We start from the raw sequence: 43,669 nt of genomic DNA on the forward strand, positions 1-43,669 counted from the left end.
TGAAAAATTGAAGTCGATGGCCACCAACGCCCATAAGATCGAGCACTCTCTTTGCCACTTCTACTCTCTTAGCCGCGTCTCTATTTCCATCGATGAAATGGCATTGACCATCGAGGCACGCAGCGATCATGACCCCTTTCGCGCCATATTCAAAAGGAAGCAACATTTGTGCGAGCGATACCCTTCCGCTACACGGCACCTTAACAATTTTTATCGCTGTTGAATAATAATATTTTGCCGCACCAGCAAGGTCTGCCGCATTATACCCACACTGTTCGCATGCGTAGGCGATAATCGAATCGGTATCATATTCAATGATGCCAGCAGCTGCCGATTCCAGTTGAAGATCGTTGTTGAATCTGAGGTCAATCGCGTTTGAAGGGCAGTCCGCTGCACATTTGCCGCATGCCTTGCACGCAATTTCGATCACTTCGTATTTGCCTTCATCATTTCTGATGGCATCATATGAACATATTTCGGCGCACTTTCCACACCGGATGCAACGCGCCTGGTCGATTACTGCGGTGACCAAATCAACGATAAGTCCGTCTTCCTTCAGGAAATTTGAAGTGCGAGATGCAGCGGTTCCAGCATCAGTAATGCATTCCTGTATCGGCTTCGGGGCTTCGGCCGTTCCGCAAACGAAGATACCGGACAATGCAGTGTCAACGGGTGCGATTTTCACGTGGACTGGCGCGATAAAACCATCCTTCCCTGTGACCAGCGAAGCGATCCTCGCAATTCGCTGCGTACCTTCAGACGGCTCCATTGCAACTGAAAGCACAACGAGATCACTAACGATTTCACGTGGCCGACCGAGGAAGGTATCTTCACACTTGACGACTAGCTGATGGCCGATTGGAACGATCTCGCCAACATTTCCACGTATAAACTCAACACCGATCTCCCTCGCTCTGTCGAAGTATTCCTCATATCCTCTGCCAGAAGCTCGCAGATCGATGTAGCAAACTTTCACATCGATTTCAGGATGATCTCTCTTAATGAGACTCGCATTCTTCACCGCATACATGCAACAGATTTTCGAGCAGTACTCTCTTCGTTTCGTATCCCTCGATCCTGCGCATTGTACGAACGTCACACTCTTCGGCGCTGTTCCATCGCTGGGCTTCACCAACTTGCCCTGTGTTGGTCCGGCTGGACTCAACATCCGCTCAAGTTGCAATCCTGTAATGACGTTTGGATGCTCGGTTTGATACTCGCTCCCACTCAGATCATACTCCCTATATCCCGTTGCAACAATGACAGCCCCTACCGTGATTTCAAAAACCTGTTCCACATCCCCATCACGGATTGCACCGGGCCCGCATACCTCGATGCAACCCCTGCAGTCCATCAGTCCCTTTAATCTCAAACAATGATCTGGATCACGCAGATATTTCAAAGGGACGGATTGCGGATTTGGTATGTAGATTGCTTTTCTTAGACCAAGACCAAGGTCGAATTCATTTGGAACAACGACGGGGCAGACATTGATGACTGATATCGCGTCGAACCGACACACTCTGACACAATCCCAGCATCCGTTGCATTTCAAGGTATCGTATTTCGGTTTCTCCTTTGGTGCAGGTTGGGTGAGTGCGGCCGTCCCACATTTTTTCACACAAGCTCCACAACCAGTGCATCTTTCGGGGTCGATGCGGAGCCGGTCGACCAAATACGGTTCCGCGGGTAGGGGCCACCTGACCTCAAGGTCACCTTTCGAACAGTTGCCACAACCCGTGCACTTGTCGTAATCGACAAACCTCGCTCTCCTTTTCAATCGAATGTGGTACTCACCAGGCCGACCGCGCACCTCCTCGACGTCCGTCATCGTCCACAATCTGATCTTTCGGTGCATCATCACCCTGTTCAAGATTGGTGAAATCGTGCACATCGCGCAGTCGTCTGTCGGGAAAGTGCGGTTGAGTCTAACCATATTCCCGCCGATGATTGGCTGCATTTCAATAAGTTCAACGTCGATGCCCTTGTCCGCGAGTTCAAGCGCCGCATGAATCCCCGCAATGCCAGCCCCTATCACAGCAACGCTCCTTTTGAGAGGGACCCTGATTGAGTAAATTGGCTCATGAAATTTCACCCTCTCGACCGCACCGTGGATGAGTGCTTTCGCCTTCTCGGTCGCAAGGGATTGGTCGCTCGTCGTCCAAGCACATTGTTCCCTGATATTGACCATTTCCCACAGATAGGGGTTGATAACTTGACCTAGGCATTCTTTGAAAATCTCACCGTGATGCTTCGGCGAACAAGCGGCAATGACAACCTTGTCGAGATGATTCTCCTTTACTGCATTGATAATCATCTCTTGGCCAGCCTTCGAGCAAAGAAAAAGGTGATCCAGCACATATGTGCTCTCCGATGAGAAATGTTCTTTCAGCGACTCTATGTTGACGACACCAGCGATATTCGTTCCGCAATGGCAGATGAAGAGGCCGATCATTACTTTCCCTTCTGTTCTTGTCTTTGATTCTTCTCCTGAGAAAACAACACTCCATTGACCAGAATCACAAGGATCTGAGTTCCATGCATGAGAGGCGTTTTCCGCATTGCCCGAGAGGATGATGAGCTACTCGACAGCATGATATCAAAGTCGATACAGAACACCGATCTAATTCAACTTTTCCCGCCTTCGGGATTAAAACTACGCTTTTTATTTCACTCGGTTGAAAATATCCGGGAGGCCGCAAGGACATGGATATCGACGATGTCAAATCGACGGGATTCGCCGCAGCTATTCTTTTCATATTGAGCACAAGAGAGGTGCGCTAGACATTTTGGGCATGCTGTAACGAGTGCTCCAGCTCCCGTTGCCCTGGCCTCTTCAATTCGCTCAAGCTGCCAACGCTTTGTCCACGAGTCACAGTTCACCCAAGATGCGACACCACAACATACGCTTGTATGCCTGGACCTGGGCATTTCAAAGAATCTGCCGATCGCCCGTAAGACCCTCCTCGGTTCCTCGATAATATTTGAATGCTTGGCTAGCCTACATGGATCGTGAAACGTTGTCGACAGACTGCTATCTTCTGTCAGAGAAAGAACTCCACTATCAACTGCGTCTCCCATCATCGCCGTCAGATTCCTGACCTCGAAATCGAGGGAGCCGAAAAACCTTGGGTAAACGAACTTGAGCGTTGAGTAACACTCTGGGCAGAACGTGATGACTTCTTCGGCCCCTGATGATTCAATCGCTTTCAAATTCAAACCAGCGAGCTGAATAAATAAGTCGTCATTGCCAAGCCAGTACTGATCGTGCCCACAACACCTTTCCGATTCTAGGACACGCGGCTCAATTCCGACCGCATTGAGCAGCTTCACCGCTGCTCTAGGGATTTGAAGGAAATCGATATTGAGGTTTTTGAAAATGATATTAAGATAGGGCGTGCAGCCAACGAACAATAGCGCTCTCGAGTCCTCGCTAACTTTTATATCAGGAGATAACCAGTTCAAAGTCCTAGGTCGGAGATACGGCTTTGAAGAGAGCAGTGAAATGAAATTGAATATATCGCCGTGGGTGATCATTGGTGATGCACGCTCGACGGATAGTTTTCTGACCGTTCTCATGAACTCATGGAATTTAACGTTAGAGTTGCAAAGAGCACTACAGGTCCCACATGTGACGCAGTCCCACATCTCTCTTCCCAGCAGCTTCTTATCGCCAACCAAGAGATTTTCGACGATCGATCGTGGCGAAAAATCGTTCTCGCGGTGGGACACTGGACAAGCCCAGGAACACTTCCCGCAGTCAATACATTGTCTTATCCCATATTCTTCAATCCTATCTTTGTCCATCTTGAGGTTCACCTCTTAAAGGACCGAGCGACCGTATCACTTCTGTGAAATCCTTTGCAGTTTCGGCAAAGAGGGCGCCTTCAGATGCAGATATCCATTTTAACAGAAGCCTTCTCTTGTCGATGCCAAGGATCTCCATGATCTCCAAGGTCATTTCAATTCTGCTTTTTGCAGATTCATTGCCCGAGATGTAATGACAATCGCCTGGATGACATCCGAGAACCATCACACCATCGGCGCCCTGCTCAAAACAATTGAGAATCATTGAAGGTTCAATCCGACCTGTGCACATCACGCGGAGAATTCTGATACTCGGAGGATATTGAAATCTTGACAGCCCTGCTGTGTCTGCACCCGCATAGGCACACCAGTTACAACAAAATGCGATGATTTTCGGAAGCCAAGTCATTCTGACCCCTCAAGCAACGCCGTGATCATCTCTTTCATTTGATCGTGCGTGAACCCCTTTACCTCAATCGCATTCGCGGGGCAGGAAGCTGCACATGTGCCACAGCCTTTGCAAATCGTCCCGTTGATTCTTGATTTTCTGACAGTCCCTTCAGTTATCAGGCGAGCTGCCCCGAATTTGCAGATCGCCTCACACTCACCGCATCCCCTACATCTGCTCTCGTCCACAACACAGATCATCGGGGACGTCAGAATTCTTTTATGTGAGAGGATAGTAGCAGCCTTTGCCGCGGCCGCAGAGCCCGCAGTTATCGCTTCGTCGAGATTCTTCGGGTACTGGGCACAACCAGCAACGAAGAGTCCTTCAGTCGAAAATTCGACTGGGGCGAGTTTTGGATGTTTTTCCAAAAAAAATCCCTCTTCGTCCGTCGAAACCCTCAAGATTTTACTTAGATCTGCGATTGAATCACCAGGGATAAGGATATCAACTTCAACAACAAGATCTGTTTCCAATGAAATCAGCCCGTCATGGACGGAGTTAAAAAGGAGACGGTTATTCTGAAAGTCAATGATCGTGTCGTATTCAAAAAAACGCACGCCTTTGAGACACGCCTCGTAATATAATTCTTCCGCGCCCCGCTCATAGTACATTAGGTCTGTATATAAAATGTTGACTTCTTTCCCCCGCCTACGCAGTTCGATTGCCTGGTGCAGAGTCTTATAACAACAAAATCTTGAGCAACCGCGTGTCTCATTCCTTGCACCGATACATTGGATGAATGTGATACGATCTGGGAGTGATTCACTTTGTCTGATTTTCTCATCGAGTTCCACACTTGTAATCGAACCCTTGATGATCTTCTGGTCATTACACTTGAGCGATGCACCAGGCGCCAGGATAATTACCCCGGCGTGAATCTCGATGCCATTAGAAAGGACGATGCTGAAATCGCCAACCCCACCGTTAACTGCCTTCACGGTGCAGTTTGTCCATATCTTGAACTTCTCCTTATTGACCGGAGAAATAAGCGCTCGAAGCACTTCGCCCTGATCTGGACCGACATCATGATGCTCGATCGAAAGCAGCGAACCACCGAGTTTGTCGGATTTTTCCACGAGAACTACCTCGAACCCCTGTCGAAGGAGATCCGATGCAGCCTTCAGGCCAGCGGGTCCTCCCCCAACGACTAGCGCTCGATTCGTCACATCGGTTTGCCCGGGCTCCAGCGGCTCGAGCAACAACGCCTTAGCGATTGCAGCCCTGATCAATGTGATCGCCTTTTTCGTCGCTTTTTCTTTTTCCTTCATATGGACCCATGCGCAGTGTTCTCTGATGTTGACCATTTCAAAAAGATACGGATTAAGTCCGCTCTTCTCGATCGAGGCGCGGAACAGGGATTCATGTGTTCGTGGCGTACACGACGCGATAACAATCCTGTTGAGCCTTTCCTGATTGATCGCTTCTGACAGCATCTTCAAGGCACTGTCAGAACACATAAAAAGGTGCTCATTGACATATGAAACCCCAGGAGTGTTTTTCAAAGCCTCAACGACTTTGTCGATATCAACAACTGACGCGATATTCGTGCCACATCTACAGACGAAAACACCAACTCTCCTTTCCTCCGATCTCGAGGGCTCGATTTTTCTTTCTTCCGTGACTGTTTTTATCTCGGTTCCGCTCTCCAACTTCCATGATTCCCGTGAAACCATAAGAGCATAGGATGCAGCTGCAGACGCTGTGGCGACACTGTCTGAGATGTCCTTTGGACCCGTGCAACACCCTGCCGCGTAGACACCATCCCTCGTCGTTTTTACAGAAAAAGGTTTCTCAACAGCGATAAAGCCATCCGCGGCAATTTTGATGCCGAGGGCTTTTGCAAGGTCCGAAAGTCCCTTTGGCGGGGATGCCGCAACGGCAAGGACGACCATATCGGCCTCAATTGATTCAACCGTCCCAGTTCTTACATTCTCGACTCTGACTTGAAGTCCTTCCCCATTCTCCAGAATTTCCGCGACTTTTCCCTTAACAAATTTGATGCCCTCCCGCCTTGCCCTTGCCAGATAACGGTCAAATCCTTTGCCATAAGTTCGAAGTCCCATATGGCAAATCCAGATGCTTTGGATTGACGGGTCGTGCTCAAGCGCAACCAGTCCCTGTTTAATGGATGCCATACAGCAAAATCTTGAGCAATAAGGGCGAAATCTCAAATCCCTTGAGCCAACACACTGGGCGAAAACGATGCGCTTCGGCACCGAGTTTATCGACGGAACGACCAATTTTCCGCCCGTGGGGCCGGATGCACTCAGCAGGCGTTCGAACTCGAGAGAAGTAAGTATGCGAGGGTGCTGCGAACACTGTAGGTGGGGGAGTTCCTGCGGTGTTAAGAGTTCGAAACCAGCAGCGACAATGACCGACGAGACCTCCAGCACTTCAGTCGTAGACCGCTCATCAAAATCAACCGCATTCGCAGGACAAATCTTACTGCAGACACCGCACCTCTTCTTGTTCAAATAAAGGCAGTGCGACGAATCAATAAGGTACTTGAGGGGGGTGGCCTGTGGATAGGGAAGATAGATCGCCTTCCTTTCGCTCATACCTTCGTCGAATTCATTTAGTACTTTTACTGGACATTTCTCTGCACAGGCCCCGCATGCCACGCATCGATCCTCACGCACATATCGAGGCGTCCTACGGACCGTCAATTTGAAGTTCGGCGCCTCACCGTCTAGGGCGATGACCTCCGCCATCGTCATGATCGTGATCAGTGGGTGCCTACTCGCCTCAACTAACTTCGGAGATAGGATGCAAGCGGAGCAATCGTTCGTCGGGAAGGTCTTGTCGAGTTTGGCCATGTGGCCGCCCAGGGCTGGCCCCCTTTCAATCAACAGTACCCGTACTCCAGCATTCGCAACGTCGAGTGCGGCCTGGACGCCGGAAATGCCCCCTCCAATGACCGCGACTGGCTTAATCGACAAATCAGCACCTCGCGACCTCTCGTGTTAGGTGCCGATTAATGAAAAATCTTTTGATCGGATCTAAAAAAATGATCGATTAATAAAATCTAATGAATCTGATATGTCCGTTTAGCTTCCTTCGCGATGTGGTGCCTTAAGGAGGTGAAGTAGCAATTGAAGAAGTGCGCAGAACAAGATGCAAGGATTGTCAAAAGCTGCTCAGCGCGCATTGACCCTTGAATTCCTCCTTTTAGGGCTCTCATCTGGCGCATCAAAGAGATGCATTCTTCGAATCCTTCAATTAACTCATCCTGGCAATCAATTCGCAGACCAATTTCTGTAGCCTTCCTCAATCGCTTCCATATAGCATCAAAAAAATACCCAAAACGCTCGCTGTCCCAAACCTTCCTCCCAATCCGCCATTCCATCCCATCCATTCCAAAACACATTAACCTGGCCGATGAAACGCAGGACCGTAACTCTCTTGAAACTGGCTGCATCTCGGCTGGTTTAAAATCCTCCGGTGAGTAATGTCGTTGATCGCGGAGTTCCGCTTCGTAATTGATCACACTTCCAATCAGGGAGTTCCCCACCATATTGCCGGGGTATTCAAGATGCGGCCCAAATAGGTAAAGAGTGCCCCTACCATGGGACTTTCTCAATGCTGCAATCTTATCAATAACGGTTTTGCTGGCCATTTCCTCAGAAACCAAAAAGATCGTCTTTTCAGTAAAAGATCGATAGCGTGCCATAATCTCAGCATCTGAAACATCACACCAACATGGTCCACCATAAAGATGTGTCGTGAACTCAGTAGCAAGAAACTCGACTACCAGCGGCCCTCGAACCGGTTGAAAGACGTAGGAGGAGCCATACTTCGTCACGAACCTTTCGTCACCATAAAATTGGCCATCGAGGTTATTAGTTATATTGCTTAACTTTCCCTTAACGAGGTTGAATTGGTTCAATGGGCTCAGTGAAGAATGCAGAGGAAGATATGCGCCAGCGCAGATACCAATGTATTGTCCTCCACGAACGATCCATTCTTGCAGATCGTGGAGACGTGATGGTCCGATTGCATCCGCAAGGCCGAATGTGTCTCCACCAGATATAAAGAGGACATCTGCCAGCATGTCTGAACAGATGTCCTTCTCCCGGATGAATCTCAAATTGTAATAACCCAATTTTTCGAGTGAGTCGACCAGCCAGATCCATGAATGTGACGCCCCACGACCAGTGTAAATCGCGATTCGTGACAATTCTCCATCTACCAGTCTACGCAAATTTCCCTGAACGCACTCCTCGACCGATAGAAGTTTCATCGATTTCAAAATGAAAATGTCAACACAAAAATAAAGGTCTTCGTTGATTTTCGCTCTTCTCTGACCTGTCATGACAAGAGTAATTTATCTGTGATGTTCATTTCGGAGAGGCAATGAAAATTGTAGGGTTTTCCAAAACATCATTGATCGACTGGGACGGATGCGTCGCCTCGACTGTCTATCTTCCAGGGTGTAATTTTCGCTGTCCCGCCTGTCACAACAGGGACCTTGTCATCGACCCCGACAGCCTCGAAGAGATTCCGACCCAGGAGATAGAATCATACCTCAGGGCAAATGGGGATTTTATCGACGGTGTCGTCATCACTGGCGGTGAGCCAACGATCCACAGGGACTTGAGAGAAGTGATCACATGGCTCCGCAGCCTGGGAATGAGGATCAAACTCGACACCAACGGGAGCCGCCCTGAGGTGATCGAGGAGTTGCTGGAAGACGAACTCCTTGATTTCATTGCAATGGATATCAAAGCCCCGCTCAACGACAAATACGAGGACGTCTGTGGGACAACAGTACCGCTCGAAAAGATAAAGAGATCGATCTCCTTGATTATGGAATCTGGGATCGACTACGAGTTCAGGACGACCGTTGTGCCAATTTTCCTTAATGAGAACGATATTGAATCGATCGCGGCGTTCATCGGCGGAGCGAAAAAATACGCACTCCAGCAATTCCGACCGAAGAATACGATTGATGAACGGTTGACGGCCCTTAATCCATATCCTGCAGAGAAGATTAGAAAAATGGCCGAGGTCGCGAAATCATACGTAAAAAGGGTAGTCATCCGGGGGGAGGTCTAAGTTTAATATCAAAAGTGATACTTGTTTCCAATATCTTTTAGTATCATTCATTATATGAAAGATATTAGATCAGCATGAACGGCGTTCGGAGAGTCGGCTCGGAGGGGTTTGATTGAGTTCAAATGAAAAGATAAAGACCTTTGTTGACGGTTTTGACAAAATACTGGAAGGGGGAATACCCACTGGTCACATTGTTCTCATTGCTGGCACTCCTGGAACTATGAAGTCCTCACTCACGTATTACATTCTTTACCATCATGCACTCGAGAACGGGAAAACTGGTGTTTACGTGACCTTGGAGCAATCACGAGAAAGCCTCCTTCGACAAATGGAAAAAATGGGAATGCCGACAGAACCCGTCAAGGACAAGTTGCACGTTCTCGACCTCAGTTTAATAAGAAAGAAATTGAGGCAGATCTCTGGTGCTGGCTCATGGCTCCAAGTTTTCAAAGCCTACCTCCAGAATTTGAATGAAAATCTGAGATATGAACTGCTGGCAATCGATTCGCTCGATGTACTTGAAACGATGTCAGAAATATCAAACAGGAGGACAGAGCTTTTCTATTTGTTCCAATGGATGAAGGAACTCAAATCTACCGTTTTCCTGATTTCTGAGGCTTCGCCTGAAAAGATCCTCGAGGGTACTTATGACGAAGGATATCTCTCTGATGGGGTTATCACCCTGAAAATGCAAGTTGTTAGGGATGTTGAGACTCAAAGGCGCATCAGATGTGTCAAGATGAGAGAGACAAACCACGACCCTTCATACTATACCTTGTTGTTCAGCGGTAATAAGTTCCAGGTAACAAAAGTCATAAGCGAATGAGGCCTGGTGAATCGATGAAAAAGCGCTATGAATGCCCGAGATGCGGCGCTGGCATTAGGCCTGATGATATCCAATGTGATCGATGCGGCGAGATTTTGAAGCCAATCGAGCCGCAGGCCGATACGATGCCCGTTTCGGTTACTGTCGAGAAAGTCATCAGCGAGGAGGAAATACCTATCGTATTCGGACAGTCGGAGTACTTGTCACTCTCAAGACAGAAGCAACTACTGGCCCAAAAGGAAAAAGAGATCGCAAAAAGAGAAAAAGAGTTAATGGAAAGAGAAAATCGACTGATGGAGGCGATCGAATCCCTCGAGAGGGATAATCGTGCACTTGAAGAGGCGATGAAGCGGTGCACGGAATTTGAGGCGGAACTCCGCGCCCGTGAGAAGATACTTAGGGACAGGGAAAAGGAACTGGACGCACTTGCAGAGAAACTTGAAAGGAGCATGAGGGAACTCGAAATCTCGACGGATTCAGGCAGGAAGATGAGAGTCAGTACAGAGGAATTTGAGAAGCTCCTCGCGTTGAGGGAAGATTATCAAAAAGCGATAGAAGAAGGACTATCAAGAATGAGAAAACAGGTGGAGGAGGAGCTGCGAGAGAGATTTGAGAAGCTTTCGCAACTTGAACAGCAGCTCAGAGCGGCAGAAGCTTCCTTTGAGAGAAAGATCACATCGGCGACAGAAATTGCTGAGAGAGGAGTTGCCGAAGAGCCAGAAGAGTCCGTTGCTAGCATTGTAGATATCAGTAAGATCGTCGACGAGCTCAAAAAGGAAATCGACGTCCAGATCGGGGCGGGATTCGCAGAGAAGCCTAAGGATGTGAAAATCCGTACACACATCGAAAGGCTCGATGTGGCTCTCGATGGTGGAATACCGAAGGGAAGCGTTGTGCTTGTCAACGGCATCGCGGGCACGATGAAATCGACACTCACCTATGCGATCCTCCACAACTGCGCTGTCCTGGATAATATTAACAGCATGTATTTTTCGCTTGAACAGAGCCGAGAATCACTTATCCGGCAGATGGAACGACTGGGAATGCCGAGAGAGAAATCTAGGGACAGGTTGATGGTTGTAGATATGATCGATTTACGCAAACGGATGGCAAAGGAAAAGGGGGACTGGCGTAGTATCCTCATGAGATACGTGAGCAACGTCAAGAAAGAATGGGACTTCCAGCTGTTCGTGCTCGATTCACTAGACTCTTTCAAGTCGCTAGCTGATTACGAACTCACGAGACAGGATCTGAAGGATATTTTCGACTGGTTCAAATCACTAGACATAACTGTCTTCTTGATTTCTGAAAAACCCATCGCTTCAATGCTTGAAAACTCCGAGAGCGAAGTTTATCTGGCTGATGGAGTGATCGAACTCCACATGAAGGAACTGGATCATGGACGAATGCAGCGATGGCTGAGGGTGATGAAGATGAGGGGTTCGAACATCGATCCGCGCTACTTTTCGTTCTCGCATGACGGGACTCGGTTCAGCATCTCAGTGCCGATCGTGAACAGAGATGGTCCCTCCTGAGAATCCACAATACGAAGAGGACAGCGACGAAAGATTAAATATTCCAGATGCCCTAATTGGTATCCACGGGATGGAAAAGCATGGTGCACATTGAAAGAGTCAGGACTTTCATCCATAATTTTGATGAGAATCTCCAAGGGGGTATTCCAAAAGGGCAAGTCGTCTTGATCACGGGAACGCCTGGGACGATGAAGTCCTCCCTTGCATATAGTATCCTCTACCATAACGCGCTCCAAAACGGGATCAAGAGCGTCTACATGACACTCGAGCAATCGAAAGACAACCTGATGCAACAGATGACGAGTATGGGCATGGATGATGAAAGAGCAAAGGAGTTTATTCATATTCTGGACCTCGGGCTTATCAGAAAAAGTCTAACCCAGTTGAGCGCAAAAGGGACATGGTTGCAGGTCTTTAAAATGTATGCGGACAGTCTCAAACGTAGCATCGGTTATGAGCTACTGGTGGTGGACTCCCTCGATGTATTGGAAATGGCTGCCCAGATAGGCGAAAACAGGCGTACCGAGCTCTTCTATCTCTTCGAATGGCTGAGGAATCTCGGCGTCACCTCATTCCTTATATCTGAGACGTCTCCAGAAAAAATGCTTGAAAACAAATATGACGAAGGGTACTTAGCAGATGGTGTTATCAGCTTGAAACTGCAGGAAATTGGCGAGACGGACATTCAGCGGAGGATTAGGGCGGTCAAGATCAGAAGTACGAACCACAAGACCGGGTACTTCTCCTTGCTCTTCAGCGATGGTGTGTTCAGAGCGACTCAGGTTATAACTGAATGATGGCCGACACGTAGAAGACCGTCAAACATTAATAGAGGGTTGATCTTTTTCGGATTCTGGGCTCATGGTCTAGTGGTTATGACGTCGCCCTCACATGTCATCTGGTGACTGAGAGCGGCGAAGTTCCCCGGTTCGAATCCGGGTGAGCCCACCTTCTTTCCTCCTCCTTTAGGTAAACATGGTTTCGCATTTCGACTAGGTATTCCATCAAAACAAGGCATCCCAAACAGTCCTGCAAATTCCAGCGGTAAATAAGCAAGCCTCACGTGGAGTCAATCCCATTGAGGTTGTAAAAATTGTTCAAATGTTGAGATCAATCGAGATAGATACGGGATCTCGGAATCGAGAGCCCATCGATGATGACTTTCTCATAAAAGGCCAATGCATGATCGACATCAACCATACCCTCGATCACCGCTACCCCACTCTTCAAAAGACTGACTTTTGTACCCGGAACAGGACTGAAAGCCACACCGAGTTTTGCATTTATCTGGATCGCAATTTTTTCTTCCGACAGATATGCCTTCAGCTTTCTCATATTGATGTTGAGATCATTTCTCGGTGCGATGAGGAAGCTTCTTTTCCCGTTCCTTGCACATAGTTCTGTTACGATCGGTTCTTTCAATGTTTCTGGCATTGATGGCTTGGATCCGCAGACTCGGCAGTCCTCGGACCTTTGGATCTCTATTTCATCGAACTTCATGTCCCAAACATCACAGCAAAACAGCTTGTCTGACAACTGGGGCTTTTCTCCAAGTGCAATCCTGACGACTTCTGAGACTTCGATACTGCCGATGATCCCTAATACTGAGGGATGAACGCCAACGACTGAACACTTCTCAACATTTTCCTCCCCAATACCACCCTGGAAGCATTCAAGGCACGCAGTCTCGTGAGGGATGATAGTTTTCGCTATCCCATAAGTCATGATCGCTGCTCCGAAGACATACGGAATCGATGCTTTCATACATGCTCTGTTTATCGCGTATCGGGGCGTAATCCGATCTAGGCCATCAACAACAACATCCATACCTTTGATGATCTCCACTGCTGTGTTGGAGTTCACAGCAACTGTTTTTGGTTCAATTTTAATCTCAGGATTTAGCTCATGTATCTTTTCTGCCGCAACTTCTGCTTTAGGATAACCTAAGTCGTTGACATTGTATAGATACTGCCGGTGAAGGTTTGACAGCTCAACGACATCACAATCGACCAGACGAAGGTGGCCGAGTCCCATCGCCGCCAATTGAAAGACGATGGGGGAACCTAATCCGCCCAGGCCGACAACGCAGACCTTCGTGTCAATGAGCCGTCTCTGTCCACGGTAACCGATTTTGTCCAACACGATCTGGCGTGAGTACCGTTCTATCTGCCCGTTGGAAAGGCGATGCAAATCTTCACTTTTCATCAGACTCGCCCCAAACTCTCCTCTTTGTGATAATCATGTACGCTCTCCTCGTTGAACCTTTTCCTTTAGAGCCATTTGCCTTCACCTCATCAACAAGCAATCGAGGCCAAAGTCTTTTGAGCCCCACTTTACTGATATTTTCTCCAAGTCGAGGATCCGCGCTTCGAAATTTCAAAGAGAGAATCTTATTCCAATTCTGTATGGCGATTAATCGAATCAAAAAAATCTGTGATATCACTCAGTTTGTTCTAGGATGGTCTGCTGTCCAACACTCCGATGATTTGAATTAGTCTTTCATTGATTATCAAATTCTCAGTTATGGTAGCAGTTCTTACTTAAGCTAAGAAAGACATGACTCTATCGGGTGGGAAAGATGAAAGTAACCACCGTAGCTCAAATGAGGGAAATGGATCGACAGGCCATTGAAAAATATGGGATCGATGAGCTTCTGCTCATGGAGAACGCAGGTCTCGCTGTATATGAAGTCATTATGAAGGAATTAGACGGCGTCGCCGGAAAGAATTTTGTCGTGTTTTGTGGCCCAGGGAACAACGGCGGCGACGGTCTTGTTGTCGCCAGAAAGATCGATTCGAGCGGCGGCAGAGTTAAGGTCTTTCTACTGCGCCCGAAGGACGAATTCAAGGGGATCGCCAAGAAGAACCTCGAGATGGTCGAACGTAGGAATCTGGAAGTCGTTGTAATCGACTCCGCTGAAGATGCATCCCCGGCAATTGCCCAGTGCGATGCGGTCATCGATGCGATCCTCGGCACGGGAATTACAAAGGAGATTGCAGGGATTTTCAGAGAAGTTATAGAACTCATTAATCGTTGCAAGAAACCAGTCTTCAGCGTCGATATCCCATCTGGCATTAATGGAGATAGCGGACTCGTCATGGGAGTCGCGGTGAAAGCAAATTACACGATTACATTCGGCCTACCGAAGATCGGCAATGTCATTCACCCAGGGTATGAACACTCAGGAAAATTGTTCGTTTCGCATATTTCTTTTCCTCCAGAACTATATAATAACGATTCAATAAAGGTCGAAATTAACATCCCTGCGGAAATCCCACCAAGAAAACAGGACGCTCACAAAGGAACTTTCGGTGAGATGCTGTTTGTTGCTGGTGCCAAAGCGTATCTTGGTGCTCCTTACTTCTCGGCCATGAGCTTCCTTAAGGCTGGTGGGGGATACTCAAGACTAGCGACACCGATCTCTGTATCATCTTTCATTGCCAGCAAGGGAAGCGAGATCGTTATCATTCCTCAAAAGGAAACCGATACTGGTAGCATAGCGCTCGAAAACAAGGAGTCGTTGCTTGATCTTGCGAATCGAATGGATATGGTGATCGTTGGTCCAGGTCTTTCGTTGAACGAGGAGACACAGGAACTGGTAAGATGGCTGACTGAAAGAATCGAAAAACCTCTTCTCATTGATGGCGACGGTATCACAGCCGTCACAAAGAATCTCGATTGCGTCAGAAGGAGGAGAACGACGACAATTCTCACCCCCCATACGGGCGAGATGTCGAGGATTACTGGTATAAAGACCTCTGAAATCAGAAAGGACAGGATTGGCCTCGTTCAAAAGACCTCGGCGGATTTGAACGCGATCACGGTCCTGAAGGAAGGGATCTCATTCATAGGCTATCCAGATGGCAGGGTGTTTATCAATATGACTGGCAACTCGGGGATGTCAACAGCTGGCAGTGGCGATGTTTTGACGGGAAGCATCGCGGCGATGTACGGACTCGGAATGCCAATCGAGGAGGCTGTAAAAGCTGGTGTCTTCATACACGGACTCGCCGGCGATATGGCTGCGGAGGCGATCGGACAGGACGGTATGACGGCCCAGGACGTACTGAACTTCATGCCAGCGGCGGTGAAATATTACAGATGCCATTACGAAGACATTCGCAAGACGCTATACGGAAAGATCACTGTCATTTGAGTCATCATTTGTGAACGACGCCTGGGGGGCACCCCATTCACCCTGATCGTTTAAGTGAAATTGGGCATGAAATGCTTGATTATTTCTGCTATTTTTTCTCAAAGGATAGGGGTTCTTGTAGGTTCCATCGCATCTCATAAATTTCTCTTAGATCAAGAACATAGCTCTGATTTCTTGCAATTCGCCTTCGCATCCATTTATTCGACTGTTCTAATGAGCAATTTCTCCTCGATCTTCAAACATGCCTTAATTTAATATCTTACCTTCACTATGCAGAGGCAGAGGGTTAGCTCATGAGTAAGAAATTTAGACTTCGAGGTGTCTATCCAGCACTCGTAACCCCTTTTGACAAGAAAGAAGAGGTCAACGAGGAAGCTTTCCGCACTCTCATTAGGAGTGTTTTCGATCATGTGGACGGTTTTGTCCCATGTGGTACGACTGGTGAATTTGAATATATGAAATATGAAGAGAGAAAGAAGATATTTGACATTTGCATCGATGAAGCCAATGGCAAAAAGCCAGTTATTGCTGGGACAGGCGACCCGTGCACACGGCGTGTCATCGAACTATCAAAATATGCTCAGGACGCCGGCGCCGATGCATGCCTCGTCGTCACACCATACTTCCTTCACCCTTCAGACAAAGGCATCTACGAGCACTTCTATCAGATATCGCGAGCGGTCGACATACCGATCATCATGTACAACATTCCCCAGACAGTTGGCGGCTATCTCCCGAGAAGGGTCATTGAAGATCTCGCAGAACTTGACAACATTGTCGGGTTGAAGGATTCGTCTGGGAACTTGACATATACGATGGAAGTTTTGGAAAAAGTCGAAGGGAAAATCGACGTCGTGGTAGGACACGACGAAGTTGTACTTCCAGCACTTGCCGGTGGATGCAGTGGGATGATCCTAGCGAGTGCTCAAATATACCCTGATATTTGGCAAAAGGTCTATAGGGCGGTCAAAGAGGGAGATCTCGAGGAGGCGAGAAGACAGCAGTTGAAGGTTCAGAAGCTTTCGAGAATCTTCTGCAGATACGGCGGGCCTGTGCCAATAAAAATCGCTCTCAAGTATATGGGAATCGACATGGGAAAAACAAGGAGTCCGCTGAAAGAAGGTGGTGTCATACTCCACGAGGACCGGGAAGAGATTAGGCTCGAGCTCGAGAAAATTGGTAAGGTCCCAGTCTCAGAGCCGCCTGTCGAAGCCCCCGAGCTCCCGCTCGAGAAGAGGTTCGAGGATATCGGAATTTCCCCTGCTGACGTGAGCAATGACGGGATTTATATCGGTAGTGCCAGCGCAGGTACGGGGATCAATAAGGTCAGAGTGGACCTTGTTACCGGTCAGAAGGACGGTGCAGTCGGTCTGGCATTTGCATCCCAACTGGTCTATCTCAGAAGGGGGTATGAAGCGCTACCCGCGATTCTTGAGCCGAATCTGTCTGCAAAACCAAGCTGCCTCATAGTGCCTACCGTCGAACTTAAGAATCTGCGTCAGGCAAACATCATGTATGGTCCAGCCCAGGCGGGGATCGCGAAAGCGATCGCAGACAAAGTGGAGATGAACGTGATCCCGAAAGATATCATCGACACCCATGTAATGCTCGTTAAGGCTTTCGTTCATCCAAATGCACTCGAACGCGGGATCCTTTACAAGAATTTCTACGATGCGACAATGCGTGCGATTGATATGGCGTTCGGAAGGAAGGTGATGTAAATGCCTAGGGCCGAATGGTTAAAGGGAATCTATCCAGCGATCGTAACACCTTTTAAGAAGGATGAAACGATCGACGAGGAGGCGTTGAGGAATCTTGTTGACTTTCTCATCAAAGATGTCAACGGTTTCGTCGTTGCTGGGACGACAGGGGAATTCGTTTATCTGACAGATGAAGAAAGATTAAAGACGCTTGAGATTGTCATCGATCAGGTCAACAAGAAAGTTCCTGTGATTGCGGGTACTGGTGCGAGTAGCACAAAGGCAACTGTGGAGTTGACACAGAGAGCCAAGGATATGGGGGCGGATGCAGCCCTCGTCGTCACTCCTTATTATTTCAACCCAACATGGAAAGAAATTTATGAGCATTTTGATGCGGTCAACGAGGTAGGTCTTCCCATCATCCTGTACAACATTCCGCAATGTGCTGGCATGCACCAGCAGTGGTGGACAACAGAAGGGCTTGCGTATCTGGATCATGTCATCGGCGTCAAGGACTCGAGTGGCGATTTGCCGTACATGACCGCGCTCTTCGAGAAGATACGAGGAAAAATCAATATTCTCTGCGGTTACGACGAGGTGGGGACTGCCGCACTGCTCAGCGGTGCGGATGGGTTGATCCTCGCGAGTGCGAACCTCATCCCCGATATTTGGCAGAAAATCTATCAGCACGTCCAAAAAGGTGAAATCGAGGAGGCGAGACAGCTCCAGCAAAAAATCCAGAAGCTCGTCAGGATCATCGCGAGAACCAGTGGAAACCAGGCAGTTAAGGAAGGACTTTGGATGATGGGCATTGATGTTGGGTACTCTCGGAGACCGACGATGCCCGGAGACGCATTTAGGCACGAAGATAGGGAAGAGATGAGAATCGAACTCGAGATCCTGGGTAAGATCAAGCCGAGAGAGACTACCTATATTCTCGGAAACCGAAAGGTGGTCACTAGAGTTCCCGCGACACCTCAAACGCCAACAGTCGTTGAGAATTTCTCGCTCAAGGTCGGAGAAGGTTACGCAGGACCGCCGTACCACGAGATCGCACATACGGACCTATTGATCGGCATAAAAGGTGGCCCGGTCGATATCGCGATAGAGAGAGCTCTCCAGGCTGACGCAGGCCAGGGAAAAATGAGGATCGTTCACGATCTGCCGAGGACCCTCCTCGTCCCGACAGTCACGCCGAGGACGAAGAAACAGGAAGAACTCTTATATGTTCACGCCGTCGCTGGACTTAAATGGGCTATTGAGGCAAGCATCCAGGACGGTTTCCTTCCGAAAGAAATCCTCAACGACATCGTCCTCCTCGCGAACGTTTTTGTTCACCCCGCAGCCGCTAACAGGCACAGGGTGAAGGTCAACAACTACAAGGCTGCGAGATATGCGATCAGGAAGGCAATCGAGGGGAGGCCAACGCTCGATGAGATCTTCTATCAGAAAGAATCGGTGAGGCACCCGTTCAAGTACACGCCGTGACCGAGCTGCGAACCAAAAGAAAGCAGAGGCTTCGCGCCTCTCAACTTATTTTTTGAATATAGATTGATTTTAGCTACACTGGAAGGCCATACGTAACTCTCGAGAACATACAGATTCGAGTCGCAGGAACCGCTTCAATCCCGGATCAGACATGGCTCTTTATTGCTGGTTCGACTAGATACTTGCAATGGCTATAACCACTTGCAAGGCACTCCGCATCGACCATGATGTTCAAACACATGCCCATGCGGCTCTCAAGGATTGCCCCAATAATTCCCTCGTTAAGGATGCAGAAACTTCTTCCCGTCTCGGGCATCCGATGACAATTGTATTCATCCCTTATTATCAGGACAAGAGGCCTAACAGAGTAAACGCAGACCTCACCGAGCTCGTGTAGTTGGTAAAACTCTTGAATTTCCTTGATAAGTTCCTCGAGGGAGTTCGATTTCATCCGTTTCGAAACCTCTGTTCCGATCATCTTCCCGATGTCCTTGAGCATCGGCTCCATTCTGAGTCCTATCGACTCCATGCCGAGGATAATCGATCTGATCACCCCCTTAAGAAAAGTACTTGGCATGCCGATGGAACCCGCGATCGTTTTTCCGATCGCATCTTTCAAATCTTCCCTTGGGCTAGTCGAGGAGCCGATGGGCTTCGATATCAAATGATAAATTTTCCTTCTGCTGTCGGTCGGATCCTCCCTACACGCGATTAGCTTTTCCCTGACCAGTTCTTCTAGATGTCCCGAAATTGTTGACTGGGCCTTACCTGTGATGCTCGCGATGTCGCTGAGGCTCAGTTCCCTAGCTTGTAGTTCGCTCAGAATCCTTTGACGCAGAGGGTTTGAAATTTGTCTCAGACCATTTGAAGTCAAATAGACCTGGAAGAAACGATCCGTTCTTACATCACCGGTGTTCGGGGCTACAAATGAGTCTGACATAGGGGGATTCAAATTTTACACTTCAATAGGAGTATAAGAATCATTCCCTAGCTGGATGGTTCATCCATATTAAACGATTGATAACCTCGAAGATGCTGGAAATTTGATAATTTAATGTTTTTATGGCCAGACGAGGCATATTTCAGGTGGAGAATATATCCATCTTGACGAAGCCTATATTTTTTCTATACTGAGGTCAATGTCAGGATGTGAGAACTTGAGGGTTATTGTTGAAGGAAGGGTGGCTGAGGTAAGAGCGGTATGGTTCGAGGACAATAAGGTAAAGATGATCGACCAGCGGACGTTACCCCACGAATTCAGGATTTTATCATTTTGCAGATGCGACGAAGTGGCCGAAGCGATAAGGAACATGACGATTCGTGGGGCCCCTTCAATCGGTGCAGCTGCAGCGTACGGCCTCGCTCTCAGTGCTCTCAATGGTGATGATTTAGAGACAGCGGCGAATATGATGAGGCGAACGCGCCCGACCGCAAACGATCTCTTTTACGCGGTTGACTACATGCTCAAGGCTATAACGTCTGGTGAAGAACCAGTCACGGCTTCAAATGCCTATGCCGATGCGATCGTCGAGAAGTGCAAAAGGATCGGAAAAAATGGGTCTTCGCTCATAAGAGATCATTCTAAGGTGATGACGCACTGCAACGCAGGAGCACTCGCTTCTGTAGATGTTGGCACAGCCCTCGCACCGTTGCGCATTGCACGCGATGAGGGAAAGGATTTCTTTGTTTATGTTTCGGAGACAAGGCCTCGCCTCCAGGGCATGAGGCTCACTTCATGGGAGCTGCTGAACGAGGGAATTCCCCATGCTATTATCGCTGATGCCGCCTCTGGACACTACATGAAAAAAGATGTTGACCTCATCATCGTAGGTGCCGACAGAATCGTGTCGAATGGAGATTTCGCGAACAAGATTGGAACATTTGAAAAAGCAGTCCTTGCCAAAGAGCTCGGAATACCTTTCTATGTTGCGGCACCCGTGTCAACATTCGACTTCTCTATTGAAAGCGGGGACGAGATACCTATTGAGAGTAGGAGCGAGGATGAAGTGACGGAAATTGAGGGGAGAAGAATTGCGCCAGAGGGTGCAAGAGCGCTCAACCCTGCATTCGATGTGACGCCAAGCAGGTATGTAACTGGATTTATCACAGAAGTCGGCATCCTCAGGCCGTCGGAAATCTCCAAAGTGAAACTAAAGGGATGAAAAGAATGACTATAGAAGAACTGAGAAAAGAAATCGTCAGATACGGAAGATTGCTCTACGAAAGAGATTTGACCGCCGGTCTGGCGGGCAACCTCAGTGCGAGAGTCGATGACGATCGCATACTGATCACACCCTCTGGTCGATGCAAGGGTTTTCTGAAAGAGAAGGAGATCCTAGTCGTGAAGATAAGAAGTGGAAAGGTCTCCGGAAAGGGGAAACCGTCCATCGAGACCCCCATGCACGCCGCGATTTATAAAAAAAGGAAGGACGTTGGGGCGGTGATCCACGCCCATCCCCCCTACTCGACTGTCCTTGCGGTTGCTGGCGTACCTCTGAAGACCGCATTGACGCCTGAGGGGGCTCTCGTTCTAGGAGAAGTGCCACTCGTACCGTTCAGAGTGCCAGGCACACACGACCTCGGCGAGTCCGTCGCGACAGCGATCGAAAAAAACAACGCTTGCTTGCTGGAAAAACATGGCGCTTTGTCGGTTGGTTCGGATCTTGAGGAAGCTTTCTTGCGCCTTGAGACACTCGAATTCCTCGCAAAGGTCCAAGTTCACCTCAAGCATTTCGGCGAAGTCGAAGAGTTGTCAGAGGAAGCGTTGAGAGGAATCAACACGAAAAGATGACAGCAAAAAGAAAAGGGAGCATCGATATTTACTACTAATGATCCTCATCACAAAATGGTTTGGAGTCTTTCTTTGCGAGGGACAAAAAATCAAGAGATACATCCTTTTCGAGAAGAATCCGAAGGCTATTGCACAGAAGCTCGCTTCTATCCAGAGAGGTGAAATTCTACCAGAAGAGAGGGAGCTCGCACAGAAGAGAGTGCAGGTCACAGATATCCGACTCGCTGAACTCGGAAAGCCAGTGTATGTTGACACTTCCTTCATCAAACCAGATGATTTTTCCTTCTCAGAAACATTGATGCACGAGGCGATGGTCGAATTGGGTAAACTGAGGACCAGGGAATCAGTTCAACCTGATCGGCTGATCGTGCAGGCGATCAGGGCGATCGATGACATCAATGAATCGATCAACGTGATGAGCGAAAGACTGCACGAGTGGTACGGCCTTCACTTCCCAGAACTCAACGACTATGCGAAGGACATGAAATATGTTGACCTCATCGCCAGACACGGCAGACGCGAGAACATACTGAACGAGATTGGTGTCGAAATCGAATCAATTGGAGGGGAGGTGTCAGATGAGGATCTTAGTGCGATCAGAATGCTCGCGTCCTCAATTCTCCAATTTTACGAAACAAAAGAACACTTTGAAAACTACATTTCCCGCAAAATGGAAGAAATCGCACCGAACTTGACAACATTGCTTTCCGCGAATTTAGCTGCCAGAATGATATCTCTTGCGGGGAGTCTCGAAAGGCTGTCGAAACTTCCATCGAGCACAGTCCAACTGCTCGGCGCTGAAAAAGCCATGTTTCTTCATTTAAGAAGTCATAAGAAACCACCAAAACACGGAATCATATATCAGCATCCCGCCGTTCACAGGGCTCCCTACTGGCAGAGGGGAAAGATCGCGCGCTCCCTCGCATCGAAGATCACGATTGCGGCGAGGGTCGATTACTGGCGAGGAGAATTCATCGGCGACAAACTCGTTGAAGAGCTGGACAAGAGGATAAGGGAAATTGAAGAGAAATACCCGGCACCACCAAAAAAACCTCATGGGAAGCGCTGACATGAGCAAACTATTTAAATCACATTCCGTTACCAATGGCGGATAGACATGACGTGGACGCAGGCTGAGGTTAGAGAACTCAAAGAGGGAAGGTACATCCTCATTGACGATGAACCATGCAAGATCATTTCGATCACGACATCAAAGCCAGGGAAGCACGGTGAAGCGAAAGCTAGAATCGATGCAATCGGGATATTTGACGAGCAGAAGAGAAGTATCGTTCACCCCGTCAAACACAAGGTCCAGGTTCCTATCATTGACAAAAGGAAAGCGCAAGTTCTGGCGATCCTCGGTGATGAGGCACAGCTCATGGACCTTGAGACATACGAAAACTTTCAGCTGCATATTCCGGAAGAACTCAAGGGACAGTTGAAACCTGGCGAGGAAGTCATGTACCTCGTTGCAATGGGTAAGAGGAAGATCACCAGGGTCTGATATGAATATTTCAAATCTGCGGTTCGCTGATGCGAACGCTTCCTTTGAGGATGCATCATTTGTCATTATGGGCATTCCATTTGATAGGACAACTTCATTCCGCCCAGGCGCCCGGCATGCTCCGAACGCGATAAGAGTCTCCTCCTACAACTTCGAGACATTCCTTTTTGAGCACGGGATTGACCTTGTTGATGTCCCTATACACGATGCTGGCGATTTCGAGGAAGTCGGAACTGTTGACGATATGGTCGACGGTGTTCTCCCAGTCGCAAAAGAGATCGTGAAAGCTGGGAAGTTCCCCCTCTTCATGGGTGGGGAGCACTCCGTGACGATACCGGCAGTCCGGCCATTCAATGACATAGGTGTGATCATAATTGACGCACACCTTGACTATCGGGAAAGTTATCTGGGCTTGAAAAACAGCCACGCCTGTGTCACGAGAAGAATTTCTGAACATGTTGGTTTAGATAATGTTGTAGTTTTTGGCGTGCGTTCGATCTCTTCCGATGAAATAGGAGATCAAATGCCAAGATACTTCGACGCGTTCACGATCAAGGAGATGGGGGTCGAAGAGGCTTTCAGGAAGGCGTTGAACTCAATAAAAAAGGACAGGATTTTCTTCTCTTTGGACATCGATGGGATTGATCCAGCATATGCTCCTGGAACCGGCACCCCAGAACCTTTCGGTCTTTCCCCCTACGACGTGAAGAAATGCCTTAACATCGTCGCCCCCAAACTTGTTGGCTTTGATGTGAGTGAGGTGTCACCACCGTACGACAACGGGAACACTGCCGCTCTCGCAGCAAGGATGATAAGAGAAGTGATCGCAGTCGTGTGGAAACAGCGATCGTTGCGGTGATCAAATGGATCTTGCGCCGCTTGTCTCCGCCTTCGTTCTGATCGCATTGACGGAGATAGGCGACAAGACGATGATCGCCGTCATTACCCTCTCCTCCAAGCATTCCCGCCAGTCCGTCTTTATCGGGTCAATGCTCGCCCTCGGGACTGTCTCTGCCATTGGCGTTTTAATCGGAGATGCCCTTTTCGAAGTTATTTCGAGAGAAATCATCGAGGTCGCAGCAGGCGTTTTATTTATTCTCGCCGGTCTAATAGTACTACTCATGCCGGAAAAAGAGGGGAGGATTGAAAAAGTAAAATATGAGCGAATGGGCGGTCTCCTTGGGTCCTTCGTTTTCGTGACACTGATGGAACTCGGGGATAAAACACAGCTCTCCGTCATCGCCCTTTCTGCTGAGTCTGGTGCAGGCCTACTCGTGTTCATCGGTGCAATGGCGGCATTCGCCCTCATCACGCTCATCGAGGTCTTTTTCGGTGGCGAGATAGGCAAAAGGGTCGACCGGAAGTACATAAAAATAGCTAGTGGCGTTGTTTTTCTGATCTTCGGCCTCATTTTCATGATCCAGGCATTGGTATAAGCAGGTGCTGTCGGCCAAAATCAATCATTGAACCTTTGAATGATCTCCTGAAGAGCCGCTTTGAATTCCGCAAAGTAGCGTTTCGCGACCGCCTCGGATATGCCCTCGACGATAAGACGAAAGATCGGCTCGGTACCAGATGGTCTGAGGAGCACCCAACCATCGTCGAAGAAAATCTTGATGCCATCTGTCCTATCAATCTTTTTTTCACGAAAGAGGTCGCCCACCTCTGCCAGGACATCCTGCTTGATCTCGTTTCTGCATTCGACTTTACCCTTGATTAAGGAGTACTGGGGTATTTCATCCAAAAGTCTAGACAATCTCCCTTCCTTCGCCACTACCTCAAGCATCTTCGCAGCGGTCATGAGGCCATCACGACAATACTGGTGCTCAGGGAATATCAGGCCACCATTCTCTTCGCCACCGAAGACGGCCCCTGTGCTCTTCATCTCCCTCGCGACGATCGGGGCGCCGACTTTCGTGTATTTTATCTGACCTCCCGCTGCGATGACGACGTCCTCAACGCAACGCGAAGTACTCACAGGTGTGACAACAAGACCTCCTCCTCTTGATCTAACAATACTTCGCGCAATCAGCGCAAGACTTCGATCACCATGCACAAAATTCCCATTCTCATCGATGAAAATAGTTCGATCAGCATCGCCATCGTGTGCAATCCCAAGATCCGCAGAGGTCTTCTTCACAAGTGCAATCAAATCCGAAAGATTCTCTTCTGTTGGTTCACTCAGCCGACCTGGAAAAGTCCCCTGTGGGTTGCAGTTGAGCGTGATGGCCCGGACCCCGAGCGATTCGAGAAGCTTGGGCGTTGTGACGGAGCCTGCGCCATTCGCGCAATCGACGACGACCGTCATCGACGCCTTTCGAATCGCATCCCTATCAACATGTCCTGCGACCGCGTCAAGATATAAATTGGAGGCGTCTGATCGATAATGCAATGATCCGACCCTGTCCCATTCTTTGACGGCAAAGGAACGGTCAAAAAAGATCTTCTCAATCCTCTCTTCGTCTTCTCTTGCCATTTCTGTGCCATCTGCCGCGATACACTTAATGCCGTTGAACTCTGGTGGATTGTGAGATGCCGTGATCACAACACCGCCATCTAATCCTCGTGCCCTGACATAGTACTGGAGCGCCGGCGTTGGGAGCATCCCAAGATCAAACACCTGCACACCCGTTGACATCAACCCTGCAGACACGGCACACTTGAGCATTTCTCCAGAGATGCGTGAATCCATTCCGACCGCAAGCTTTCCTCCGATCGCAGTGCCAATAGCCTTGCCTAAATCCATTGCGAGCTCGGTGCTCAATTCCGAGTTGACAATTCCCCGTACGCCGTTCGTCCCGAAGAGTCTCCGCGTCACCAACGATCCCCTACCTCGCGCGGTGCTGTTCTGCTGTTAGAAGTATGTGTATAATGTCCGCCGCATCTTTGCAGCTGTCAGCCGAATTCTCGATTCCATGCAGTATATCTCTCATGAGGAAAATCGCCCTGGGATCCATTTCTGCAAAAAGGATCTGTTTCTTCGTGTCGAAATACATATCATCAAGGTTGTGTTCCGCAGTCTCAACCTCGCGCTCGTGCTTGACAACCTCCTCCTCATTAACACCGAGGTTATCGATACTCATTTTCAGCATCCGTGTCGCGCGCTCAAGTTCAGCCGTCATCGCATGGTACTTCTCCCATAGAGACTTCGGCACCTCCACGCCCGCTTCGATTACCATCCGTAAATTCAACGCTGCCTCTTTGCCCCAATCCGCCACGTAGTCCATCCTGCGCACAAGATGCATCAAATCCTCTCTCTCCCTCGCATCGAGATCGCCCTTGCTGAGCTCCTCGCTAATCGTCGACTCATAGAAATCTGCTTCTTTTTCGGAGACGAGAAGCCTCTGTATCGCCTCAAGCGCCTTCGCCCTTTCACCATCACCGATCGCTGCAATCGCCCTGTTGAGTTCCGCGATCGTGTCGCTCACGCGGAGCGCATGATTTCTAATCCCGTTCATCACCACAGACTCACGACGTTTGCTGAACCAATCCAATAGTGATCTCTTTTCACTCAAGACTTATCGCCTCCTCGATCCCGCCCGGGCCTCTCGCGAACACGAGCGCCGAGTCCTTTTCGAATGATAAATGAATTTCATCCCCAATATTATATTCACGTTTTTTCGACGTCGGGATGTCAAATTCAATGGTTTCCTCCGTTCTTGCCTTGGCAATCACACGAATAAAGGTGCCAATATATCTCATATCGGTAATGACCGCCTCGATCCCGTGTTCAGACGAAAAGAGATTCTCCGGTCTGATTGAGACAACGACAGCATCCCCCTCCCTGAAATCTGAAGAAGAGGCAACAATCGCCGTTCCGTCTCTCAATTCAACCTCCGTCTCGTTTTCACAAGTACGTGTTACCCAGCCTTCAAGCAAATTCGTTTCTCCAATGAAATTGGCCGTGAAAATATTCTGTGGTCTTGTATAAATTTTCATCGGCGTTCCGATTTCAACGATTCTCCCGCTTCTCATGACCACAATTCTGTCTGAAACACTCATCGCCTCTTCCTGGTCGTGAGTTACATGAAGTGCCGTGAGACCGAGGGACTTGACGAGTCTTCTGAGTTCATATCTTAAGTCAACCCTAACCCTTGCATCAAGCGCAGAAAGCGGTTCGTCAAGAAGGAGGAGTTTCGCACCTGTTGACAGGGCGCGTGCAAGCGAAACTTTTTGTTGCTCCCCACCACAGAGGGAAGGAGGGAACATCTTCATCTTGTCGAGCAACTTGACAAGATCGAGATACTGCCGCGGTATTTTTTCCAGTTCCTCTTGATCGGCACCCTTGACCCTGAGACCGTAAGCGACATTGTCATAAACATCGAGATGCGGGAAAAGAGCGATGTTCTGGAAGACGTATCCAATATCGCGTTCTTCTATTGGTACGCCCCTCATATTCTTGCCGTCAATGAACACCTCACCGGAACTGGGTTCGAAGATGCCTGCGATGATTTTCACGAGTGTTGTCTTACCACATCCAGAAGGGCCAAGGATCGTCACATATTCCCTGTCCTCAATCCTCAAATTGACGTCCTCCGCTGCAGTAACACGCCCCCACTTCATCGTGACGTTCCTTAATTCGACCGTCGGCATCTCATTCCACCTTCAACTCCTCATCAAGGTTGCATTTCTCGAGTGAAAAGATAGAGGCCTTCTCGGCATCCCAGCGTATACCGACCTCGTCTCCTACCTTGATCTTATCGAGGAATTTCGCTGGCATCTTAGACGAACATCGCCCCGTTTCCTTGATCGAGATGTCAACAAAGAGATTGCGCCCTTCGAACAAAATCCGCTCGACCGTGCCAGTCAAATAACCATCACTGGATTTCACGATCTCGGTGTTGCCGACCTTAACCGCTATAGCAACGCAGTCGCCTGGTTTGAAATTCGAACGCCGGGCAGGCATTACCCTCCCCCTATCATCTTTGATGAGCGTCACATCACTATTGCTCACAACGGTGCCTCTAAAGAAATTCGACTGGCCGACAAAATTTGCCACAAACGGTGAATCTGGGTGATCAAAGATCTCCTCGGGCGTACCAATCTGTGCAATCTTTCCCTTCCTGATCACTGCAATTCGATCAGCCATGACCAATGCCTCTTCTTGATCATGAGTCACATGAATCGTCGTGATGCCGAGGGACTTTGCGAGGGAACGGAGCTCCCGACGCAGACCTAATCGCAGCCGCGCGTCGAGAGCCCGAAGTGGTTCATCCAGTAGGAGAACTTCCGCACCCGATGCGAGTGCCCTTGCGAGTGCTGTGCGCTGCTGCATCCCCCCACTTAATTCTCTCGGATATGCGTCGGCTCGGCGCGAGAGACGGACGAGGTCAAGCATCTCGGCCAATGTCCGCTTTTTCATTTCCTCTGGCCAGTCCCTGATGTCGGGCCCAAAAATGATATTCTCTGCGACCGTCATATGAGGGAAGAGCGAGTATGTCTGTGACAAGAAAACCGCCTTCCGGTATTCTGGTTCCACGTGTGTCACCTCTCTACCATTGAAATAAATCTTCCCAGAGTCGGGGCTTGTAAGGCCAGCGATGATCCTCAAAGTCGTCGTTTTGCCAGCTCCGGTTGGTCCGAGGAGACATAGATACTCCCCGTTGTGAACAGTGAGATCGAGATTATCGAGAGCCTGAGTGGAACCGTAAGATTTGCTGATACGTTCGAGTCGTATCTCAGGCATCTAGACAGTCCTCCTCTTCCTTCTCGTGAGGTAACGCAGTAGGAGCATTGCAGCGTAGGACACGGAAATGAGCGCGATGCAAGCCAGACCAGCAAGGTAGTATTCCTGGCCTTTCACAAGCTCAACGATATAAACAGGTGCGGTCAACGCCTCGCTGACGACCGCCTGCGTCGCACCGGTCTCACCGAGACTTCTGGTAAAGGCCATGATCGAACCAGCGAGGATGGAGCTCTTGATCATTGGATAAAGCACACGACGGAATGCCTGGATCGGTTTCGCGCCGAGCGTCCTCGCAGTTTCTTCATACGAGGGGTCGATCTCTTCGATCGCACCAGCAACATTCCTGACGACGAGGGGATATGTGAAAGCGACGTGAGCCATGATGATGAGCAGTGTCGGAATGGCAGGAATGAAGGGTTGGTCACTGTAGAATTGACCGAGGGAGAACCCTAGCGCTGCCGTTGGGACGATCAAGGGCACATTGACAAGGACATCGAGTGCGCTTGATAGTTTCCTTGATTCACTCCTCACGATGAAAAACGCAAGCGGAATCCCAAAAGAGAGGTCGATGAGGGTCACGATGAATGCGATCCCGAAGGAATAGATGAGGCTGCTCCAGAACCCGCCCCAGTCACCACTAGTTGGTGAAGCCGTTGCGACAAAAGAAAAAATGAAAAAAGAGGGGAGCAAAACGAAGAAAACAAGAAAAATGAGAGAGAGCGCGTCTTTCATCTTCGGGGCGAAGCCCCGACTCAAAATCTTTTCTGGTCGGGGCCAGACCTTCCCGAACGGCAATCTCACCTTCATCACGATGACCTTCAATATAGCGAGAAGAACGAGTGCGATGATGATGAGCAAAATACTGACGAACGATAGTTGCGGGATCAACTCAGGATGAGTCACTGACAGTCTCTTCCATTCACCTATGAGAGTTGGGCCTGTGTTGAACCCAGCCGCATTCGCCATCGTCGCGAGCGCGATCATCGTTCCGCCTGTTTCGCTCAGACTGCGAGAAAAACAAAGAATGATGCCGGTCACGAGACCTGCCCTGAAAAGGGGAAGGGTGATGGTCCTTGCCGCGGTCAGCTTGCTTGCACCGAGCGTCTGTCCTGCGATTTCATATGTGACGTCGATCTGTTCGAGAATCGCTGCAAGTGATCTTACCATGTAGGGATAAGAGAAGACGATGTGCAGGAGAATGACGAGGAGCATAGGCGACGAGATTGCTCCGAGTGCGAAGGGCGGTGTCTCGACCGAGGGGGACGTCGTTGCCCAGAAAATTGCGCTCGAGAAACCGAGTGCAGCGGTGGGAACAGCGAGTGGCATATCGATCAATGTGTCGAGGAATCTTTTGCCTCTGAACTCCTTACGCACAAGGAGCCATGCGAGGGGGAGGCCGACAATGAAATCGACGACGGTGACGACCGCTGCGATTTCAAATGAGACAAGAATCGAGCTAAGTATGATGTTAGTTGTTTCGCGGTCACTGAGTACATTGTTTTCGATCGCACTCCAGTGTGTGAAGACATATGAGAGGATATAGATAGTTGGGAGTATGACAAAGACGAGGAAGAAGAAAACAATGAAAGCGTTCCAGCCCCTCCGAAATGACTTTCTGCTGATGATATTGAGTATCGTGTCGCTGAAACTCATCTCAGTCCCTGGTACGCATTACCCGAAACCGTTCTTAACATAAATATATAACTTACTTGAGACTTGCATGATATCTGGACTGTCTGGACAGGAGCTCGCCAAAGAGATTCCGAGCTGGTGCGGATTTGGTCTGTACATGCGACCCACTATTAGATTTGAGATCATACCAAGATCGAATTCTCCACGATCTCTCCGTCGCCCACGCGCACATTTGGCCCGACGATCGAATTCCTCACGACGGCCCCTCTTCCGACGACACTCCCTTCCATAAGCAGGCTACACGAAACCTTTGCCCCATCATGAACCACTGAGCGTCCGCAAATACAGACACAAGGACCGACAGTCGCGGAACCGATCTCAGCATCGGTAATGAAATTCGGAGAAACGATTCTCGCCTTCGCATCGATTCTTGAATCCAAACAGACCTCGCCCCTCTCGCTGAGGAGTATCCGTTGTGCCTCGAGGAGATTTTCCCTCACACCGCAGTCAACCCAGTAGCCATCGAATGAATAACCGTAGAGGCCACGGTCAAGAATCTTCGGAAAGACTTCACGCTCCAGTGATACAAAGCCGTCCCCAATGCAGTCGAGGATCTCTGGCTCGAAGACATAGATCCCTGCGTTGATGAGATTCGAACACGCTTCACCCGGTTTGGGCTTTTCCTGGAAGAGCTCGATCCTCTTGTCCTCTGATAAGCTAACAGCCCCAAAGGCGCTGGGATCATTTACACGCCATAAGGCAATCATGCCAATCCCACCTTTCTGGCGGTGTTCCTCGATCATTGCTGCAACATCTATCGATGAGATGATGTCACCGTTGCACGCTACAAACGTATCATCGAGATAACGGCTTACGTTCTTCAGGGCACCGCCCGTTCCCAGCGGCTCTCGCTCCTCGACGAGGATGACTTTTCTACCATGAGTCTTTTTAAAGTAATCCTCTAGGACATCCTTTTTATAATTGACAGCGAGGAAAACTGTATCAATGTAGCGGGGAAGGGAGTCGATGATGTGCGAGATGAGCGGCTTATCGACTAAGGGGATGAGCGGTTTTGGTATTATATTTGTCAACGGTCTGAGACGTGTGCCCATCCCTCCAGCGAGGATTACTGCCTTCATGGTCTGCGAGCCACTTCGTCGGGACTACTGACCCAATATGATTGTCAAATTTCACAGCGGAGCGATGCTGACGACGTTGTTTCCCCTTAGTATAACAGTGCCCAAGCGCCGTGTCTGATCAGCTGTGCGCTCTTCGGTGTCTTCGAGAACCATATTCATATAATCATCATATCCCGCGAGTCTTCCTTCCAATATCCTGTTGTCCTTCAACAAGAGTGATATTTTCTTGTTCATTGACTTCTCTAACAGCGCAAGCGGCATTACCATAGTATCCCTTAATCCAGTCATCGTAGGTAAAGAATTTAAACCTTTCTTTTTGAAAAAATTCAAGGTATTTTCTGGACGCGCAGATACCTTCTGTTAGAGGGGGCCGAGCATCCTGTAACCTGATCTATTTTCACTTAACTACAATAAGAAATCATCGAGCAAAAGAGTGTTATGTTATTAGATGCGATGACGCACAGACGATTTGACTTGGTGAAACGATATCAGAAACATTTCAGATGGAAGTAATGTCGGTATTTGAGGGATTCTACTCGCTAAGTTGACTGCGGTTTGATATCTCCAACCCATATGATTATTCCTGTCCGGACTTATTTACCTGGCTCTCCATCCATTTCCTGATATCCTCTTGCGTCGAGCCTGCGATGCCGAAATACTCGAGGAAACGCCTCGTCGTTCTCAGTTCGAGCGTCTGACCCTTCTTTCTCGCTGCGACCAGGCCCATAGACCTGAGCGTCTTCACGCCCTCGTACACATCTGCCCCAAGCATCTTCGCAAGGTCGCTCTGGAGTACCGGCTGATGATACGCGATCATGGCGGCGACCCTGAGCACGCTATCAGGCAACTCCCGCTCAGCGAAGGGCGTCGCATAATCGTGATACTCTTTCCTGAGCTGCATTGAATAACGGCTGCGTATCTTGACGATTTCAATCGCTGATTTCCGTTCATCATACTCGGCGACAAGCGTCTTCAGCGCTTTTCGAACCTGGGAGGGCGGTAACTGCGTCGCTGTGGCAATTTCGGAGACGCTGATCGGCTTCGTGGAGGAGTAAAGCACTGCTTCGACGACCCTCACAGGATCCACATCACATCACCGCTTCACCGTTCGAAAATGTGGTTTCAGGTGTCACTGCATCCTCAATCGCGCCGATGTCCCACGGCACCCTGGCCTCGACGAAGATCTGGCCGTACGGTAGGTCGTCCTGCGTGAGAGAGATTTTACCCATTTTCGCGAGGAAGAGGAGTGAAACGAAGACCATGACTCGGTCTTCTTTCGATTCTTCCCAAAGGTCCTCGATGCTGATCACGCCAGGACCGCAACGCTGGATCCGTTGCCAAACGATCTCGACGTCCTTTTCGACGTCCTCAGAATGCGATTTTTCATCGAACTTGATCCCGGCCTTTTTCATCTCCTCCCTGATCGCTGCCCTCCTGAGATTCGCTTCAGCTTCTTTCCGCGCCTCATCGAAGGCGTCGAGGAGTTCGACGAGTGAGACCGGCCGTGAGCTACCACGTCTGATAGCTTCTGTAAGTTCGACATGATCCAAGATATCGCATTCAAGTGGCATCGAATCCGTTGAGTTCGTCAACATGTCAAGATGATCGAAATCCCAATCACTACAGAACAAGTCATAAGCCTCTGCTCTGCGGTGCATCTCGAGGACTTTTTCGCTTTGCAGGCGGAGGATCATCCACGCCATAAACATGAGCTTACCAGCGACAATGAAATTGATTTCCTCGTCCTGCATTTTTTCAGTGTAGAGCTTAGTGAACTGCACCAGGTCAATATCCCAAGGATCGAGATTATTCGAGATCACGAGCTCGAAGACCAACTGTACCGCCCTGTCAAGAGGATTCGTTGTGATGAGGGAGGCCTGAGACTCGGCTTGATGCAGAAGTTCAAGGTAATGGTCAATCCTCATTGCGCGATCCCCGTCATCGATGATCGCTTTATGGAAGAGAAGGTGGTCGAGGATCGATGCTGCGTTTTCACACAACGTCATGCAACCCCCTCCGCGGCATTACCATTCGACTTGGCAGCATCCTCATGGAAGTCTGCTATGTCGCTGATGTTTGGTCTCATGATGACCGTACTGATACCTCCCTCTTGTTTCGTCACGCCAATGATATGATCGGCCTTATTTAACGTGACCTTCCTCAGTGAAATCTGTATGAACTGGGCGGTCTTCGACGCGCGCTGTATCCTATGAGCTACCGTGTCTGCATTGACTGCATCGAGGAACATGTCCACCTCATCGAGCAGATAAAACGGTGACGGTTGATATTCCTGAATGGCGAAGATAAATGCGAGTGCAGTGAGACTCTTCTCCCCTCCACTGAGTGCCTCCAGCCTCAGCGTCTTCCCATTCTTTGGCTTCGCCCTGATGATTAAGCCTCCCTGGAAAGGCTCTTCTGGATTTTCAAGGACAAGTTCCGCCTCTCCACCACCAGACAATTCAGCATAAGTCCTCTTGAAGTTCTCATTGACGGCTTCGTAGACCTTGAGGAGACCTGTCTTCTTCTTTTCATTCAGATCTGCCATGAGCTTCAGGAGATCATTTCTCTGGTCCGAGAGCCTTTGCATTTCCGATTTTAGCTCGTCATACCTCGCTTTCTTCGCGTCGTAGTCTTCAATTGCCTTTAGATTGACGGCGCCCATCGAAGCAAGTTGCCTCTCACATGAGTTGATCTTTTCCTTCAACGACTCGGAGGATGGTAGCGGGTAGACGATTTGTACATTGTACTGCTTGATCTCCTCGTCGACCTCCTTAAGCTTATCCTCTGCGACAGCCAGCTTTGTTGTCAGTCCAACGGAGAAATCCTTGATCGTTTCAATTCTCGACTGCAATTTATCTTTTTCTGCCTCGAGATTCGTTTTTTCTTTGAATAGCTCATCTCTCCTTTCCCTCAACTCGTTGATCTCCTTGCCCATTGATTCCTCGATCTTGAGTAACGCTGAGAGCTCGACCTTGAACCGCTGTTCTTTTTCCGTCGCTTCCTTCGCTTCAGTCATTAATCTTTCAATCTTTTCCTTCGCCTCCGCTTCCATCACGCCAAGGTCTTCGAGTCTCCTCCTCACCACTTGCAACTTCCCCGAAACCGCCTCCCGCTGAGACTTCAATTCGGAGACCTCGTTAATGAGTTCAACGACTTCTGCCTGAAGATCCTTGAGCTTTTTCGAGAGATCCATCGGGGCCAGTTCGCACATCCTTTTCTTTTCCTGTTCTCTTAGCTCAGAGGCCTCGGCAATTTCCTTCGTGATAAGCTCTGTTTTCTCCGCGATAAAAGTAAGAGATTTCTCGACCTCCTCCTTTTCCTTCCTCCGCGTTTCAAGTTCGTTCTTAACCTTGAGGAGCCTCGCTTTGACCTCCTCTTTTCGTGACTCGAGGGCCTTCAGGCGCACATCGTTCGCACCACCAGCGCTGTTCAATTCGCGGATCCTATTTTCAATTTCAATAAGTTCAGCCCTGACCTTTCTCAACTCCTCCCCGACTTTCTCAGCCTCGTCGGTCGCCTTTCTTAACTCTTCACCAATTTCGTCAAGCTTGCTCTTTGAGGCAGACCCGAATTTGACCTGAGTTCCCTCGATCGTCCCCCCGATCATCGCACCAGAAGCTTCTAGCAACTCGCCCTCGAGTGTCACGAGGCGAACTCCTCCCATGAACCTTCTTGCTTTTTCGAGCGTTTCCATAACAACGGTGTCGCCGAAGACATACCAGAATGCTGGCCTATACTTTTCATCGAATTTCACGAGATCAATCGCGTAACCGAGGGATTCCTTTTCTGCAAGAATCGCCTTACCCCTTGGCTTTCCATCGAGCATCTTGTTGAGCGGTAAGAAGATCGCCCTGCCGAGGTTATTCTTTTTCAAATATTCGATCGCCTGTGCGGCCACCTCATCATCGTCAACAACAATTGACTGCATTCTTGCGCCTGCGGCGACATTCAGCGCTGTTTGGTATTTTTCGTCGACCTCAGCGAGTTCTGCAATCGTCCCGTGAATTCCCTTAAGTTCCCTTCGATCACGCGCTTCAAGGATGCTGCGAACCGCACGTGTATATCCCTTCGCGACGCTTTCGAGAGCTTCCTGCTCAGCCTTCAAGTGATTGTATTCTCGCGTGAGACGCTGAATTGCCTGCTCAAGCTCATCCGCCTGACGGCTCAATTTTGACTCGAGATTCTTTTTCGAAAGATACTGCTCCTGGAGCGCTTTTATTTCCTTCACTGAATCTTTATCGGCGCTCCTGAGGGTCTTGATATTCCATTCGGCATCGTTGATTTCAAACTCAAGGCTCTTTCTCGATTCCTCGAGGAGGGAAATCTCTGATTCAATCCTGCTCTTTTTCTCCTCCAGTCTCTCCCGCTCCATCGAAAGCGCGTGGAGATTCTCCTCTTTTGCTTTGATTTCCTCCTCGAGAGAAGAGATCTTTTGCTGCAACGATTGAAGTTCTTCGTCGAACGCGCCAACTCTGTTCTGAATCTCTTCAAGAGCTTGTTTCTTTGACGAGAGTAATTCAGACCTGCTCTGCAGCTGCGAATCGAGATTCTTCAACTCGCTTTCCAGTCGCTCGACTTCAGGGGAAAGCTGCTCCCTTTCCTCTTTTTTAGTTTGTAAAGATTCTTCAATTTCTTTTGTACTTTCCAGAGCTCTTTCGGCTTGATCGCGCAACCTGGCAATCTGGATCTTCGCAAAATCGATTTTCTCCTTGAGTTCCTTGAAACTCTCCCCGCCTTTTTTCGACGCTTCGTCTTCGATTTCTTTTATCCGGAGTTCCATTTCGTTGATCTTTTTTGATATTTCGTCCTTTCTCAGCTGATGATCGTTGAGTTCCCGATCATATTGTTCAATCTGGCTCTTTATCGAATCGATCTCAGTGAGAACACTTTCTCTCCTCTTGTGCGCGAGCTGCGCTTTTGAAAGACTGAGGGTGTTTTTAATTTCGAGGTACTTAAGCGCTGATTCCCTCTCCCCCTTAAGTTGCTCGATCTGCTTTTCGAGTTCATTCATGATGATGGTGATTCTCTCAATATTCTGCTCTGCTTCCTTCCTTTCATTTTCTGCCTTTGCTATTTCTTCATCATACCTGCTGATACCAGAAATATCATCGAGAATTCTTCTTCTCTCAATATTTGACATTTCAACGATCTTCGTCACATCGCCCTGCTGGACAAAATTGTATCCATCAGCACTGATTCTTGCATGTGATAACAACGATTCAAACTCCGTTAGTGTTGACTTTCGATCATTGACATAGAAATATGAATTATAACCATCTCCTGCGTCCGAAAGCTTGACGAGCCTTGTCAGCTTGACAGTATCGGAATCAATGGGGATGAGCCGGTCTTTATTATCAAAAATGAGCGAGACTTTTGTATATTTTGCTGGCTGTTTTGAATTGCCGCCGTTGAAAATGAGATCTGTGAGTTTACCAGCCCGAATTGCCCTTGAACTTTTCGGACCGAGCACAAAGAGAATTGCATCGGAGATGTTCGATTTTCCAGATCCATTTGGTCCCGTCACGGCGGTGTACCCTTCTAAAAGGGGGATCGTTAACTTCTTGCCGAAAGATTTGAAATTTTCCAGTTCAATTTGCTTCAAGAACATATAATTCCCCCGGTATGAGGTAATAAAAAGGCTCTGCTCGATGAATTAACAAGCACTTTCACATCCCATCCCACTAGTCCGACGGTTGTCGGACAAATTTGTTATTTATTCTTTGATATTTAAATGTTAGGTAAAGTATCTCATATTATGAAAAGGTATTGGCTATTTTTAGGAAAACCACTATGATGCGATAGAAAGCGACAAATTGGTAAATTTTACTTTCACAAACAATGAGATATCAGGAATTTAAGAGAACGATTGTCTTTTTTTATTTCAAGTCTAGAAGATTAATACCGCTCATGCCCCAGTGTAGAAGGCGATTTTAACCGCTTATTTTTCAGCTTCATTGAAATCTTCGTATGTGAGCAAATCACCCAGCATATTCAAGATTCCTCATGGTCTTTTTTTCAAAAGATACAAACTAAGACAAGAAATGAGACTTCCAGATAATTTATTCTTGAGAACTCGATGAAGCCAACGACATTTTAGAAAAGATTATTGAAGAGATCTTGCTATACTCGGCTTCAATCTCTAAAAAAACAGGATGGGGTGCGATGAAGAAGAACGAAGAGAGCTGGTACTACACATTCTTGCCATACAACATTGCGGGTGGAAGCACCTCTCCACTCATTCCGCTCTTTGTTACTGAGGGACTTAAAGGTAGTCTAACCCAGGTGGGCATCGTCAGCGCTATTTCATCGATCGCCTCTGTCCCGGGCAATATTCTCTGGGGGAATTTATCAGATACAACGAAAAAACGTCGCCCCTTCGTACTCCTTGGATTCGGAGGCATGGCGTTTGCATTGTTCATGATGGCGATTTCCACGACCATTTCCTCCTATTATCTCGCCAACTTTTTCTTCGGTCTTCTTGCATGTGCCGCAGCACCTGTGGGCACTGTGCTCGTTCTTGAATCGTTTGGAAAGCATGAATGGGCAAGAAGATTAGGAGATTTCAGTAAAGTTGGCGGTATCGGTTGGGTTGCTGGTCTCATACTAGGTTCTTTATGGCTGGAATTCATGCCAGGGGCAAAAGAATCAGTTTTTTCCTTACGAGGGCTCTTCCTCGTCGCGAGCTTGCTCGCCCTCGCCTCGTTATTCCTCGCGTTGAAATGGGTTCCTGAACCGGAAGAGAAGGTCAGGAGGGAACACATTGAAAAAAATATTTTGGATCAGCCACTCATCGTCTTCGAAAAAGTCAAATATTTTCCTCACAGGCTTCTTCATATTCTTCGAATCAGCACAAGAAATCTCAGCATGCGAAATTTTCCTTCGAATTTAAAAAAATATTACATCATGACATTTCTTGCATTCACGGGTTTTCTCACGTTCTATGTGGGTCTTCCAATTTATCTGAGAAACTATGTTGGTATTTCTAACTCAGAAGTTTTCGTTGTTTTTCTCGCGAGCTCAGCGGTTTCAGCGATTACCTACTCGATTGCGGGGAGATGGGTTGCACGTTTTGGCGGAAAGAAGACGCAACTGGCTGCGTTTGTTGGAAGAATCGTCCTTTTTCCGTCTTTCTTCGCTGTCACCTTCCTTCCTCTGACCAAAGAGTGGCTAATCATCACTCTTTGCATCCTTCACGGACTGATCGGTTTTTGCTGGGCAAACCTCAGTGTCGCGGGAAACGCGCTCGTCTCGAACATGTCGTACTCGGAATTTCGAACAGAATCTCTCGGTATTTATAGCGCAATCCAAGGTCTTGGATCGATCATGGGATCATTCATCGGAGGTATCATAGCTGAGTATTTCGGTTTCTTTGCGACATTCGTCATCGCATCCCTTTTTGTCCTCTGTGCGGCAATCATTCTAATGATCCTCGATGTGGAAAAAGGACCGTCAGAACAAGCAGATCAGCACGCTATTCATACATGAAGGAGCATGAAAGATCATTTCTGTCTGATTGCACCCGCGATTTTTCTTCCAAAAGTAACGGCTTTGGCCTCTTCTCCAGGTGCAAGAGGCCCCTTCATGTTCTCGACGATAAACCATTCTCCGGGTACGGCAATTTTCATTCCAGCACGTTCCATCATTTTCTGAATCTTCTGAGCGCCGCCTTTCGAAGCCTTGTCGAATCTCGTATCAAAGGCCGCTCCAATCTTTCCGGACGCACCAGTTTTAATTGCAGATTTCAAAACTTTCTTAATCGCTCCAGTTGCACTTCCAACATGAGTAGGACTTCCCAAGACCCAAACATCTGCAGATTTGAAATCATCCGCTGTGACCGAATCCGCTTTTTTGCAAGTTACATCGTTGAGGCCAACTTCCTTCATGCCAGCGCATATGGACAAAGCAATCTTTTCCGTATTCCCATATGACGAATCATAAACGACCAGGACTTTCACGATATCACCAATAATTGATCATTGATACCTTCCCTTATACAATTTGCGTATCTTTAGGGTGGAACATCGAAGGAATTCTGAAATCACTATTGAAATTTAAAAGACGAATACAGTCGACTCTATATCCAGATTCACGAGCTACCACTGAATTCCTTATTACCAAAGAATACTAAAATCACGAACAAAGAATCATTCCAAAATCGTAAATAAAGAAAGTGCAGGGAGGAGGATTTGAACCCCCGAACGCCTACGCGACGAGACCCTGAATCTCGCACCGTTGGCCAGGCTTGGTTATCCCTGCAACTAGATTAAGAAAGAGAGATACTGTCGCGATACTAAAACCTTACCCAATACTCAATCCATGAGTATTTAGGGCTTGAGTTCAAGCCGTTTGATTTAGTAATCCTGACATTTTATTTGGATAAGTAAAGGAAAAGCAACACGCAATGATGCCTGATTTATAGGAGTTCGTCAAATTCAGAATATTGAGAGAGATGGCGCTCGACGAATACAAGAAAAAGAGAAATTTTATCATAACCCCGGAGCCAGAGGGAAGCGTTCAAGGGATTGAGGATGAGTTTGTCATTCAAGAACATCATGCCTCGCACTTGCATTTCGATTTTCGCCTTTCCCTTGACGGCGTTCTGAAAAGTTGGGCTATTCCAAAAGGTGTCCCTTTGGAAAAGGGCGTCAAGCGTCTCGCTGTCGAAACAGAAGATCATCCAATTGAATATCTTAATTTCGAGGGCGTGATTCCCGAAGGCCAATATGGTTCCGGAGAAGTGAAGATCTGGGATAGAGGGAAATTTCATCTTGTCGAGAGAACCCCTGACAGAATCGTTATTGACATCGAAGGCACGAAACTGAGAGGCCGATATGCACTGATCAGATTTAAGGGAAAAGAAAAAGATGTAAAGAACTGGCTCCTCATCAAGACGAAATAATTAACAGAAACGATTTGATTCGAGACGAATTTGATCTGATTTTTTCGAAAAAAAACTCGAGACAAAATTATCAAAAGAGACCAAGATAAGAGAAAAACAATAAAAAGAAAAATTACTTGGATTTCTTCATGATTTTCATCCAGCCGCCGCTCTCGTATACGGCAAGTCCTCTCTTCGCGAGCGTCTTCTCAAATTCTTCCCATGAGATGATCTCGAGGCGAGGATTGTTTCCCTTTGTGAATTGGACACCAGTTGTTCCCTTGACACGTCCGGGCTTCAATCCTTTCTTCTTAGCAATTTCTTTTGCCTTATCCAGGCTTATTTGTTCCATTACCAATTCTTTTCCCTCCTATTTTTGCAAGTCAATTTCGGCCAGCAACAGGCCATATGACTGGTTAGTAATGCTTTATGCTCATATATAAAATTTTTCATATAATGCTCTTTATCCAGTGCCTATCCCTTTTAAAAATCTATCTCTCGCCGAATCAACAAACCAGATATATGGCTAATACTGGCAGGCAATCTGATCCGTTTTCACGACTCTCCTAACCCTCTCCTATTTACAAATATTGCGATTAAAAAGCTTTATTTCCGGCAATTTTCTTTTAATGGCGATCTAACGTGACATCACTTTTCGGCTCCTCAGGCATCCGCGGTCTTGTCAATCATGAAATGACAATTGATTTGGCACAAGCGGTTGGCGCTGCCATCGGTGGTCAGTATCGCAGGGTTGTCATCGGGAAAGATGTTCGAACGAGTGGGGACATGATCGCTTGCGCTCTCTCTTCTGGAATCATGTCATGTGGTGGTGATGTTTACGATGCTGGCATAGTACCAACGCCTACCCTCGCGCATGCGACAAGAGATTACGATTGCGGTATAATGATCACGGCCTCCCATAACCCACCAGAATACAACGGAATTAAGATATGGAATCCCGATGGATCCTCATTCGATGATGATCAGATGGAAGACATCGAAAACGTGGTGAGATTGCTAAAGTTCAAAAAGGTTAACTGGAGAAGCGTCGGGACGAAGTTCACACATGAGGGCGCGGTCGAGTCTCACATCGAAATCATTTCAAGACTTGTCGACCCAATTGCGGCAAAGGTTGTCGTTGATTGCGGATGCGGTGCTACCTCTATCATCACGCCCCGCCTTCTTAGAGAACTCGGTTGTAAAGTCATCTCGATCAATTCGCACCCAGATGGCTTTTTTCCAGGAAGATTGCCAGAACCGACAGAAGATCAACTGGTGCGATTGAAAGATATCGTTCTCAACGAGCATGCCGATATCGGCATCGCCCACGATGGTGATGGCGATCGGGTTGTGATTATCGACGAGAAGGGACGATTTATCGGGGGCGACAAATTGCTTGCCCTGCTGACTGCAATGTTTGGAAAAGGCGGAGTGGTGACGACGATCGATTCCTCGATGATCATCGACGAATTGGTTGGGGGCAAAGTGGTAAGGACAAGAGTTGGTGACGCGTACGTCTCGACCATGATGAAACAAACTGGGATCGAGTTTGGCGGGGAGCCTTCGGGCACTTTCATTTTCGCGAAGAATTCGCTTTGTCCCGACGGGATTTATGCCGCTGCTCTCCTGGTTAAAATCGCCTCTGAAAATAAAATTTCTGAAATCGTTGACTCGTTGCAAATCTATCCATCATTTAGAGGTTCTTTCAATTTCGAGCATGCGAGAAGGAGAGAAATCGAAAGCAGGCTCGCGCAAGAAATTGAAAAGGTGAAGTGCGATAATCTGTTAACGATGGATGGATTTAGAGCCGAATTCTCAGATGGTTGGTTCCTTATTCGATTATCTGGGACGGAGCCAAAAATGAGGATCACAGTCGAAGCGCGTACAGAAGAAGCGCTCACGAGGCTCAAGACCATTTCGACAGAAATCGCAAGAAGGTGTATTTCATGAAAGCGCTTATTTTAGCCGCAGGCGAGGGGACGAGGCTCAGACCTTTGACATCGAACATTCCGAAACCGCTGCTACTCGTTGCTGGAAAACCATTTCTCAGTCATTTGATCGCCGCTCTGAAAGACGCTGGTATCAAAGAAATCAGTCTTCTCGTTGGCTGGAAGAGCAACAGAATTAAGGAATTTTATGGTGACGGTTCGGCTGAAGGCGTCATCATCGAATATCTTGAACAGAAAGAGAGAATGGGCACAGCGCACGCGATCGGCATCGCTGAGAGCGCCATGAAAGATTCATTTCTCTGCGTCAACGGCGATATCGTCGTCTCTGCATCGGACCTCAAAGAGATGATCAGTCTCCATCGCAAATATGGATCAATCGTTATGGGAGCTGTGACAGTCGAGGATCCATCGAGGTTTGGTGTCATCGAGACATCGGGAGAAAAACTTTTGAAAATTATTGAAAAGCCAAAAGTTCCAACATCGAAACTCGTCAATGCTGGTGTGTTTATCTTCACACCAGAAATTTTTCAATGGATCAGGAAGACAAAACGATCGCCGAGGGGAGAATATGAGATCACGGACAGCCTCAACATGATAGCCGCATCGCATAACGTGATCGTTTATCCTTTGAAAGAAGGTTGGATTGACGTTGGAAGACCATGGGATCTTCTCCAAGCAAACGAAATTCTGATGAGTAAAATCAAAAAACAAATCGAAGGTGTGGTGGAAAATGGTGCAACGTTGATCGGCGATGTCGTCGTTGAAAAAGGTGCGAGGGTGAGAAGCGGCTGTTATATCGAGGGACCTGTGTTCATTTCGAAGGAATGCGACATCGGACCGAACTGTTACATCAGGCCTGCGACTTGTCTTGGCAGGGGTGTGAGAGTCGGGAATGCTGTGGAAATAAAGAATTCGATCATTATGGCAGAAACGCACATCGCCCATCACAACTATGTCGGTGACAGCATCATCGGGGAGCGGTGCAATCTCGGTGCGGGGACGAAAGTGGCCAATCTTCGTTTTGACGGGAAGTCGATCAAACTGACAATGAACGGTGTTTTGATCGACTCAGGTA

At 48.2% G+C, this 43,669-nt stretch carries 37 protein-coding genes and 2 tRNA genes; 18 read left to right on the plus strand and 21 right to left on the minus strand.

All coding sequences use genetic code 11. The features are described from left to right. The 5 genes from QHH00_06220 to QHH00_06240 form a co-directional block, all read right to left on the minus strand. A partial coding sequence (locus tag QHH00_06220) for a hydrogenase iron-sulfur subunit (GenBank protein ID MDH7508977.1) occupies nucleotides 1-2,455 on the minus strand: 2,455 nt, incomplete at its 3' end. 215 nt (nucleotides 2,456-2,670) lie between these two features. Beyond that, nucleotides 2,671-3,807 carry a (Fe-S)-binding protein gene (locus QHH00_06225; GenBank protein MDH7508978.1) on the minus strand — a complete coding sequence of 379 codons (1,137 nt, stop codon included), beginning with the start codon at nucleotides 3,805-3,807 and terminating at the stop codon, nucleotides 2,671-2,673. Continuing rightward, on the minus strand, nucleotides 3,794-4,216 hold the full coding sequence (locus QHH00_06230; GenBank protein ID MDH7508979.1) for a hydrogenase iron-sulfur subunit: 423 nt from the start codon (nucleotides 4,214-4,216) through the stop codon (nucleotides 3,794-3,796). Before QHH00_06230 ends, QHH00_06225 begins: the two co-directional genes overlap by 14 nt. After that, on the minus strand, nucleotides 4,213-7,194 hold the full coding sequence (locus QHH00_06235; protein MDH7508980.1) for an FAD-dependent oxidoreductase: 2,982 nt from the start codon (nucleotides 7,192-7,194) through the stop codon (nucleotides 4,213-4,215). The genes QHH00_06230 and QHH00_06235 overlap by 4 nt, the downstream gene beginning before the upstream one ends. Before the next feature lie 86 nt (nucleotides 7,195-7,280). Further along, entirely contained in the window at nucleotides 7,281-8,495 is a 1,215-nt protein-coding gene (locus QHH00_06240; protein MDH7508981.1) for a hypothetical protein, read from the minus strand. A 113-nt stretch (nucleotides 8,496-8,608) separates the two neighbouring features. Between QHH00_06240 and QHH00_06245 the strand changes: the two genes are divergently transcribed. From QHH00_06245 to QHH00_06265, 5 genes are all read left to right on the plus strand, one after another. After that, nucleotides 8,609-9,310 (plus strand): anaerobic ribonucleoside-triphosphate reductase activating protein, encoded by a 702-nt coding sequence (locus QHH00_06245; protein ID MDH7508982.1) that lies wholly within the window; start codon nucleotides 8,609-8,611, stop codon nucleotides 9,308-9,310. 112 nt (nucleotides 9,311-9,422) lie between these two features. After that, a complete protein-coding gene (gene gvpD / locus QHH00_06250; protein MDH7508983.1) occupies nucleotides 9,423-10,136 on the plus strand; it encodes a gas vesicle protein GvpD in 714 nt (237 codons plus the stop codon). A gap of 14 nt (nucleotides 10,137-10,150) precedes the next feature. After that, nucleotides 10,151-11,671, plus strand: coding sequence for a gas vesicle protein GvpD (gene gvpD, locus QHH00_06255; protein MDH7508984.1), 1,521 nt, complete (start codon nucleotides 10,151-10,153; stop codon nucleotides 11,669-11,671). A gap of 80 nt (nucleotides 11,672-11,751) precedes the next feature. Beyond that, nucleotides 11,752-12,468: an RAD55 family ATPase gene (locus QHH00_06260; GenBank protein MDH7508985.1), complete on the plus strand. Its 717-nt coding sequence runs from the start codon at nucleotides 11,752-11,754 to the stop codon at nucleotides 12,466-12,468. Nucleotides 12,469-12,526: 58 nt separating this feature from the next. Further along, nucleotides 12,527-12,619 (plus strand) — tRNA-Val (locus QHH00_06265). Nucleotides 12,620-12,781: 162 nt separating this feature from the next. Here the strand turns inward: QHH00_06265 and QHH00_06270 are convergent. Together QHH00_06270 and QHH00_06275 are read right to left on the minus strand one after the other, a co-directional pair. Further along, nucleotides 12,782-13,876, minus strand: coding sequence for a HesA/MoeB/ThiF family protein (locus tag QHH00_06270; protein ID MDH7508986.1), 1,095 nt, complete (start codon nucleotides 13,874-13,876; stop codon nucleotides 12,782-12,784). Beyond that, nucleotides 13,866-14,003 (minus strand): hypothetical protein, encoded by a 138-nt coding sequence (locus QHH00_06275; GenBank protein ID MDH7508987.1) that lies wholly within the window; start codon nucleotides 14,001-14,003, stop codon nucleotides 13,866-13,868. The genes QHH00_06270 and QHH00_06275 overlap by 11 nt, the downstream gene beginning before the upstream one ends. 246 nt (nucleotides 14,004-14,249) lie before the next feature. Here QHH00_06275 and QHH00_06280 point away from each other — a divergent pair, with 246 nt between their 5' ends. The 3 genes from QHH00_06280 to dapA (QHH00_06290) all read left to right on the plus strand — a co-directional run bounded on the left by QHH00_06280 (nucleotide 14,250) and on the right by dapA (QHH00_06290) (nucleotide 19,015). Next, nucleotides 14,250-15,827 (plus strand): NAD(P)H-hydrate dehydratase, encoded by a 1,578-nt coding sequence (locus QHH00_06280; GenBank protein ID MDH7508988.1) that lies wholly within the window; start codon nucleotides 14,250-14,252, stop codon nucleotides 15,825-15,827. A gap of 293 nt (nucleotides 15,828-16,120) precedes the next feature. Beyond that, entirely contained in the window at nucleotides 16,121-17,548 is a 1,428-nt protein-coding gene (gene dapA / locus QHH00_06285) for a 4-hydroxy-tetrahydrodipicolinate synthase (GenBank protein MDH7508989.1), read from the plus strand. After that, nucleotides 17,549-19,015, plus strand: coding sequence for a 4-hydroxy-tetrahydrodipicolinate synthase (gene dapA, locus QHH00_06290; GenBank protein ID MDH7508990.1), 1,467 nt, complete (start codon nucleotides 17,549-17,551; stop codon nucleotides 19,013-19,015). A 145-nt stretch (nucleotides 19,016-19,160) separates the two neighbouring features. Here dapA (QHH00_06290) and QHH00_06295 read toward each other — a convergent pair whose 3' ends face one another. Then, nucleotides 19,161-19,955 (minus strand): ArsR family transcriptional regulator, encoded by a 795-nt coding sequence (locus tag QHH00_06295; GenBank protein ID MDH7508991.1) that lies wholly within the window; start codon nucleotides 19,953-19,955, stop codon nucleotides 19,161-19,163. A 199-nt stretch (nucleotides 19,956-20,154) separates the two neighbouring features. Between QHH00_06295 and mtnA the strand changes: the two genes are divergently transcribed. Genes mtnA through QHH00_06325 form a run of 6 tightly spaced genes read left to right on the plus strand, consistent with a single transcriptional unit; the run spans nucleotide 20,155 to nucleotide 24,746 of the window. Beyond that, on the plus strand, nucleotides 20,155-21,177 hold the full coding sequence (gene mtnA, locus QHH00_06300) for an S-methyl-5-thioribose-1-phosphate isomerase (GenBank protein MDH7508992.1): 1,023 nt from the start codon (nucleotides 20,155-20,157) through the stop codon (nucleotides 21,175-21,177). Between the two features lie 5 nt (nucleotides 21,178-21,182). Further along, nucleotides 21,183-21,806 carry a class II aldolase/adducin family protein gene (locus tag QHH00_06305; GenBank protein ID MDH7508993.1) on the plus strand — a complete coding sequence of 208 codons (624 nt, stop codon included), beginning with the start codon at nucleotides 21,183-21,185 and terminating at the stop codon, nucleotides 21,804-21,806. 37 nt (nucleotides 21,807-21,843) lie between these two features. Continuing rightward, the gene (locus tag QHH00_06310; protein MDH7508994.1) at nucleotides 21,844-22,875 is read left to right on the plus strand and encodes a ribosomal biogenesis protein; all 1,032 of its coding nucleotides are present in this window, start codon (nucleotides 21,844-21,846) and stop codon (nucleotides 22,873-22,875) included. A 48-nt stretch (nucleotides 22,876-22,923) separates the two neighbouring features. Beyond that, nucleotides 22,924-23,310 (plus strand): translation initiation factor IF-5A, encoded by a 387-nt coding sequence (locus QHH00_06315; GenBank protein MDH7508995.1) that lies wholly within the window; start codon nucleotides 22,924-22,926, stop codon nucleotides 23,308-23,310. Nucleotide 23,311: 1 nt separating this feature from the next. Then, nucleotides 23,312-24,169, plus strand: a complete 858-nt coding sequence (gene speB, locus QHH00_06320) for an agmatinase (protein ID MDH7508996.1) — start codon at nucleotides 23,312-23,314, stop codon at nucleotides 24,167-24,169. A 4-nt stretch (nucleotides 24,170-24,173) separates the two neighbouring features. Continuing rightward, nucleotides 24,174-24,746, plus strand: coding sequence for a TMEM165/GDT1 family protein (locus QHH00_06325; protein ID MDH7508997.1), 573 nt, complete (start codon nucleotides 24,174-24,176; stop codon nucleotides 24,744-24,746). Between the two features lie 20 nt (nucleotides 24,747-24,766). On the opposite strand, the gene glmM (QHH00_06330) is transcribed toward QHH00_06325, so the two are convergent. The 10 genes from glmM (QHH00_06330) to smc form a co-directional block, all read right to left on the minus strand. Next, nucleotides 24,767-26,128 carry a phosphoglucosamine mutase gene (glmM, locus tag QHH00_06330; GenBank protein MDH7508998.1) on the minus strand — a complete coding sequence of 454 codons (1,362 nt, stop codon included), beginning with the start codon at nucleotides 26,126-26,128 and terminating at the stop codon, nucleotides 24,767-24,769. Nucleotides 26,129-26,138: 10 nt separating this feature from the next. Continuing rightward, nucleotides 26,139-26,825 (minus strand): DUF47 family protein, encoded by a 687-nt coding sequence (locus tag QHH00_06335; protein ID MDH7508999.1) that lies wholly within the window; start codon nucleotides 26,823-26,825, stop codon nucleotides 26,139-26,141. Beyond that, the gene (locus QHH00_06340) at nucleotides 26,818-27,903 is read right to left on the minus strand and encodes an ABC transporter ATP-binding protein (protein MDH7509000.1); all 1,086 of its coding nucleotides are present in this window, start codon (nucleotides 27,901-27,903) and stop codon (nucleotides 26,818-26,820) included. Before QHH00_06340 ends, QHH00_06335 begins: the two co-directional genes overlap by 8 nt. Nucleotide 27,904: 1 nt before the next feature. Then, the gene (locus QHH00_06345) at nucleotides 27,905-28,996 is read right to left on the minus strand and encodes an ABC transporter ATP-binding protein (GenBank protein MDH7509001.1); all 1,092 of its coding nucleotides are present in this window, start codon (nucleotides 28,994-28,996) and stop codon (nucleotides 27,905-27,907) included. Then, nucleotides 28,997-30,649: an ABC transporter permease subunit gene (locus QHH00_06350; protein MDH7509002.1), complete on the minus strand. Its 1,653-nt coding sequence runs from the start codon at nucleotides 30,647-30,649 to the stop codon at nucleotides 28,997-28,999. It abuts the gene before it with no gap. A 161-nt stretch (nucleotides 30,650-30,810) separates the two neighbouring features. Continuing rightward, nucleotides 30,811-31,767: an NDP-sugar synthase gene (locus QHH00_06355; GenBank protein ID MDH7509003.1), complete on the minus strand. Its 957-nt coding sequence runs from the start codon at nucleotides 31,765-31,767 to the stop codon at nucleotides 30,811-30,813. Nucleotides 31,768-31,818: 51 nt separating this feature from the next. Continuing rightward, on the minus strand, nucleotides 31,819-32,055 hold the full coding sequence (locus QHH00_06360) for an LSM domain-containing protein (protein MDH7509004.1): 237 nt from the start codon (nucleotides 32,053-32,055) through the stop codon (nucleotides 31,819-31,821). Between the two features lie 289 nt (nucleotides 32,056-32,344). Beyond that, nucleotides 32,345-32,854 carry an SMC-Scp complex subunit ScpB gene (gene scpB, locus QHH00_06365; GenBank protein MDH7509005.1) on the minus strand — a complete coding sequence of 170 codons (510 nt, stop codon included), beginning with the start codon at nucleotides 32,852-32,854 and terminating at the stop codon, nucleotides 32,345-32,347. A gap of 1 nt (nucleotide 32,855) precedes the next feature. Next, nucleotides 32,856-33,773 (minus strand): segregation/condensation protein A, encoded by a 918-nt coding sequence (locus QHH00_06370; protein ID MDH7509006.1) that lies wholly within the window; start codon nucleotides 33,771-33,773, stop codon nucleotides 32,856-32,858. Further along, nucleotides 33,770-37,375 (minus strand): chromosome segregation protein SMC, encoded by a 3,606-nt coding sequence (gene smc / locus QHH00_06375; protein ID MDH7509007.1) that lies wholly within the window; start codon nucleotides 37,373-37,375, stop codon nucleotides 33,770-33,772. The genes QHH00_06370 and smc overlap by 4 nt, the downstream gene beginning before the upstream one ends. A gap of 554 nt (nucleotides 37,376-37,929) precedes the next feature. On the opposite strand from smc, the gene QHH00_06380 reads away from it, so the two are divergent. Beyond that, nucleotides 37,930-39,252, plus strand: a complete 1,323-nt coding sequence (locus tag QHH00_06380; GenBank protein MDH7509008.1) for an MFS transporter — start codon at nucleotides 37,930-37,932, stop codon at nucleotides 39,250-39,252. 14 nt (nucleotides 39,253-39,266) lie between these two features. On the opposite strand, the gene QHH00_06385 is transcribed toward QHH00_06380, so the two are convergent. Both QHH00_06385 and QHH00_06390 read right to left on the minus strand, forming a co-directional pair. Continuing rightward, on the minus strand, nucleotides 39,267-39,722 hold the full coding sequence (locus QHH00_06385; protein ID MDH7509009.1) for a flavodoxin domain-containing protein: 456 nt from the start codon (nucleotides 39,720-39,722) through the stop codon (nucleotides 39,267-39,269). A gap of 216 nt (nucleotides 39,723-39,938) precedes the next feature. Next, nucleotides 39,939-40,023 (minus strand) — tRNA-Leu (locus tag QHH00_06390). A gap of 193 nt (nucleotides 40,024-40,216) precedes the next feature. Here QHH00_06390 and QHH00_06395 point away from each other — a divergent pair. Then, a complete protein-coding gene (locus QHH00_06395) occupies nucleotides 40,217-40,666 on the plus strand; it encodes a DNA polymerase ligase N-terminal domain-containing protein (protein MDH7509010.1) in 450 nt (149 codons plus the stop codon). Nucleotides 40,667-40,778: 112 nt separating this feature from the next. Here QHH00_06395 and QHH00_06400 read toward each other — a convergent pair whose 3' ends face one another. Further along, nucleotides 40,779-40,997, minus strand: a complete 219-nt coding sequence (locus tag QHH00_06400) for a hypothetical protein (GenBank protein MDH7509011.1) — start codon at nucleotides 40,995-40,997, stop codon at nucleotides 40,779-40,781. A 290-nt stretch (nucleotides 40,998-41,287) separates the two neighbouring features. Between QHH00_06400 and glmM (QHH00_06405) the strand changes: the two genes are divergently transcribed. Together glmM (QHH00_06405) and QHH00_06410 are read left to right on the plus strand one after the other, a co-directional pair. After that, nucleotides 41,288-42,595 carry a phosphoglucosamine mutase gene (gene glmM, locus QHH00_06405; protein MDH7509012.1) on the plus strand — a complete coding sequence of 436 codons (1,308 nt, stop codon included), beginning with the start codon at nucleotides 41,288-41,290 and terminating at the stop codon, nucleotides 42,593-42,595. Continuing rightward, nucleotides 42,592-43,669 (plus strand): sugar phosphate nucleotidyltransferase (locus QHH00_06410; protein MDH7509013.1); only part of this gene is annotated, 1,078 nt, incomplete at its 3' end. The genes glmM (QHH00_06405) and QHH00_06410, both read left to right, overlap by 4 nt.

Source organism: Methanomassiliicoccales archaeon, from assembly GCA_029907465.1.
Taxonomy (GTDB): Archaea; Thermoplasmatota; Thermoplasmata; order Methanomassiliicoccales; family JACIVX01; genus JACIVX01.

Bases quoted from the DNA above. Each gene is read 5' to 3' on its own strand.
- QHH00_06370 (MDH7509006.1), bottom strand. From the start codon at position 33,773: ATGACGTTGTGTGAAAACGCAGCATCGATCCTCGACCACCTTCTCTTC.
- QHH00_06315 (MDH7508995.1), top strand. From the start codon at position 22,924: ATGACGTGGACGCAGGCTGAGGTTAGAGAACTCAAAGAGGGAAGGTAC.
- dapA (MDH7508989.1), top strand. From the start codon at position 16,121: ATGAGTAAGAAATTTAGACTTCGAGGTGTCTATCCAGCACTCGTAACC.
- speB (MDH7508996.1), top strand. From the start codon at position 23,312: ATGAATATTTCAAATCTGCGGTTCGCTGATGCGAACGCTTCCTTTGAG.
- QHH00_06305 (MDH7508993.1), top strand. From the start codon at position 21,183: ATGACTATAGAAGAACTGAGAAAAGAAATCGTCAGATACGGAAGATTG.
- dapA (MDH7508990.1), top strand. From the start codon at position 17,549: ATGCCTAGGGCCGAATGGTTAAAGGGAATCTATCCAGCGATCGTAACA.
- QHH00_06260 (MDH7508985.1), top strand. From the start codon at position 11,752: ATGGTGCACATTGAAAGAGTCAGGACTTTCATCCATAATTTTGATGAG.
- QHH00_06230 (MDH7508979.1), bottom strand. From the start codon at position 4,216: ATGACTTGGCTTCCGAAAATCATCGCATTTTGTTGTAACTGGTGTGCC.
- QHH00_06345 (MDH7509001.1), bottom strand. From the start codon at position 28,996: ATGCCTGAGATACGACTCGAACGTATCAGCAAATCTTACGGTTCCACT.
- QHH00_06380 (MDH7509008.1), top strand. From the start codon at position 37,930: ATGAAGAAGAACGAAGAGAGCTGGTACTACACATTCTTGCCATACAAC.
- mtnA (MDH7508992.1), top strand. From the start codon at position 20,155: ATGTCAGGATGTGAGAACTTGAGGGTTATTGTTGAAGGAAGGGTGGCT.
- QHH00_06400 (MDH7509011.1), bottom strand. From the start codon at position 40,997: ATGGAACAAATAAGCCTGGATAAGGCAAAAGAAATTGCTAAGAAGAAA.
- QHH00_06355 (MDH7509003.1), bottom strand. From the start codon at position 31,767: ATGAAGGCAGTAATCCTCGCTGGAGGGATGGGCACACGTCTCAGACCG.
- QHH00_06270 (MDH7508986.1), bottom strand. From the start codon at position 13,876: ATGAAAAGTGAAGATTTGCATCGCCTTTCCAACGGGCAGATAGAACGG.
- gvpD (MDH7508984.1), top strand. From the start codon at position 10,151: ATGAAAAAGCGCTATGAATGCCCGAGATGCGGCGCTGGCATTAGGCCT.
- QHH00_06350 (MDH7509002.1), bottom strand. From the start codon at position 30,649: ATGAGTTTCAGCGACACGATACTCAATATCATCAGCAGAAAGTCATTT.
- QHH00_06225 (MDH7508978.1), bottom strand. From the start codon at position 3,807: ATGGACAAAGATAGGATTGAAGAATATGGGATAAGACAATGTATTGAC.
- QHH00_06360 (MDH7509004.1), bottom strand. From the start codon at position 32,055: ATGACTGGATTAAGGGATACTATGGTAATGCCGCTTGCGCTGTTAGAG.
- QHH00_06240 (MDH7508981.1), bottom strand. From the start codon at position 8,495: ATGAAACTTCTATCGGTCGAGGAGTGCGTTCAGGGAAATTTGCGTAGA.
- smc (MDH7509007.1), bottom strand. From the start codon at position 37,375: ATGTTCTTGAAGCAAATTGAACTGGAAAATTTCAAATCTTTCGGCAAG.
- QHH00_06280 (MDH7508988.1), top strand. From the start codon at position 14,250: ATGAAAGTAACCACCGTAGCTCAAATGAGGGAAATGGATCGACAGGCC.
- QHH00_06395 (MDH7509010.1), top strand. From the start codon at position 40,217: ATGGCGCTCGACGAATACAAGAAAAAGAGAAATTTTATCATAACCCCG.
- QHH00_06295 (MDH7508991.1), bottom strand. From the start codon at position 19,955: ATGTCAGACTCATTTGTAGCCCCGAACACCGGTGATGTAAGAACGGAT.
- QHH00_06340 (MDH7509000.1), bottom strand. From the start codon at position 27,903: ATGCCGACGGTCGAATTAAGGAACGTCACGATGAAGTGGGGGCGTGTT.
- QHH00_06310 (MDH7508994.1), top strand. From the start codon at position 21,844: ATGATCCTCATCACAAAATGGTTTGGAGTCTTTCTTTGCGAGGGACAA.
- QHH00_06325 (MDH7508997.1), top strand. From the start codon at position 24,174: ATGGATCTTGCGCCGCTTGTCTCCGCCTTCGTTCTGATCGCATTGACG.
- QHH00_06245 (MDH7508982.1), top strand. From the start codon at position 8,609: ATGAAAATTGTAGGGTTTTCCAAAACATCATTGATCGACTGGGACGGA.